This is a genomic window from Corallococcus llansteffanensis (assembly GCF_003612055.1).
In the GTDB taxonomy this organism is placed as follows: Bacteria; Myxococcota; Myxococcia; order Myxococcales; family Myxococcaceae; genus Corallococcus; species Corallococcus llansteffanensis.
Genome location: NZ_RAWB01000014.1, coordinates 1 through 41131 on the forward strand (window position 1 = coordinate 1; position 41131 = coordinate 41131).

The 41131-nt window shown below is 70.0% G+C and carries 32 protein-coding genes, 2 tRNA genes and 1 pseudogene; 15 read left to right on the forward strand and 20 right to left on the reverse strand.

Annotated elements, in window-relative coordinates:
* Nucleotides 1-25 precede the first annotated feature (25 nt).
* Nucleotides 26-718 (reverse strand): hypothetical protein, encoded by a 693-nt coding sequence (locus tag D7V93_RS02425; RefSeq protein ID WP_120641804.1) that lies wholly within the window; start codon nucleotides 716-718, stop codon nucleotides 26-28.
* 234 nt (nucleotides 719-952) lie between these two features.
* On the opposite strand from D7V93_RS02425, the gene D7V93_RS02430 reads away from it, so the two are divergent.
* The 3 genes from D7V93_RS02430 (at nucleotide 953) to D7V93_RS02440 (ending at nucleotide 6239) form a co-directional block, all read left to right on the forward strand.
* Complete coding sequence (locus tag D7V93_RS02430) at nucleotides 953-1495, forward strand: AAA family ATPase (protein WP_120641805.1); 543 nt, start codon at nucleotides 953-955, stop codon at nucleotides 1493-1495.
* 279 nt (nucleotides 1496-1774) lie between these two features.
* Nucleotides 1775-4483, forward strand: coding sequence for a condensation domain-containing protein (locus tag D7V93_RS02435; protein ID WP_158623627.1), 2709 nt, complete (start codon nucleotides 1775-1777; stop codon nucleotides 4481-4483).
* A gap of 43 nt (nucleotides 4484-4526) precedes the next feature.
* On the forward strand, nucleotides 4527-6239 hold the full coding sequence (locus D7V93_RS02440; protein ID WP_120641807.1) for a DUF255 domain-containing protein: 1713 nt from the start codon (nucleotides 4527-4529) through the stop codon (nucleotides 6237-6239).
* 6 nt (nucleotides 6240-6245) lie between these two features.
* Here D7V93_RS02440 and D7V93_RS02445 read toward each other — a convergent pair whose 3' ends face one another.
* From D7V93_RS02445 to D7V93_RS02485, 8 genes are all read right to left on the reverse strand, one after another.
* Entirely contained in the window at nucleotides 6246-7094 is an 849-nt protein-coding gene (locus tag D7V93_RS02445; protein ID WP_120641808.1) for a DUF3626 domain-containing protein, read from the reverse strand.
* Nucleotides 7095-7173: 79 nt separating this feature from the next.
* Nucleotides 7174-8001 carry a hypothetical protein gene (locus D7V93_RS44355; protein WP_147451012.1) on the reverse strand — a complete coding sequence of 276 codons (828 nt, stop codon included), beginning with the start codon at nucleotides 7999-8001 and terminating at the stop codon, nucleotides 7174-7176.
* A 149-nt stretch (nucleotides 8002-8150) separates the two neighbouring features.
* Entirely contained in the window at nucleotides 8151-9338 is a 1188-nt protein-coding gene (locus D7V93_RS02460) for an ARPP-2 domain-containing protein (protein WP_120641811.1), read from the reverse strand.
* A complete protein-coding gene (locus D7V93_RS02465; RefSeq protein WP_244237064.1) occupies nucleotides 9335-10837 on the reverse strand; it encodes a hypothetical protein in 1503 nt (500 codons plus the stop codon). The genes D7V93_RS02460 and D7V93_RS02465 overlap by 4 nt, the downstream gene beginning before the upstream one ends.
* A 297-nt stretch (nucleotides 10838-11134) precedes the next feature.
* Nucleotides 11135-11617, reverse strand: a complete 483-nt coding sequence (locus tag D7V93_RS02470; protein WP_120641812.1) for an NUDIX hydrolase — start codon at nucleotides 11615-11617, stop codon at nucleotides 11135-11137.
* Between the two features lie 94 nt (nucleotides 11618-11711).
* Nucleotides 11712-12182 (reverse strand): NUDIX hydrolase, encoded by a 471-nt coding sequence (locus D7V93_RS02475; RefSeq protein ID WP_120641813.1) that lies wholly within the window; start codon nucleotides 12180-12182, stop codon nucleotides 11712-11714.
* Nucleotides 12179-13417 carry a DUF2380 domain-containing protein gene (locus D7V93_RS02480; RefSeq protein ID WP_341870904.1) on the reverse strand — a complete coding sequence of 413 codons (1239 nt, stop codon included), beginning with the start codon at nucleotides 13415-13417 and terminating at the stop codon, nucleotides 12179-12181. Before D7V93_RS02480 ends, D7V93_RS02475 begins: the two co-directional genes overlap by 4 nt.
* A 271-nt stretch (nucleotides 13418-13688) precedes the next feature.
* Nucleotides 13689-14765 (reverse strand): hypothetical protein, encoded by a 1077-nt coding sequence (locus D7V93_RS02485; RefSeq protein ID WP_120641815.1) that lies wholly within the window; start codon nucleotides 14763-14765, stop codon nucleotides 13689-13691.
* Nucleotides 14766-15101: 336 nt separating this feature from the next.
* On the opposite strand from D7V93_RS02485, the gene D7V93_RS02490 reads away from it, so the two are divergent.
* Entirely contained in the window at nucleotides 15102-15731 is a 630-nt protein-coding gene (locus D7V93_RS02490) for a transposase (RefSeq protein ID WP_158623628.1), read from the forward strand.
* 147 nt (nucleotides 15732-15878) lie between these two features.
* Here the strand turns inward: D7V93_RS02490 and D7V93_RS02495 are convergent, their stop codons facing one another.
* Nucleotides 15879-16814 (reverse strand): DUF3592 domain-containing protein, encoded by a 936-nt coding sequence (locus D7V93_RS02495; RefSeq protein ID WP_120641817.1) that lies wholly within the window; start codon nucleotides 16812-16814, stop codon nucleotides 15879-15881.
* Nucleotides 16815-17373: 559 nt separating this feature from the next.
* On the opposite strand from D7V93_RS02495, the gene D7V93_RS02500 reads away from it, so the two are divergent.
* Nucleotides 17374-23844, forward strand: a complete 6471-nt coding sequence (locus D7V93_RS02500; protein WP_158623629.1) for an Ig-like domain-containing protein — start codon at nucleotides 17374-17376, stop codon at nucleotides 23842-23844.
* 41 nt (nucleotides 23845-23885) lie between these two features.
* Here the strand turns inward: D7V93_RS02500 and D7V93_RS02505 are convergent.
* The 3 genes from D7V93_RS02505 to D7V93_RS02515 form a co-directional block, all read right to left on the reverse strand.
* Nucleotides 23886-23961: transfer RNA gene (locus tag D7V93_RS02505), tRNA-Leu, on the reverse strand.
* 16 nt (nucleotides 23962-23977) lie between these two features.
* Nucleotides 23978-24052: transfer RNA gene (locus D7V93_RS02510), tRNA-Pro, on the reverse strand.
* A gap of 283 nt (nucleotides 24053-24335) precedes the next feature.
* Nucleotides 24336-25265, reverse strand: a complete 930-nt coding sequence (locus D7V93_RS02515) for an AraC family transcriptional regulator (protein WP_158623630.1) — start codon at nucleotides 25263-25265, stop codon at nucleotides 24336-24338.
* A gap of 105 nt (nucleotides 25266-25370) precedes the next feature.
* Here D7V93_RS02515 and D7V93_RS02520 point away from each other — a divergent pair, with 105 nt between their 5' ends.
* Together D7V93_RS02520 and D7V93_RS02525 are read left to right on the forward strand one after the other, a co-directional pair.
* Nucleotides 25371-26738: an alpha/beta fold hydrolase gene (locus tag D7V93_RS02520; RefSeq protein ID WP_120641820.1), complete on the forward strand. Its 1368-nt coding sequence runs from the start codon at nucleotides 25371-25373 to the stop codon at nucleotides 26736-26738.
* Between the two features lie 193 nt (nucleotides 26739-26931).
* Complete coding sequence (locus tag D7V93_RS02525) at nucleotides 26932-27309, forward strand: hypothetical protein (RefSeq protein WP_244237065.1); 378 nt, start codon at nucleotides 26932-26934, stop codon at nucleotides 27307-27309.
* A gap of 30 nt (nucleotides 27310-27339) precedes the next feature.
* Here D7V93_RS02525 and D7V93_RS02530 read toward each other — a convergent pair whose 3' ends face one another.
* Nucleotides 27340-27918: a HesA/MoeB/ThiF family protein gene (locus D7V93_RS02530; protein ID WP_120641822.1), complete on the reverse strand. Its 579-nt coding sequence runs from the start codon at nucleotides 27916-27918 to the stop codon at nucleotides 27340-27342.
* A gap of 8 nt (nucleotides 27919-27926) precedes the next feature.
* Nucleotides 27927-28175, reverse strand: a complete 249-nt coding sequence (locus D7V93_RS02535) for a hypothetical protein (RefSeq protein WP_120641823.1) — start codon at nucleotides 28173-28175, stop codon at nucleotides 27927-27929.
* 179 nt (nucleotides 28176-28354) lie between these two features.
* Between D7V93_RS02535 and nfi the strand changes: the two genes are divergently transcribed.
* The 6 genes from nfi (at nucleotide 28355) to D7V93_RS02565 (ending at nucleotide 33994) form a co-directional block, all read left to right on the forward strand.
* Nucleotides 28355-29071, forward strand: a complete 717-nt coding sequence (gene nfi, locus D7V93_RS02540) for a deoxyribonuclease V (protein ID WP_120641824.1) — start codon at nucleotides 28355-28357, stop codon at nucleotides 29069-29071.
* Nucleotides 29068-29283, forward strand: coding sequence for a DUF2905 domain-containing protein (locus tag D7V93_RS02545; protein WP_120641825.1), 216 nt, complete (start codon nucleotides 29068-29070; stop codon nucleotides 29281-29283). Before nfi ends, D7V93_RS02545 begins: the two co-directional genes overlap by 4 nt.
* 268 nt (nucleotides 29284-29551) lie before the next feature.
* On the forward strand, nucleotides 29552-31900 hold the full coding sequence (locus D7V93_RS02550) for a GMC family oxidoreductase N-terminal domain-containing protein (protein WP_120641826.1): 2349 nt from the start codon (nucleotides 29552-29554) through the stop codon (nucleotides 31898-31900).
* Between the two features lie 102 nt (nucleotides 31901-32002).
* Nucleotides 32003-32518, forward strand: a complete 516-nt coding sequence (locus tag D7V93_RS02555) for a DUF2267 domain-containing protein (protein ID WP_120641827.1) — start codon at nucleotides 32003-32005, stop codon at nucleotides 32516-32518.
* A gap of 39 nt (nucleotides 32519-32557) precedes the next feature.
* The gene (locus tag D7V93_RS02560) at nucleotides 32558-32815 is read left to right on the forward strand and encodes an acyl-CoA-binding protein (protein ID WP_120641828.1); all 258 of its coding nucleotides are present in this window, start codon (nucleotides 32558-32560) and stop codon (nucleotides 32813-32815) included.
* A 9-nt stretch (nucleotides 32816-32824) separates the two neighbouring features.
* Nucleotides 32825-33994, forward strand: a complete 1170-nt coding sequence (locus D7V93_RS02565; RefSeq protein WP_120641829.1) for a metallophosphoesterase — start codon at nucleotides 32825-32827, stop codon at nucleotides 33992-33994.
* Here the strand turns inward: D7V93_RS02565 and D7V93_RS02570 are convergent.
* From D7V93_RS02570 to D7V93_RS02580, 3 genes are read right to left on the reverse strand one after another with little or no spacing between them, the layout of a single operon-like run.
* Nucleotides 33975-34358: a hypothetical protein gene (locus tag D7V93_RS02570; protein ID WP_120641830.1), complete on the reverse strand. Its 384-nt coding sequence runs from the start codon at nucleotides 34356-34358 to the stop codon at nucleotides 33975-33977. The two genes, D7V93_RS02565 and D7V93_RS02570, sit on opposite strands and share 20 nt — an antisense overlap.
* A gap of 20 nt (nucleotides 34359-34378) precedes the next feature.
* The gene (locus tag D7V93_RS02575) at nucleotides 34379-35431 is read right to left on the reverse strand and encodes a hypothetical protein (protein ID WP_120641831.1); all 1053 of its coding nucleotides are present in this window, start codon (nucleotides 35429-35431) and stop codon (nucleotides 34379-34381) included.
* A gap of 13 nt (nucleotides 35432-35444) precedes the next feature.
* Nucleotides 35445-37205, reverse strand: coding sequence for a vWA domain-containing protein (locus tag D7V93_RS02580; protein WP_120641832.1), 1761 nt, complete (start codon nucleotides 37203-37205; stop codon nucleotides 35445-35447).
* Between the two features lie 520 nt (nucleotides 37206-37725).
* Here D7V93_RS02580 and D7V93_RS02585 point away from each other — a divergent pair.
* Together D7V93_RS02585 and D7V93_RS02590 are read left to right on the forward strand one after the other, a co-directional pair.
* Nucleotides 37726-38397 carry an RNA polymerase sigma factor gene (locus D7V93_RS02585; protein ID WP_120641833.1) on the forward strand — a complete coding sequence of 224 codons (672 nt, stop codon included), beginning with the start codon at nucleotides 37726-37728 and terminating at the stop codon, nucleotides 38395-38397.
* A gap of 46 nt (nucleotides 38398-38443) precedes the next feature.
* Entirely contained in the window at nucleotides 38444-39634 is a 1191-nt protein-coding gene (locus D7V93_RS02590; protein WP_120641834.1) for a zf-HC2 domain-containing protein, read from the forward strand.
* Between the two features lie 51 nt (nucleotides 39635-39685).
* Here D7V93_RS02590 and D7V93_RS02595 read toward each other — a convergent pair whose 3' ends face one another.
* Together D7V93_RS02595 and D7V93_RS02600 are read right to left on the reverse strand one after the other, a co-directional pair.
* On the reverse strand, nucleotides 39686-40903 hold the full coding sequence (locus tag D7V93_RS02595; RefSeq protein WP_120641835.1) for an AraC family transcriptional regulator: 1218 nt from the start codon (nucleotides 40901-40903) through the stop codon (nucleotides 39686-39688).
* A gap of 11 nt (nucleotides 40904-40914) precedes the next feature.
* A pseudogene (locus D7V93_RS02600) lies at nucleotides 40915-41131 on the reverse strand (zf-HC2 domain-containing protein); the annotation flags it as partial.

Here is a 41131-nt window from a genome sequence, read left to right on the forward strand (position 1 = left end):
CTCCCGCCCTACCCGTGCTCCCGGGTCAGTTGGGGCAGCTCACGCTGCCCTTGAAGTTGCAGCAGTTGTTGCCCGCTCGCCAGGACGCCGATGCTTCCGCGCACTGAAACACGTCGGTCTGGGTCGCTCCGGCACCGTCAATGACGTAGCAGAAGTCCGAGTACGCCGCCGGCTGCACGGAGTGGCAGGTCGCGATGGCGGAGGTCAGGTCCGTCGCGGAGATGATCTTGCTCGACCTTCCATTGTTGCAGTTGTAGCCGGGCAGGGCGTAACCACAGGTGTAGCTGCGTGTGGGGCAAGAAAGGCTGCCCTTGAAGTTGCAGCAGTTGTTGCCCGCTCGCCAGGAGCCCGCGGCCGCCGAGCACTGCGTCACGTCGGTCGGGGTCGCTCCAGCGGCATCGATGACGTAGCAGAAATCCGAGTACGCCGCCGGTTGCACGGCGCGGCAGGCGCCAATGGCCGCGTTCAGGTCCGCCGCGACGACATAGGCGCTCGTCCTTCCGTTGTTGCAGCCATAGCCCGGCAACGCGTAGCCACAGATGTACGAGACGGCGGCGAGCTCAGCGCTGACCTCGCCGGTCGTGCCTTCGTCAATCCCTTCGCCTTCGACACTTCCTCCGCACGCGCCAACCATCACTGAAAGAGCAAGCGCGAGAAGTACGCTGCGCACCGGCGCGTGGAGACGTTGGGTGATGCCGGAGCTGTTCATGGCAATCATTCGCAATCCTCTTTCCTGGGCGGATACGCCCTTCGGGTTGTGCGGGTTCACAAGACACCCCGGAAGAAACATCCAAGTCAAGAAATCCTGGAAATGCCTCCAATCCTGATCGCGCGCCGTCGGTCCAGGGTCGACACGTACGGTCGGAACGTCTTGCTCACCCCACCCGTACCGTTCACGATTCCCGCCAGTTCGTGGAACCCTGACTCCAACAGACTTCTAGAGCGCTCGTGTATGCGAATCGCTGTATCCGGCACTCACCGCGCGGGAAAGACCACCCTTGTCGAAGAGCTGTCCGACCTTCTCCCGACCTACGCGACGGTGGATGAGCCGTACCACCAGTTGGAGGAAGAGGGGTACGAGTTCGCGGCGCCCCCGTCGGTCGAGGATTTCGAAGAGCAGCTCGCACGGTCCATCGCCGACCTCGATGATGACCACCGCGACGTGTTGTTCGACCGATGTCCCGTCGACTTCATCGGATACCTGTTGGCCCACGAGGACCGCGACGCGTTCGACCTTGACGCATGGCTCCCGCGCGTACGCAGCGCCCTCCGAAAGCTCGATCTGGTCGTGCTGGTTGGGATCGAACAGCCGGATCGGATCAATCTCTCCTCCTCGGACGACGAGGAGCTGCGCCTGTCGGTTGATGCGAAGCTGAAGGAGCTCCTCCTCGGTGATCCCCATGCCCTGGGCGTGGCGGTGCTCGAGGTCGAAGGTTCTTTGAGAGCGCGTGCGAAGCAGGTTCTCAAGCACCTTGGGAGTGGCTCGGTTCCGTAGGGCGTCCAGTCCATGGGCACACCCCCCGCCCCAGAAGCGACCGCGCATATCCAACAGGGCATCGCCTCCCGACGGCCACGCCCCCCATGAATCGGTGCGGCAGGAGGCGGCACCTGCGTCATGGAGCAAGGGAGGCCCCACGGCCGGCCGCATGGACCCTGACGCAGGCCCGGTGGTACGAGAAAGCACATGGGTGAAACCGAGGACGCGCTCCACTCCCGGGCAGGGATGAAATCGGGTGACGCGAAAGCTTCCGCTCGGGACACGGAGCCCGGGGTCGTGACGGGCGAAGTGCCACTCACCCCCGTGCAGCACTGGTACCTGTCGCAGCCCCGGAACTGGCCTGAACACTTCAATCAGGCGGCGCTGCTCGTCCCACACGAGCCGCTGCGCGCCGAGTGGCTGAAGCAGGCGGTGCGCCATCTGGTGCGGCACCACGATGCGCTCCGCATGCGATTCGAGTGGACCCGCTCCGGCTGGTCGCAGCACTGCATGCCTCCCGACGACCTGCTGGAGGTGGAGCACTTCGAGCTGGGCCACCTGCGGCCGGAGCAGCAAGTCGCCGCCCTCGAAGCCATCGCCACCCGACTCCAGGACGAGTTGATCATGGGGCAGGCGCCGATGTTGAGGGTCGCCCGCTTCACGTCGGGGCTGGACGAACCGGAGCAGTTGCTGCTGATCGCCCAACACCTCGTGGTGGATGGGCTCTCCTGGCGCATCCTGCTGGAGGACTTCCAGACCGCGTACCAGCAACTGCGAGAGGGACGCGCTCCCCACCTCCCCGACAAGACCACGTCCTTCCAGCAATGGTCGCGGCGGCTGGTCGAGTACGCGCGCTCGTCCACGCCCCCGTTGGATTACTGGAGAAGCCTTCCGAGCTCGGCCGACGGCCACCTGCCGGCGGACCTGGCCGCCACGGGGATATCCGCCCAGACAGTGGGCACTGCGCGAACCCATTCCTGTGCACTGGGCGCGGAGGAAACCCAGGCGCTTCTGGGCGAAGTGCTCAAGACCTTCCACTGCGAGCTCAACGACATCCTGCTGACCGCGCTGGCCTCCGCGCTCGCCTCGTGGACCCGGAGACGCCGCTGGATCATCGACCTGGAGGGGCACGGCCGCGAGCCGCTCTTCGACGACGTGGACCTGTCGCGGACCGTGGGCTGGTTCACCTCCCGGGTCCCGGTGGTGCTCGAACACGAAGGCGATGACGTGCGCGACACGCTCCAGTCCGTGAAGGCCCGGCTGCGCGGCATCCCGAACCGGGGCCTCGACTACGGCATCCTGCGCTACCTGCGCGAGGACACCTCCGAGCCGGTGCCGGAGGTCTACCCGGGGCTGCTCTTCAACTGCCTGGGACAGGCCGCCCCGGTCTTCTCCGGCGACGCGCTCTTCCAGCCGTCCGACGCCTCGGTGGGGCCCACCACGAGCCTGCTCACGTTTCGTCCGCACCTGCTGGAGGTCCACAGCCTCGTGCAGGAAGGACGGCTGCGGGTGGACTGGACCTACAGCCCGGCACTCCTCCTCCCGGAGACGATCGCACGGCTCGCCGAGCACTTCCTCCAGGCGCTCCGGCAATTCGTCGCGCTCGCCCGCACCGACGGCGTCCGGCGTCTGTCGCCCGCGGACTTCCCGCTCGCACGCGTGGACCGCTCGGGGCTGGTCCGGATCCTGGCGGAGCGCGGCCCCATGGAAGAGCTCTACCCGCTGGCGCTGTCGCAGCAGGAGATGTTCGAGGAGAGCCGGGCCCGTCCCGGAACGTGGGCCTACGCCCTCCAGATCTCCGGGCGCATCTCCGGCGCCCTTTCACCGGAGAACTTCGAGCGGGCCTGCCAGCACGTCATCGACCGCACCCCGGTGCTGCGAAGCGCGGCGGTGTTCGACAGCGTGTCGGTCCCTCATCAGGGGGTCCAGCACAAGGCCCGTCTCACCGTCGAACGGATCGACCTGGCTCAGATCGCGCCGAGGCTGCACTCCGTGGAGCTGGCGCGACAGAAGGATGACGCACGGCGCGGCTTCAATCTGGAGCGGGCACCGCTGATGCGCCTCTCGCTCGTCAAGAGCGCGCCGGAGCGCTACCACTTCGTCTGGAGCACCCATCACGGAATGCTGGACGACTGGAGCATGTCCCTCCTGCTCCAGGAGGTCTTCACCGTGTACGTGGCCCTTGAGCAAGGCGCGCCGGTGGACCTGCCCGCCCGGACGCCCTTCCGCGAGGTGATCCGCTGGCTGGAACGTCAGGACCTGGCGAAGGCGGAGGCGTACTGGCGCAGCGAACTCGCGGGGCTCGCGCTCCCCCTCCGCGCGGAGCCCACGGGCGCACGTCCTGAATGGCGCTGGGCGGAGAAACGGGTACGGCTGTCGCGGAAGACCACCGAAGCTCTCTCCCGCATGGCACGCCGTCACCGGCTCACGCTGAACACCGTGGTCCAGGGCGCCTGGGCGCTGGTGCTCGCACGGAGTCAGCAGCGACAGGAGGTCTGCTTCGGCGCGACGTCGGAGGTCCGCCCCTCGGAAGTGCCCGGCATCGAGGAACTCATCGGGCCCCTGCTCAACACGCTCCCGGTCCGCGCGCGGTTGGACCCGAAGGCGTCGGCCGCCGAATGGCTCGGAAGCCTCCAGGCGCGCCAGCAGGAGCAGCGCCCGTTCGAGCACGTCCCCCTCTCCACGCTGCGCCGCTGGATGGGCGCACCGGACGGGGCTCCCCTGTTCGACAGCATCGTCCGCTTCCAGCAACACCCGATGCGGTTCTCCGCGGACCCGCGCGCGCTCGGGTTCACGTTCGACAAGATGCGGGTCATCGACCGATGGCCGTACCCGCTCGCGCTCAGCGTGGTGCCCGGTGAGCAATTGAAGATCGAACTGGGACACCGGCTCGACCGCGTCGACACCGAACAGGCGCGGCACCTGCTGCAACACTTCCGGCGGCTGCTGACACACCTGGCGAATGGGCTCGAGCAACGACTCGGGGCGTTGATGGAAAGTCCGTGAAGACGAACATCCGGTCCGGCTCCGGGGCCGTACCGTGGAGCGTATGCACCGTGCTCCGCTGCGCCTCGCGCTCCTCCTCGCGCCTCTGCTCTCAGGGGCCGCCTGCCACCGCACCGCGACTCCCGCGCCCGAACCCGCGGGCCACGTCCGCCCCGGCACGCCTCCGGAAGTAGACATCGTCCGGGCGCGGGCGCTCGGGCAGACGGCCGCGTTCACGTGGGAGGAGTGGGGGCCGGCGGCCTTCGCGCGGGCGAAGCGGGAGGGCCGCTACCTCCTGGTCGATGGCGCGGCCGAGTGGTGTCACTGGTGCCACGTGATGGACGAGACGACGTACCGCGACCCCGAGGTGGGGCGGCTGCTGCGTGAGCGCTTCGTGGCCATCCGCGTGGACGTGGACGCGCGGCCGGACCTCGCCGAGCGCTGGGTGGACTACGGCTGGCCCGCGACCATCCTGCTGACCCCGGACGCGGAGGAGGTGGGCAAGTACCGGGGCTACCTCGCACCGGAGCGACTGCGCGCCATCCTTCAGCGCGTGGAGGCGCTGGAGGCCGAGTCCCAGCGCACCGCGCGCCCGCTCTCGCTGGACCTGCCCGCGTCCCCCGTGATGCTGCCGTGGGTGACCTCGAACGTGGTCCGGGGGATGGACGGCTGGTACGACGCCCAGGAAGGCGGCTGGGGCCGCACCCAGAAGGCGCCCCTGGGGGCCAACGTGGAGTTCGAGGTGCTCCGGGCCGCGCGTGGGGACTCGGCGGCGCGCGAGCGAATCGCTCGCACGCTGGAGCGGCAGCGCGCGGTGCTGGACCCCGTGTGGGGTGGCGTCTACCAGTACTCGGCGGCGTCCCACTGGAAGGCGCCCCACTTCGAGAAGTTGATGTTCATGCAGGCGTCGAACCTGGAGGCCTACGCGCGGGCCTGGGCCCTGCTCAGGACGCCCGCGCTCCTGGAGGACGCACGCGGCATCGCCCGGTACCTGGAGCGCTTCCTCCAGGCACCGGATGGAACGTTCTACGCGAACCAGGACGCGGACGTGGGCGCGCACGACCGGAGCGTGCCCTTCGTGGACGGGCACGTGTACTACGCGCGGGACGACGCGGGCCGCCGGGCACTCGGGATGCCGTGGGTGGACACGCATGTGTACGCGCGGGAGAACGGGCTCGCGGTGGCGGCGCTCGTGACGGTGCACGAGGCGACCGGCGACAAGGAGCCCCTGGCCCTCGCGAGGAAGGCCATGGACGTGCTGCTCTCGAGTCACGTGGGCGAGGACGGAGCGGTGTGGCGCGAGGCCTCCCCGCACTCGGGCCCGCGCTTCCTGGCGGACGCGGCGGCGCTGGGCCGGGCCCTGGCGCTGCTCGCGCGAACCACGGGCGAAGCGCGCTACCGGGAGGCCGCCCAACGCGTGGGCCACGCGATGATGCGGGACTTCGCGGATCCGGCGAGCGGAGCGCTGTACGAACAGACGCTGGACCGGGACGCGGTGGGCATGTTCGCGCGGAGAGAGCGCCCGTTCGCGCACAACGTGGTGGCGGCGCGCTTCCTGGCCGCGCTGCATGCGCTCACGGCGGACCCGGCGTGGCGCGAACGGGGCCGCGACGTGCTCGCGGCGACAACGACCCCGGCGACGCTCGAAGCGCAGGGCCGGATGCTGGGGGACTTCCTGCTCGCAGCGGATGCGCTCGGCGTGGTGCCCTGGCCCCAGGGGATCCTCCCCAGTGGGGCGCGCTGGCCAGCGGATCGTCGTCCTGATGGCCTCCATTGATGTGTCCTACAGCCTCCGCCCGAAGCGGGCCAGGCAATGCCAGACCTTCTTGAGCTGCTGCGGGTCCCATGCGGCGTTCGTGCGGGCCCGGCCCAGGATGAATGGCGTGAGCCACGCCTGGTCCGCGAGCCGTTCCGCGAGTTGGACGATGTCATCTCCCCGGTAGTCCGGATGACGGCGGAGCGTCTCCACCTCGACGGCGTAGCCCGGATGCCACTCCAGTCTCACGCCCAGGGCCTGCGCCTCCTCCTCGACCTGCGTCCCGCGGTAGCTCGGGTCGAGCACCAGCGCCTCCATGTCGCCCGGAATGCGGAGGTCCCCGTGAACATGGGCCTCGATGTACGCGTCCAGCGGGTCCTCGAAGGGGGTGGCTTCCGCCAGCGCGATGAGGTCCATCCGACGGGCGGTGCCAAAGGACTCGGGCTCGAAGACGCTGTCAGGGAAGCAGAAACTGGCGCGGTCCAGCGTCTCCTCGGTCAGACGGAAATGGCTGGAGCCGAAACGCGGGGACGCACCATAGGGGTCGCCCCGGAAGTCGAGTGCGCCGTACTTGGGACGCTCGCGGTCGTGACGCAGGTCGTAGTGGCCATGGAAGAGCCGGCTCTCCCACTTCCAGCGAGCCCCCGCGGGAAACGCCGTGAGCCCCCCGTTGCTCGTGCGCGTCTCGAACTGGGATCGATAGCCCCCGTCGCGCCGCATCGCGGTCAGGATGCTGCCGCCCTGAAAGGGAACGTCCGGGTGGAAGTGAAGGGTGATGCGGAACCGGCGGTCCAGCGGCCCTCCACGGGCCTTTCGCTCCAGGTGCTCCAGGGCGGGATGTGGAATACGCCGGTCAGGCGTCCACGGAGGCGGCATGTCCGCCTTCTACCGCACTCGGGCGGCCGACTGGGGAGCACAGCGCGGCCCGGGCCGCGTGACGCACCTGGGGCCGCGGTCAGGATTCAGGCGTGGGCGCTTGAGGATCCGTGGGAGCTGCTTCCCCTGTCTCCGTCTTCTCCGGGACCGGGCGCATCACGATGGCGGCCCACAGTGCCAGGTGCCAGGGCATCAGCAGGAGGCTGCCGGGGCCCATGGAGGCCGTGCCCACGAGGCTCGCCAGTCCCCAGCCGACGAACAGCAACCACAACCCCACCGCGCCAACGACTTGCAGCCAGCGCTTCTCCAGGCTGTGGCCAAGGAAGGAGCACAGCGCGGGAAGCCACACCCCCAACATCCCGAGGATGAGGGATTGCCCCAGGGAGGAGCCCCAGTCGAACTGCCTGGCGCCGGTGAACGCCCCGACCAGTCTGATGAGGCCCGTCTGGTGCAACGAAGACAGCAGCATGACGACGATGCTTCCTGCCCCGGGGCCCGGTCCCGTCCGTGGGCTGTCGTCGACGGGGGGCGCGGACGGGTACGATTCCACCATTTCGGGAGGCAGCTCCAGCGCGTACGGATACCCCAGGGCCAGCAGGGCGGCCTTGGCCGCCTGACGCACCGTCGTCCAGTTCTCCCCCCTGTACTTGCCCACGGGGTTGTCGCGCGACATCAGTCCCAGCAGCAGGTCCGCCCGCTCCCGGAGCGACTCGTCCGCAGCGGGGGCACGGCCCATCGCCGCGATGAGCGCGTCGATGTCCGCACGCACCATCCCAGGTGAGTTCACCCTGGTCAGCAGGGCCGCGAGCGGGGGAAACGCCTCCGCCGTCTCCGCGGCCACGGGCTCAGGCGCGTCGGTCGTCTCGTCGGTGGTGGGCGGCGCGGGGCGGTGGGCTTGTTGGGACATGGAGTGCTCCTGACGACAGTCATCCCCCCTGCCGGCTACCTGGGGCAAGGGGTGGGGCCGTCGTCTGGAGGGCATCGGATGCAGGCACACTGGGGGCACATGCGGTCCCACAGGGCCAACCCCGGGAGGCGATGCCCAGGGCTTGGCGCTCAGCGCCGCGCGAACCGGGTCTCGGCCGCCTTGAGGACGTGCTCCTTGAGCAGGTAGCCGAAGCCCGCGTTGCGCAGTCGGACCATGAGCTCGTCCCGGGTCGTCTTGAGCTGCGCGGCGGTGCGCTCCAGGTTCCAGCTCCCCTGCGCGAGCTGCTTGAGCAGGTATGCCCGGCGCGTCTGCGCCGCCGAGAGCCGGTAGGTCTTGAGGTACTCGACCGTACCGTCGCCGCGCAGGATGGCCTCGCCCATGTGGTTCTCCTCCGAGGGCGACAGGCCCGTGATGAAGCGCTGGAGGTGGAAGGGACCGGCCTCGTAGACGGGGGAGGTGACCACCTCGGCGCCGATGACGCCCTCTGCCATGAAGCCCATGAAGTCCGCCCAGTCCACGCGCATGCGCTCGATGGCGGCCCGCAGCTCCTTCATCGAGTTCACCCGCGCATCCTCCACGCCCAGCCCCAGCACGGGCACGTCTCCCAGGAAGCCGTACTGCATGAGCAGCTCTCCGTAGAAGTCCTCGAGCAGGGCCCGGTGCAGGGCGCGGTAGTCCTCGGGGTGCGAGACGATGGCGCAGGAGAGCAGCGCGTCCGCCTGGAAGATGAGCATGCCCACCTGGCGCTCGTGCAGCTCGAAGATGCGCAGCGCCTCCGCGAAGGCCGCGCTGGCCCAGCCCGAGAAGGACCCCTCGCTCCGGGGATTGAGCCCCTGGGAGAGCGCCTCCTGGGAGTATTCGTTCCACGCCACCTCCGGCCCGCCGAAGTACAGCGCGAGGAAGCCCTCCATCGTCAGGTGCATGGGCAGCAGCCGCAGCCGGTTCTTGTCCTCGCGGTGCACCATGCGGTGCAGCACCCGCGTCGAGAAGGGCCCGTGCTTGAGGCTCTTGCCCTCCTTGCCCCCGGGCTTGCGCAGCCGGGTCTCGGGCGTCACCGCCGTGCCCTTGTCGTCCCAGTCCACCACCAGGCCATGGGGGACGTAGGACGTGTAGTGGAGCCCGGTCTCCATCAACCCGCCCTGGAGCGACACGACGCTCACGTCCTCGTCGTAGCTCCTGCGGGTGATGCGCAGGTCTCCGGGGATGTCATCCCGCAGCACGGGGACCAGGCGGATGCTCCCCCAGACCTGCGAGGGCGCGAGCCGCAGCCCCGTGAGCGGCAGCCGCCGCACCGCGCTCTTGTGGCCCTCTCTCATGCCACCTCCTCGTCGAGCGGCTCTTCCGGTTGCTCGGACAGGGCCCTCGGGGTCTCGGTCCCGGCGGGGCCTGGGGGCACGTGCTCGAGCATCCGCCGCACGCGCGCCGCCAGGTAGTCCTCGAGTTCCGCCAGGGGGGAGGCCCCTTCCGCGAAGCGCGCGAAGCCGAGCACCGTGGGCAGGTCCTCCGCGTCCCGCACGCCCACGGTGGGCACGTGGGTCCCGATCCCCCGGGGCGCGTAGAGCTCCGAGGCGAACACGGGGTTGGCGTGGATGATGGTGGTCTGGCGGGCCGGGTCCAGCTTCGTGCGAAACAGGCGGGTGACCTCTGCCACGGCGTTGGGGGGATCGTTGTCGTATCCATCCGACACGACGACCACCAGCTCGGGCCTCCAGTCCAGCGCGTCCAGCAGCGGGGTGGCGAGGTCCGTCTGGCCCCGAGCGCGCGAGAGCAGGGGGTGCTCGGGAGGATGCATCCAGAAGGCGCGGTATTCGCGCGCCGCGGCGGCCAGCAGGTAGTGCGCCGCGAGCGCCACCCCGAGGGGCCGGCGGCGCTTCTCGCTCGAGCCCGAGGCGGAGTAGCTGTTGTCCAGCACGGCCGCCACCCGGCCCAGGGGCACCGATGCCCGGCGCAGGCTGTTCACCGCCGCCTGTTCGAGCACCGTGTGCAGCTCCGGCAGCCGCTCCCGTCGCACCTCCAGGGGGAGGGAGAGCACGTAGAGCGCCAGCCGGGTGAGCGGCGTGCGCCCCAGGTCGAGGGTGATGGCCCCCTGGGCGCGCGTGGCCGAGCCTTGCAAGCGCAGCCGCTCGGCGGCGGTGAGGCGCGGCTCGATCTTCCGCAGGAAGACGTCCCGGGAGAGCTGGTGCTTCGCGGCGAGCCCCTCGGCGACGGTGTAGGGCAGCTCGAAGAGGGCGGAGGCGTCGTAGTGGGCCTTGCGGAACGTCTCCAGCAGGGGGGCCTGGAACACGCGCTTGCGCCAGCCGTGGAAGAGGAAGGGGTTGAGCTCTCCGGGCAGCTTGAGGTGGCCGTGCGCCACGGCGGCGCGCAGCTTGGAGCGGTACTTCACCGCGTCGAAGTGCAGGTCCGCGCGCCCCTTCAGGAACTCGCGCACGATGGCGCGGGAGCGGCGGTTGTTGATGCGCCGCTCGCGCAGCACGTCCAGCACCCGGTAGGCCCGCTGGGGCGGCAGGGCCCGGAGCGCCGCCGCGATGAGCGCGCCCTCCTCGTGCCGGTCCGCGGACGGGGTCTGCTTTCCGCTCGCCAGCAGGTTGAGGATGATCTGCGCCTGGTTGAAGTGGTTGATGCCCGCGGCCAGCGTGCGCGTGTAGAGGCGGCGGTAGTTGCCGAGGATGTAGGCGTGCAGGAACTCGATGGACACCGCCTGCCCGCGCCCGTCGTTGTAGAACTCGCGCTGCCCGGTGCACGAGAAGCACGCGTTGACGAACATGACCAGGTCCTCACGGGCGACCTGCTCGGCGCGTGCTCCCGCGATGTCCATCGGACGTTCACCCTTCCTGAGGAGGAAGCGCCGCTCGGGGAGGGCGGACACGATTGGCTAGTCAAGCTACAAAGGCTCGGTTCGGAAATCGCATCACAGTCCCGCGAGCGGCACCCCTCACCGTAGCATGACGCGGCAGCCGTGCTCGGGCTGACACACGAGCCGCAGCACGGCCCCCATCACCACCGGGTGCAGGAGGCCGCTGCCGGGCAAGGGCGCTCGGGGCGTCACGGTTCCTCGACGGTCACGGGGGCACACGGCGACTCCTTCACCAGTTCGAAGGGTCGCCGCTTCCGGTCAGGCTTCCTCGTCGGGAAGGAGCATCCGGAGAAACTCGTCGTCGGGGCCGAGCGGACGCCAGCCAGCAGGGGAAGGGTTCGCGCGAAGTGCCGCCCTCGCCAATCTGGCCCGCTCCTTATGGGTTTCTGGGGTGTATGCGGACCACGAGCCGAGTGCCTTGGCTACTTTGAATAGGTTCTCGTCATCCAGCACGGCTGGCCAACCGTTGGGAAGACTCTGAGACAAGAGACGCACGAGAACATCGCGAACGAAGCGCGTGACCCGCTTGCTCTGTTCCGCCTCTGCGAGTAACCCACTCAACACCTGCACCGCAGCTACGTCATCGTCGCCAAGCTCGTCGCCAAGCTCGTCGGCCAGCGCGTACAGCGGGACAGTAGGGCGCGCGTCGGCAAAGGCTGTGAGCGAGTCGAAGCCGCGCGCACGGACCCGTTCGTACAGGCGTGCTTTGATGTTGCCCTGCCAAGCGCCTCCACCGCTCATCGTCTTCTCCAGGGCGTGAAGTTCTGCGGAACAACGTGGCGACGCCACAACGTGGGAAACCCGCCTCGCCAAATATCGGGACCACCCTCTGCATTCAGGCTTCCTCGTCGGGAAGGAGCGTCTGGAGCAGTTCGTCGTCAGGACCGAGCGGACGCCAGCCGGGCGGCGGCGGGGCGGCAAGGAGCGCATCGCTGGCTTGGTCTACACGCTCTTGATGGGTTTCCGGTGTGTAACCACTCCATCGACCGAGTGCTATGGCAACGTCCATACGGGTTCCGTCGTCCATCACGGTCGGCCAGCCGTCAGGGAAGTCGTCGGACAACTCGCGCACGAGCACATCGCGCACAAGACGTGTGACTTGCCTGCGCTGCTCTGCCTCTGCAAGCAGCCCGCTGAACACCTGCACCGCGGCGACATCGTCTTCACCAAGCTCGTCGGCCAACCTGTGTAATGGAACGGCAGGGCGCGCCTCCGCAAAGGCGGTGAGCGTGTCGTAACCACGCTCGCGGACCCGCTCATACAGGCGGGCTCTCACGTCGCCCGCCCACGGATGCCGGGCGCTCATGGGCCCCTCCAGGAGACGAAGTTCATTGGGAGCTTATAGTCCTTCATGTGCTTTGCGACGAGCTTCAGGACGGCATCCCGCGTCAGCATCCGGCCGGCTCGTGCCTCGGCTTTGAGTAACTCGTGCATAAGAAACTGGTTCCATTCACCGGGCCATGTGCGACCCAACTTCCAGTTCCCCCCACCGTGAATTGCCTCGTGGTGGGCCTGCTCCAACCGGATGCAGAACTGGTCAATGTCCATGTCGCCCTTGAAGCCGCGCCGCTCGAACCACTCGCGGTGCTCCTGCGGCAGCACATGGTGTTTCGGAGCGTCCGACATGCCCGCCCCCGCTCTGCCCGTCACCTGCATGCCGCGCACCTCGGGGCCGTCCCCCAGCGCTTCGCGCACGCCCTTGGGCAAGTCCTGGCGCGCCTGGGCCATCGTGACCTGTCCGCCCTGAATGAGGACGGCCGCGCTGACGGCGGGAACGGAGATGACGCCCGCCTGCACGAGCCTTCGCATCATCTCCACCCACTCGGCGGAGACCACCATCCGCGAGCCCACCATGACTCCACCCGAACTCATCACGAGGCCCACGCCCAGCGTCGCGGGGGCCGAGGGCGGCACGCGTGGCATGGCCATCTTCATCGTGGAGATCATCGTGACCATCTCCACCGCCTGCATCGCCGCGATGACCTGCCCGCCAAGCTTCAGGGTCTCGCGGGTCTCTCGCTGGAGCGTGTCGAACTCACGCGTCAGCTTCCCCATCAGCTCGGGCATCGCGGTGGTCGCCGCCTCCACCCGCTCCGGGTCCAGTGAGGCGAGGTCCGTCAGCGTGGGCTCCATCAGCCCCTGCACGCGATGCAGGTCCGTGAAGAGCTTCTCGGCGCTGCACATCGGGCAGTCGCGAAGCACGGCGTCCGCGAGGTGCAGGAAGTCCACCCAGCTGGCCAGCAGGAGGGTTCCGAACTGAGCCGCCTGGAGCTTCGGCCCCGTCATGCGCAGCAGGCCCAGTTCCATGTCCGTGTCGCCGACTTCCGAGGCCACCTTCGTCAACGCGGTGGCACTCCCAAGCGCGCCCTGAAGCCACGTCACCTGCTTGGAGCCCTGGTCGAGGTAGCGCGTGAAGACACCGGTGAGGCTCCAGCCCCAAGGGTCTGGAGGGCGGGCCGCCAGTCGGGTGAACGCAGCCTCGACGCTGCGCAGGGAGCCCTTCACCTCGTCCGTGGCGTCGAGGACTGCCTGCCGCGTCAATGCAGCGCTCCGGGCCCCGCCCCCGACAGCGCCGTCTCCCACGGCTGTCACGTCGTCACGCGACTGCTGGCGGCGCAGGAGCCGTTGCTCGGGCCCAGCAAGCGCGCGCGGGAGGACGTTCCAGGCGCGCGAAGGCTCATCGCTCGGGGTTTCCACCCAGGCGGGCGAGGAGGCGCCACGCGGCGCGTAGCTCAAGCTTCGGCCGCGTCCAGGCGCTTGCGACACGGAGGCGCATCCCGTGGCCATCAGCATCAGGGCCAGCAAGAGGGCGTCAGCGCGCATTGTCCACCCCCAGGCCCACCGAGGCGAACGCCCCCGGCCGTAGCGTCCCTTCCGGCGTGGGGAAGAGCAGCGTGCCGCCCGTCCCCATCGCGTAGAGCTGTCCGCCCAGCAATCGCCAGCGGGCTTCGGCCGCCCCCAGGTAGCGCACCCCCGCCTGTCCCATGCCCATCCCAAGGCCCTTCACCGCCACTTCGAGGCTGCGCGCGAAGAGCTGCACCGCCACGTGTCCATCCACGTCGACGCGGCCCCACGAGAAGGCTTCCGCGCCCGCTCCCACCACCGCACCCCATGCGCTGCCCTCACCGGGCCGTCCGCCCCAACCGGCAAGCAAGTGGGCCTCGAAGCCCGGCCGCACGACCACCACGGCGGTTCCGTCCAGGTGCGCCAATGTCACCGAAGAGGCCCGACCTCCGGCCTTCCCCCAGTCATGCACGGCGGAAAGCGCCAACGTGTAGCGGCCCGGTTCGCGGGGCTGGCCGAAGAGGACGTGCTTCAGGTCCAGCGCGACTTCCGCCCCCATGAGGCGCGCGCCCAGTACGTCCGAGGCGAAGGCCTGCGTGTAGAGAGGCCCCAGCGTGCCGGTGAGGAAGCCGCCCGCTGGGTGGTAGTCGGGGTTGCTTCGGTTGGAGTAACGCCGCACGAGATGCGCGGACAGCAGGCTGTAGGACTCCAGCGCGCCGAACCAGACCCCCACGGGCGCGTTGTTCGAGCCCAGCTTGAGGCCGCGCACCACCTGTCCGAAGTCCGAGAGGCTGTCCCAGTCCTGCTTCCTCACGAAACCCGTGTCTTCCCCCCACGGACGCAGTCGCACCGGAGCGCCCAGGTTGATACCGAATTCCGGACCTCCATCCAGGACGAGCGTGGGTTCCAGTTGGACGAAGCCCTCGGTCTCACCTCTGCCTGAGTGCGGAAGGAGCACGAGTGTTGCCACCTCCAGCCGCGTCAGTGAAGCCCAGGAGCGGGGCGGCTCATTGGGGACCGAAGCCTTGGAGTCGGGCGAAGCCGTGGCCGCTCCTCGTATGGAAAGGAGCCCCAGCCACAACACCGCCCACCCGCGGTTGCCCATTGCTCGCGCCTCCTGACTGCACTCCGGTACGGTGTGCAGTGCCCAGTCATATCCACCGAGTCCGACAAGTCGGCTGAAACGGGTGTTGCATTTCCCAAAGGGCATGGAGGGAGGCAAGAATCAGGGCTTCAACCTATGGGCAGCCAACTCCCAGCCGGGCGCGCTCCAGTGCCTGGCACTGGAGCCCGTCTTCGATTCAAGATCATCCAAACGCTGATGGGCTGCGCAGAGAGCGACAGGCCCATCCGACGCAGGAAGCGTCGCAGGGCACGGCGGCAGGGCGTGCGCGGTGGACAGACCGGAGCCGTCTCTTTTCTCCAATTTTTCGGCTCGGCCTTGCAAGTAACCCCTCACGACCCTGCGCTGGTGCCGGAAGGCGTCTTCGCGCCGGGGGAGGGCGGCGTGCGCTTCGAGGCGTTGCCGCCGCCCACGCAAGGTGAGGTGGAGCGGCTGCTGAGGGTGGTGCGTCACCGGGTGCTGCGCCTGCTGGAGAAAAGAGGGGCCCTGCCCGCGCAAGGGCCTGAGGACGCGCTGCAGGCATACCAGGCGCACTCCCTGCAGCAACGGCTGCGCTGGACGGAGGTGGACGTCCGGCCCCCTCCCAACAAGCAGCCGCGGTGCGCCTTGCTGGAGGGTTTCTCCCTGCACGCCAACACGCACCTGCATGCCAACGACAGGCAGGGACTGGAACGGCGATGCCGCTACGGGGCGCGCGGTGCGCTGGCGCTGGAGCGGCCGTCACGAGCGGAGGACGACCGCATCGCCTATCGGATGAAGCGCCCGCTGCCGGACGGCACCACGCACCTCCTCTTCACCGGGTTGGAGTTGCTGCGTCGCCTGGCGTCCCTGGTGCCTGGTGCCTCGGGCAAACCTCACGAGGTTCCACGGCGTCTTCGCTCCAGGCGCCAAACTGCGGCCATTTCGGCTCCCTCAAGCAGGTGCGGAGGAGGCGAGCGCGGGGCTTGAGGCTGCGGCCAGGAAGGAGCGCGCGGCCTGGGCCGGCGTGTGCCCAAAGGGGGCTCAAGCGGCCTGTCCACCGGCCGGGAGCATCGCTCGGGTGGGAGTAGCCCGGTTCCGTGGACGCCCGAGATCTGGCGGAAGGAGCACGGTGCGTCACGCGGAGCGCCGCCCTCCCGGAGCGGCCTCGCCAACCTTGAGGTGCGTGCGCAGCCAGACTGCCATTGCCTCCGCCTGTTCCTGGCGGGCGAAATCGGCGATGGGTTCCTGTCGCACCTCTCCGTCCGCGGTGGAGAGCCCGAGCGTGAGGTGGTAGCGGGTCACCTGCTTCCTGTGATGCACGCGAACCTGGGGTTCGACGCGGAGCGACTGCACGTCACGCCACCGGACGTCGAGCCGGTGCTTCCAGCCGGAGAAGGGCGGCAGGGAGAGGCTTCGCGTCTGGGCGTGGAGGCACAGGTCGAAGTCCCCGGCCTTCCGCCGTGCGCGCGCCCACAGCCCGGCGAGCACACCGCAGGCGATGACGACCGCCCAGGCTCCCACGCTTACAGGCAGCGGCGCGATGAATGCACCCGTGACTCCTCCCATCACGGCGCACACCAGGGCGGAGCTCCCCCATGCGAGGAACATCCAGATGGCCGGCGACGGTGCATCAAGCGTCACGCACTCGCTGCCTTCCTCCCGGACGAAGGTGGACAGGAGCGGCGGCTCCGGCTTGAAGCCCTGCGCCACCATGGCGCCCAGCCAGAGTGCCACCAGGTGGAAGGGCAGCAGGACCATGAGCATGAACAGGTCCGAACTCCCCAGGCCCGGCTGCAACATCGCCTCCGAGGGCTGGCCGGGCTGGTAGTACACGAGGACACGGGTCCCGAGGGGGTAGCGCGCCACCAGCTCCTCCGCGTCCCCGGGGTCGCTCGTGCGCCATGAGGAGGAGCGGTGCTTGCTGCCCTCGTAGGGCTGCCCGTCGACGGAGTAGGTGTAGGCCACCTTGAAGCTGTAAGTGATGCCCTTCGAGCGAACTGCTTCCACCTCGCTCCGGGTGATGGTGCCCTGCACGGAGGGCCAGTTCGCTGCCTCGACCTGACGGACCATGTGGGCGCTGGCGAAGACGTCAATGGCCCCCAGGATGATCGAACGTGCGACATCTGTGCAATACGCGGGGAGGACGCCGCCAAACCCATCGTAAGCACAGGGTCAAAGACAGTGCCGAAGGCGGGATTCGAACCCGCAGACAAGGCGATGGAAAACCCCAGGCAGGGCGCGCTGTTACCCGCCATCGCCTTGATTCTCCTCGGGTTTGTAATCCCGCCCCGTCCCGCGCCGTCCCCCGGTGTGCCGCCTCCAACCACGCTGGAGGGGCACACTGAGGGCACATGCGGCCCAGCAGGTTCAAGCCGCTCACAAATGAGCGCGGCCCGCTTTCCCCAGTCTTGCAGGGCTCACGAGAAGCCCGTGGGAGGCTGACGGTAGCAATCCGCGCTTCCTGCTCGAACAGGGGAGTGGCGCTGACCTCATGAGCCAAGGCGGCTGACAAGCCCTGTAGGGTTCTCCGGGTTGACGCCCTGCCGCATGGGCCCCACCAAGCGCGTCGCATCCGGAGCGCGATCCATTTCGCGTTCGTCGCTCAATTTAGAATATGCGGATTTTTTCAATGCTGGTGGCCGCCAGCCTCACGTTGCTAGCTTGTGACTCGAAGACCTCTTCCGGCACGGCTGAGGTCGACTCCCCGCTGCGCGCGAGCCCGGGCGGCAAGACGTTCGTCGCCGGCACCCGGTTACTGAAGACCGAGAAGGCCTTCCCCGGGCGGTACATCGTCGTCCTCGAGGAGAAGGCCTCGCTGGCCGCGCTCCAGGCGCCGACGCAGCGCGTGGCGTCCGCGGCCTCCGAACTGGCGTCGTTCCACGGGGCGAAGGTCGGGCACGTGTACTCGCACGCCCTCCCGGGGTTTGTCGCGACGATGACCGAGGCCGACGCACGGCGGCTGAGCCTGGACCCGCGCGTGCGCTACGTCGAAGAGGACGGAATGATCAGGGCCGCCAGCACGCAGCAGTCTCCTCCGTGGAACCTGGATCGGATCGATCAGCACGACCTGCCGCTGGACCAGGGCTATTCCTACAGCCGGACGGGCAGCGGGGTGCATGTCTACGTGCTCGACACGGGCATCTGGACGCCCCATACCGAGTTCGAGGGTCGCGCCCGCTTCGAATACGACGTCGCCAGCTACAGCTGGAACCAGGGCAACCCGGACTGCAATGGCCACGGCACCCACGTGGCGGGAATCATCGGCGGCAAGACCTACGGCGTCGCCAAGGGGGTGAAGCTCCACGCGGTGCGCGTGCTCGGCTGCGACGGCGCGGGTTACGTGTCCGATGCCATCCTGGGCATCGAGTGGGTGACGGCCAATCACATCAAGCCGGCGGTGGCCAACATGAGCCTGACTGCCTATGCCGACACGCAAGCCCTGGAGGATGCGATCACCCGCTCCATCAACGCGGGCATCCCCTACGTCGTGGCCGCGGGCGACACCGAGGGCGGCCCCTTCAACTTCGGCGCGGATGCGTGCTCCCGTTCTCCCGGGAGGCTTCCGGCGGCGATCACCGTCAGCGCGACCTCCGACACGGACCAACGGTTCTCGTATGCCAATTACGGGAGCTGCGTGGACCTCTTCGCGCCGGGTTCGGGGATCACCTCGGCCTGGCCGGGTGCAACGGGCACCTATGGTCATTACAGCGACACCCTGCTGACCAGCGGCAGCTCCATGGCCGCCGCCCATGTGGCGGGCGCGGTCGCGCTCTACCTGGAAGCCAACCCCACCGCCACACCCGAGGAGGTCGCGAGCAGGCTCATCAGCCGCGTGACGCCGGACAAGGTCTCCGGCACCGAGGGCGCGCCGAACCGGCTGCTGTACACCCCGTGCTCGGTGCTGGAGGCGACCCAGTCACCGCAGGTGGCCCTGACCGCACCAGCGGCCGGAGCGGCGCTGAGCGGCACGGTGACGCTCACGGCCAACGCCACGGATGACGTGGGCGTCACGAAGGTCGAGTTCTACGCGGGCACGCACCTGCTGGGCACGGTCACCTCGCCCCCCTACGCCCTGGCCTGGGACACCACCACCGCCAGCAGCGGCCCCACCACGCTCACCGTCAGGGCGTACGACGACGGCTGCGGCTGGACGCAGAGCGCGCCCGTGGACGTGGCTGTGCAGAACGCGGGCAACGCGGCCTTCGACGCGCAGTGGCAGGTGCCCGCCTGTGCGAGCGTGAGCAGCCGGTGTGACTCGGTGTGGCTGCTCGAGGGGAGGGGAGCTCTCGGCCCCGAGCCGCATGCCCCGAGTACCCTGATGGGGAACTGCGCGGATGGAACGGACCGGCCGGATCTTCCCAGCCCCGCGCTGCAGCGGCTCGCTGTCTTCCGGGATGCGGGTGATGCGCTCGCGCAGGGCAAGCGGGTGACGATCCAGGCGACGGTCCGGGCCAGCCACCAGTACTGGCAGGAATACCTGGACCTCTACACCGCGGCCGATGCGAGCAACCCCGTCTGGACATACCTCACGACCCTCTCTCCCGGCGGTCATCGAGACCAGGTCCTCTCGACCCACTTCCTCCTCCCTCCGGGCGGCCTGCAGGCCATTCGCGGGGTGTACCGCACCGGAGGAAGTGCCCAGGCGTGCAACCCGGACTCCCGCTCCGACCACGATGATCTGGTCTTCGCGGTGGGACAGGAGTCGGACCCCTCTGCGCCCACGGTGGCCATCACCTCACCCACGGCGGGCGTCGCAGTGGAGAACACCGTCACCGTCGGGGTGGCGGCGAGCGACAACTTCGGCGTGGCGCGCGTCGAGCTGTACGACGGCGCGACCCTCGTCGACACGGCCACCCGTCCTCCCTTCTCCCTGACGTGGAACACGAAGGGATGGCCCAACGGCGCCCATCGCCTCACGGCGCGCGGCTACGATGCGGCGGGCCTCGACACCACGTCGGACCCTGTGGACGTCATCGTCAACAACGACATCGTCGCGCCGCAGGTGTCCTTCCTCTCGCCCGCGGAGGGCGCGGCCGTGAGCGGAGATGTCCACCTGACCGCCAGTGCCAGTGATGACCGGGGCGGGAACGTGCGTGTCGAGTATTACTATCTGCTCCCGCCCTCCAACTATCGCCTCATCGGCGGCAGCTCGACGGCGCCCTACGACGTGACCTGGAGCGCCCGCTATTTCACGAACGGTTCCTGGGCGCTCTATGTGAAGGCCTATGACACCGCGGGCAACGCCTCCATGGCGGGGCCGCTGAACGTGGTGTTGGACAACGACAACACACCTCCGACGGTGGCCCTCGTCTCGCCGGCCTCCGGCGCGAACGTGAGCGGCTCGGTCTCCCTCCAGGTCTCCGTGAATGACGACCGGCAGATGGAGAGGGTGAACTACTTTGTCGATGGCAAGCTGCTCGGCACCCGTCTTTCGGCTCCCTATGCGCTGACGTGGGACTCGACGTTCCAGGCCAATGGCAGCCACACGCTGACGGCCACGGCCATGGATGCCGCGGGCAATGGCTCGACGAGCGCCGCTGTCACCGTGACGGTGAGCAACCCGGGTGCCGCGGCGTACGATGCGACCCTGAAGGTCCCGGTCTGCACCATGCCGTCGTACTACTGCGACTCGGTCACGCTGCTCGCGAACAGGGGCGCTCCCTCCGAGGCCCACACGCCCAACACCCTGGATGGATGCGCCGACGGCACCGCGACCTTCTATCAGGGCAGCTCGACAGCCATCGATCGGATCCGTGTGTATCGGCCGGATGGGACGAACCTGGCGGCCGGAAAGCGGGTCCGGATCGAGGTCACCATCAATGCCCTCAGCCCGAACCGTGAGGGGGTGGATCTCTACTACACGAGTGACGCGGCCCACCCCTCATGGACGTACCTGACCACGCTCGTGCAGGGCAACTATGGCCCGCGGACCGTCTCCACGGAGTACCGGCTGCCCTCCGGAAGCGTGCAGGCCGTGCGCGCGAGCTACTGGTTCAGCACGCACACCCAATCCCCGTGCAGCGTCGGCTCCAATAATGACGATGACCACGATGACCTGGTCTTCACGCTCGCCGACGAGCCGGACACCACGCCGCCCTCCGCGCAGCTCACCTCTCCGGCCGGGGGCACTGTCCTGACAGGGATGGCCACGGCCACGGCCAGCGCGAGTGATGACTACGACGTGGCGCGCGTGGACTTCTACGAGGGGACGACCCTGCTGGGCACCGATGACACGCCGCCGTACAGCGTGAGCTGGAACAGCTGGAACACGCCCAATGGCAGCCGCTCGCTGACGGCGGTGGCCCGGGATGCCGCGGGGAACGCGGGCCCCTCGAGCCCCGTGGTGGTGACGGTGAACAACGACCACGCTTCAATCCTCACGACGATCACCAGCCCCTCGGACGGGGCGACCCTGGTGGGAACGGTGACGCTCTCCGCCACGGTCGGCAACCCGAGCAAGGTGGCGCGGGTCGAGCTCTACGCGGGCACGCGCTTGCTCGGCACCGATTCCACGTCTCCCTACGCCTTCAGTTGGAACACCATCGCCGAGCCCACCGGCCCGTACACCCTGACCACCCGCGCGTACGATGCGTCAGGCAACGTGGAGGTGTCCGCGCCGGTGAACGTGACCGTCGTGCGTGACAACACTCCGCCCACGGTGTCGATCACCTCACCCTCGGCGGGTGCCACGGTCCGCTCGACCGTGCAGGTCCAGGCCACCGCCATCGATGACACGCAGATCGTCCGGGTCGAGCTCTACGTGGACGGTGCGTTGATTGGAACGGACTCCTCCTCGCCCTACGCGATCTCCTGGAATCCGAACTCGATGGCCAATGGCAGCCACACGCTGACGGTCAAGGCATATGACTCGTATGGCAACGTGGGGACCTCGCCTGCGGTGGTGGTGACGGTGGCCCGCGACGTCACCGCGCCCACGGTCTCGGTGAGCTCACCGGCGGAGGGCGCCACCGTCAGCTCCTATGCCTTCTTCGCGGCGAACGCCGCCGATGATGATGTCATCTCCAAGGTGGATTACTTCCTCGATGGACAGTTGTTGGGGTCGGGTGGCAACAGCTCACCCTACACCCGTGCCTGGGACAGCCGGAGTGCCGCCAACGGCGCCCACACGCTGATCGCCAAGGCCTACGACGGGACCGGCAACGTGGCCGTATCTGCCACGCGCTCCTTCATCGTGGACAATGACCTCACGCCTCCGACGGTGGCCCTCACCTCGCCCTCGCAGGGGACGAGCCTGGCGGGACGGGTCACCATCCAGGTGAGCGCGAGCGACGACCGTGGCGTGCGCGGGGTCGAGCTCTACGTCGATGGCAGCTATGCCGTGTCCAGCTACTCGCCGCCCTTCGCCATGACCTGGGACAGCCATTCGGTGCGCAATGGCAGCCATACCCTCACCGTGAAGGCCTATGACGCGGCGAACAACCCCACCACGAGCGCCCCGGTCACGGTGAGCGTGGCCCAGCCGGGTGCCGCCGTGTACGACGCCACACGCAAGGTCCCCGCGTGCGCCCAGGTCTCCAGTGTCTGTGATTCCGAGTCGCTCCTGCAGGGCCGCGGTGTTGTCTTCCAGTTCCCAGAGCTCCACCCGCCCAACACGCTCGATGGCTGTGCCGATGGAACGGGGGGCTCATACCCGTCCGGGCGGGTCGGCTGGATCGCGGTCTCCGGCGTGAATGGGGCTTCCCTGCTGGAAGGCAAGCGCGTCCGGCTCGATGTCGGGGCCATGGTCGACAACAGTTACTCCGATGCGGTCGCCCTCTACTACGCGAGCGATGCCGCCGCCCCCGTGTGGACGTACCTGACCACGCTTCGGGCGAGCGCGAGTGGCTCGCAGGTCCTCTCGACGGAGTACGTGTTGCCCACGGGAAGCGTGCAGGCGGTTCGCGCCAGCTACCTGTCTGGCGGCAGCACCGCCTCGGCCTGCAGCACCGGCTCCTATGATGATCATGACGACCTGATGTTCGCGGTCGGCCCGCCGGAGTCGGACGTGACGCCCCCGACGGCGGTGCTCACCGCTCCGGCCGCGGGCCAGGTCCATGGGAGCGTGCAGGTGACGGCCACCGCCAGCGACAACCAGGCCGTAGTGAAGGTCGAGTTCTATGACGGTGCGACGCTGCTGGGGACGGACACCACGGCGCCCTACGGCGTGAGCTGGAATACCGCGAGCGTGGTTGCTGGCACCCATACGCTCACGGCGAAGGCCTACGACAGCGTTGGCCTCACGGGGACCTCCGCCGGGGTCTCGGTGATCGTCGACAACCTCGCTCCGACGGCGGTCCTCACCGCTCCGGCCAGCAATGCCGAGCTGCTCGGCACGGTGACGGTGACGGCCACGGCGCAGGACGACACCGGTGTGACGAAGGTCGAGTTCTATGACGGCGCGACGCTGCTGGGGGCGGACACCACGGCACCCTACAGCGTGAGCTGGAATACCGCGAGCGTGGCGGCGGGCTCTCATGCGCTCACGGCGAAGGCCTACGATGGTCTGGGCCAGACGGGGACCTCCGTGGCGGTCCCGGTGATTGTCGACAACACCCTTCCCACGGTGTCATTCACCGCTCCCGCGGCCACCTACGTTCGGGGGAGCGTGCAGCTGACGGCCAGCGCCAGCGACAACCGGGCCGTCGCGAGGGTCGAATTCCATGACGGCTCGGCGCTGATCGGCACCGCGACCACCGCGCCGTACTCCGTGAATTGGGACACGGTGGGGATGGCCAATGGCAGTCATATGCTCTACGCCAGGGCCTATGATGCCGCCGGGAACGTCAAGGTTGATTCGCGCGGCGTCACCGTGGACAACGCCGCTCCGACCGTGGCCATCACCTCTCCGGCGAATGGGGCGACGCTGATGGCTCTGTTCCTGAGCACCACCATCCAGGCCAGCGCGAGCGACAACGCCGGTGTGGCCCAGGTGGTGTTCTACGATGGCGGCACCGTGCTCGGCACGGACACCAGCGCGCCCTACAGCGTGAGCTGGAACCTCCTGAGCGCGGCCAAGGGCAAACACACGCTGACGGCAAGGGCCACTGACGTGACGGGCAATGTCACCACGTCCGCGACGATCTCCGTGACGGTACAATAGCGGGGAGCAAGGCCGCTTTAGGATTGCTGGGTCTGATGATGTGCCGAAGGCGGGATTCGAACCCGCAACCTCCGCGTTCTGAGCGCGGCGCCTCTACCAAGGTTGGGCTACCCCGGCGTGATGTGGAGTGAAGTCGGGACGACTGGATTCGAACCAGCGACCTCGCGCGCCCGAGGCGCGCGCTCTGACCAGACTGAGCTACGTCCCGATGTGATGTGAGCCGTCGAGGGAGGACCCGGACATGACTGAGGCCGGGTCCCCCCTCGGGAGCCCGGCCTCTGTCCATGCCCGCCCCGGAGTACCGGGTGGCTTGGTCAGGTGCCGGGTGGACTGCCGCGGAAGGAGGCGATCGCCAACTCCAGGCTGTCCGGAGCGGGGTCCAGGTCGGGTAGGGGATTCGGGTTCTGCTCGTCGCGCTTCGTCATGGCCACCGCTCCTTTCGTGGCCAAGAGACGCGGCGGCATTTCGGTCCTGACACGCCCGTGGACGAATCAGCCTTCGCGCTGACGGAGCTGGCGGCGGTACTCGCCGGGCGTCCTGCCGGCGTGTCGCTTGAACGCCTTCCCGAAGGCGCTGTCGGTGTCGTAGCCCACCGACTCCGCGATGGCCGTCAGGGACGCATCACCCTCCGCCATCAACTGCATGGCCGTGTGCATCCGCCAGTGCGTGAGATAGGTCAAAGGGCTCTCGCCAATCACCTTCTGGAAGCGCGCCGCGAACGTCGAGCGCGACATGCTGGCGAGCTTCGCCATCGCCTCCACCGTCCACGGATGCTTGGGGCGGTCGTGCAGTTGCTGCAGCACCCGGCCCAGCTGCGCGTCCTCCAGGGCTCGGAGCCATCCGCCCTTCTCCGCGGGGAATGCTTCCACGTGCGTGCGCAGCGCGTGGATGAACAAGACGTCCGCCAGCCGGGTGGCGACGAGCTCGTGGCCGGGCCGCCCCGCCTCCATCTCCGCGGCGACGAACTGGATGAGGGCTTCCACCCCTCGCGTCGCGCCGACCCCGTCTCCCTTGACGTGCAGCACCCGGGGCAGGCCTTCGAGCAGCCGGTTCAGCCACGTGCCCGTGAACCCGAAGCTGAAGGAGATGAGCGTCGTCTGGGGACCGCCTCCGCCGTGGCGCAGGACGCCGCCACACTGGGCGCCGGTCTCGGCGTAGAGCTCCGGCAGGGGCCGTGTGCGCGTCCTGGGGGCGTCCCGGAGGGCGTGCGGCGCTCCCCCCAGGATGAAGACCCAGTCGCCCGCCGCCAGGGCGAGGCGTTGCCCTTCGACCTCCAGCCAGCAGCTCCCGCGAGAGATGGCGTGGAAGAAGCCCGGGTGCCCGAGGTCGAGCTTGATGCCCCACGGCGCGCTCAACTCCAGCCGGCCGTAGACCTCCGTCTTCAGCCGAAGGCTGCGCAGCGAATCCGCCAGAACGTCCATCCAGGCCTCCCGACTCGGACGATTGAACCAGAGAACTGGAGCTTCGCACATGGAGCGTCCGACACCGCGGGACTACTCAGGAGGCATGAACAGGAGCTCGCGCCCATGAATCTGGCAAAGACCCTTGAAGATGACTCCGCCACGGGGGCGCGCCCCGCGGTGCTCCACGTGCTCCGGGCCGGGTGGGCCTCGTCGGTTCCCGTCGTGGTCCTCGCCACGCTCGCCGTCCTCCTGGCGCCGCATGTTCGAGGCATTGGATTCTTTCCGGTGCTTCGCTACGCGGTCGTCACTCCCGTGTGCCTGCTCGTCGCGGTCGCGTCGGCGTTCCTGTACCGCGCCCTCGTGGGTTCCTCGCGGCCACGCGTCCTGCTGACCGCGGCACTCGTCGGACTCGCGCTGGTCGTCCTCGCGGGGATGGCGACAGGGGGACCTCCCGGGCTTGCCGCCGCGGCTTTCCCCGCGCTGCTTGGCGGCGCTGTCGCCTTGTCCCTGCTCGTCCCGCGCTTCGTGGACCGTCCGCGCCGCTCGCGCATCGGCACCACCGCGCTCATCGTCCTCGGTGCGCTGGAGCTCATGGGCGTTGCCCTTGCGCTCTCAAGTGAACGCGCTTCACCCTCCGACATCCCCCGCACGATGTTCGACGCCGACTCCCGGTTCATCACCCTCCCGAGCGGCGCTCGCATCCACTACGTGGACGAAGGGGAGGGCGAGACGCTGCTCTTCCTGCACGGCAACCCCGCCTGGTCGTTCCAGTGGCGCGACCTCATCAAGGGGCTTCGGGGTTCGTACCGCTGCATCGCGCTCGACTACCCCGGCTTCGGCCTGTCCGAGGCACCCGCCGGATTCGGCTTCACACCGCGTGAGCAGAGCCTCGTCGTGGAGGAGTTCGTCGAACGGCTCCAGCTCCGCGACGTGACCCTGGTCATGCAGGACTGGGGCGGCCCGATTGGACTCGGCTTCGCCGGGCGCCGCCCCGAGCTCGTGCGCCAGGTGGTGCTTGGGAGCACGTGGGCCTGGCCCACGGACTCCGGCACACCTCGCGGCATCTTCTCGGCCATCGCCGGTGGACCCCTCGGCGAGTTCTTGCAGGTGAACTTCAATGGCTTCGCTGCGTTTGGCATCAAGAACGGAGTGGTCCGTGAGCTGCCCTCCGATGTCCTCGGCGTCTACCTGCGCCCGTTTGTTCCCCTGGAGCGACGCGGCATCGCGGCGTTCTATCCGGGGCAGATCACCGCTGCGACGGGGTACTTCGCGGAGGTCGAAGCCGGCCTGCCTCGCCTGGCGCAGAAGAAGGCGCTCATCTTCTGGGCGCTCCAGGACCAGGGGTTCCCCCACACGGAGCTCGAGCGCTTCGAGCAGACGTTCCCGAACCACCGGACCCTCGAACTCCCCAATGCCAACCACTTCTTCTTCGAGGACACCGCGGAGCAGCTGGTCTCGGAGCTCCGCGCCTTCATGGCGGAGAAGCCGTGATCATTTCTTCAATGCAGAGCGCCAACGCGATACGTCATAACGAAAGCTTCCCGGACTCATGCGCCATGACAGAACCATGAAGAACACATGGCGTGTTCAAGACCCTTGGTCCGCCCCGCACGCTGTAGGTTGGCCCGCGTCATCGACCTGACCCGGTGCACCCTTCATGCGTGTTCTCACCTCGACCCTCCTCGTGGAAGCTGTCACGGAACTCTCAAGGGGCACCCGGCTCGTCCGGGCCAAGGAGGTGCTCGCCTGGTGTGACCGGAACCAGGTGGACTGCCAGGGCGCAGGGCTCAAGAACCAGGCGCTCTGGGATGCGGACCTCGAAGAGGCAGGCGGCCCGCACCGGCTCCTGAAGTTCAAGAGCGGCGAGTGCAAGCAGTCCCGGGTGGGCTGGGCGCTCATCGCTCACGGCGCCAAGGCGCGCGAGGCCGCGGCACACCTGGGCTGGCGCGAGCTGCGCTGGACGGGAGAGAACTGGGACTGGCTGGGGGGAGAGCCGCCACCTCCACCCCGGCGCCCCGCGTCACGGGAAGCTCCGGCCCAGGCAGCGGCCGTCAGGGGTTGAGCGGGCCGCTGCGCGTGTCCGCCGCGTGTCTCAGGCCGAGACCGGCGTGACGGCGGTGGGGTGCACGAAGGCATCCCGCTTCACGCCGTGCTTGCGGAAGTCCTGCACCGCCCGTGCGAGCGTGGCGGCCAGCAGCCCCAGGAAGGGCAGGTGCTCGCCGCCTTCACAGGTGGCCTGCCCCTGCGTGTCCTCGGCGTCCGGGACGAAGCGCTCGTCCCAGCGCACCAGGCCGAACGTTCCGTCCGCGGACACCGCGCCGTGCACCAGCGGCGTGCCCGCCTTCCGGGCATGGTCACTGAGCAGCTGGCGGCTGTCCTGGTTGTCGAACGCGTCCACCAGCAGGTCCGCGCCCTTGCAGAGCGCCTCCACGTTGTCGCGCGTGAGGCGCACGCCGAAGGCTTCCGCCTTCACTCCGTGCAGGTTGTGGAGCTGGAGCTTCAGCGCCTCCGCCTTGTTCTTCCCCACGGACGGCTTCACGTACGCCTGGGACAACAGGTTCTTCGACTCCACCCGGTCGAAGTCGACGAACACCAACGTCGCGTCCAGGTTGCGACACAGCATGGCCGCCGTGGACCCGATGGCCCCCACCCCGCAGAAGACGATGCGCATGGCGGCCCTCAGCACGCCCCGAAGGGCACCTTCGGGCGCAGGTAGATGCGCTCCTCGCCGTGCGCGCCCCGGAAGCGGTCCACGACGTAGTGCTGGAAGGCGTCCTCCCGCAGCTGGAAGCGCTGCATGCCGGGCACTCCGCCGGAGCGCACCAGCTCCACCGCGATGCGGCGCACGTCCGTGTCGCTGATGATCCGCTCCAGCTCCACCGGCACGTCCGCCGACTGTCCGTCGAGGGTGATGTTGAGCGTGGCCATGGTCGACGCCTCCTTGAAAGCGCGTCCCGGGAAGGACCGCGGGAGCGCGGTCGGTCGGGGACCCGAGCCCGGGACGTCGCCTCCTCGGCGTTCCTGACAGCCGGCCTGGCGCCGCCCGTCCAGGTCCGTTCTGCCCTTTCCAGGGGACCGTGCACAGTGTTGAGCTCCAGGAGGGCCGCATGGAGTCGCCGCGAACACCGCAGGACTGGAACCTGACGCCCACGGAGGCCGTGGCGCTGCAGAAGCGCCTGCGCGAGCAGCTCATCCTTCAACCCCCTCCGGGCCTGAAGGTGACGCGGCTTGGGGGCGCGGACATCTCCACGGAGAAGGGCAACGACACCGGCTATGGCGGCATGGTGGTGCTGGACGCGGCGACGCTTCAGCCCGTGGCCCGGGCCATGGCCGCGGTGCCGCTGTCCTTCCCCTACGTGCCCGGGCTGCTGTCCTTCCGCGAACTGCCGGTGCTGGAGGCGGTCTGGGCGCGGCTGACGGTCCGGCCCGACGTGCTCGTCTTCGACGGTCAGGGCACCGCGCACCCGCGCCGGTTCGGCATCGCCTGTCACGGGGGGCTGCTCTTCGACCTGCCCTCCATCGGCTGCGCCAAGTCGCTCCTGGTGGGCACCCCCGGCAAGCTCGCGGAGCGGCGCGGGGCCACGGCGCCCATCACCCACAAGGGCGAGGTGGTGGGCATGGCGGTGCGCACCCGCCAGGGCGTGAGCCCCGTGTACGTCTCCCCGGGCCACCGGATGGACCTGGAGACCGCGGTGGAGTGGGTGCTGAAGGCGAGCCCGCGCTACCGTGAGCCGGAGACGACGCGCCACGCGCACCGGCTGGTCAATGACTTCCGCCGGGCGGGCGGTGAGTCGGCGGAGCTGGAGGAGGAGCGTCCCGGATGAAGCCCGTGGGCTTGATGCTGGTGGTGGCGGGCGTGGGGCTCGTGGCGGTGGGACTGCTCGTCTGGGTTGGCGCCTTCTCCTGGTTCGGCCGGCTGCCGGGAGACATCCGCGTCGAGAGCGGACACACCCGGTTCTTCGCCCCGCTCACGTCCATGCTGCTCGTGTCCGTGGCGCTCAGCCTGGGCGCCTGGGTGCTGCGCCGGTTCTTCTAGGCGCGCGGCCTCCGGGCCCTCCTCCTGAATTCCTCTCAAGGATGGGCGCGCTCGGCGTCTGTCCGGCAGGACCTGCCTCGTCAGGTCGCCCGCCTGCTGTCCGGGCGACCAGGGAGGGGGCTGGCCGGGCGCGTCTGGGGAGGACGCCAACCGGACGGGGAGTGGATCCCCGCCGTTGAACCGCGCAGCATGCGGACCCCGTCTTCCGGCCCCGGGCCCGGCTGGACGTGGCATTGGATGGGCGGCTGTCAGGCCGTCAGGAGCGAGCATGCGCAGGTTGTCGTCCCCGTTGAGCGAGCTGGCCTCCCACTACCCCGTGGTCGTGGTGGGCTCGGGGTATGGCGGTGGCATCACCGCCAGCCGCCTGTCCCGCGCGGGACAGCAGGTGTGCGTGCTGGAGCGCGGCCGTGAGTGGCAGCCCGGTGAGTTCCCTCGCACGCCCGCGCAGGCGGTGGCCGAGTTCCAGCTCCACTGCGCCCCGGGCCAGGGCGACCTGGACGTGGGCAGCCCCAGCGGCCTCATCGAGGTGCACCGCAACGGCGACGTGACCGTCATCAACGGCTGCGGCCTGGGCGGCACGTCGCTCATCAACGCCAACGTGACGATGCGGCCGGATCCGCGCGTGTTCGAGGACCCCCGCTGGCCCCAGGCCCTGCGCGCCGACGTGCACGGCCTGCTGGAGGACGGCTACGCGCACGCGGAGCTGATGCTGCGGCCCCTGCCGTACCCGGAGGACCACCCGCCGCTGCAGAAGCTCAAGACGCTGGGCATCTCCGCGGAGAAGCTGGGCGGACGGCTCCAGCGGCCGCCCCTGGCCGTGACGTTCGAGCCGGGCGTCAACGCCGCGGGCGTGCGGCAGCCGGGGTGTTCGCTGTGCGGTGACTGCGCCACCGGCTGCAACACCGGCGCGAAGAACACCGTGCAGATGAACTACCTGCCGGACGCCCACGCGCACGGCGCCCGCATCTTCACCGAGGTGGCGGTGCGCGCGGTGGTGCCGGACGGCGCGAAGTGGCGCGTCTACTACCGCCCCCTCCACACCGGCCGCGAGCGCTTCGACGCGCCCGACGCGTGGCTCACCGCCGACCGGGTCGTCCTCGCGGCCGGCACCATGGGCACCGCTGAAATCCTGCTGCGCTCGCGCGAGCGCGGCCTGTCCGTGTCCTCGAAGCTGGGCCACCGCTTCAGCAGCAACGGCGACGTGCTGGCCTTCGGCTACAACCTGGACATGCCCGTCCACGGCGTGGGCAATGGCGAGCACAGCCACGAGTCGCGCGACCCGGTGGGCCCCTGCATCACGGGCGTCATCGACCAGCGCGACACGGCGCGGCTGGACGAGGGGATGATCATCGAGGAGGGGGCCATCCCCGGCGCGCTCGCCTCGCTGATGCCCGCGGCGCTCGCGGGCGCGGCGGCGCTGGTGGGCGAGGACACCGACGAGGGCATCCTGGACTGGGTCCAGGAGCGGCTGCGCCAGGCGGACAGCCTGGTGCGCGGCTCGGAGCACGGCGCGGTGGAGCACACGCAGACGCTGATGGTGATGTCCCACGACGAGGCCAGGGGCGAGCTGCGGCTGGAGCACGACCGCGTGCGCCTGCACTGGCCGGACGCGGGCCGCGACCCCCAGCTCATCCGCATCGAGGAGCGCCTGCGCCGGGCCACCGCCGCGCTGGGGGGCACCTACGTGCGCTACCCGCTCTGGTCGGAGGCCTTTGGCAAGGAGGTGCTCTGCACGCACCCGCTGGGCGGCTGTGCCATGGCCGAGCGCGCCGAGGAGGGCGTGGTGGACCACGAGGGGCGCGTCTTCTCCAGCGCCTCCGGCCGCGCGGTGCATGAAGGCCTGTACGTGTCCGACGGCTCGGTGATGCCGCGCTCGCTGGGCATCAACCCGCTGCTCACCATCTCCGCGGTCGCCGAGCGGGCCTGCGCCCTGATGGCCCGGCGCCACGGCTGGACCATCGACTACGCGCCGCTGCCGGAGGCGGACTCCCGACAGGCCCCCGGGCACGTGGGCGTGCGCTTCACGGAGACGATGCACGGCTTCGTGTCCGGCGAGGTGGCCGCCCCGCACCTGGACGCCGGGGACCCGGAGCGCGACGACGCCACGCCCCTGCGCTTCGTCCTCACGGTGACGACGGACAACCTGGACGCGACGCTGAGCGACGAGCGCCACCCCCTGAAGCTGATGGGCATGGTGACGGCCCCGGTGCTGTCCTCGCGCCCGCTGGTGGTGACGCGCGGCGAGCTGCGCCTGATGACGCGCGAGCACGCGCGGCCGGGCGGCCAGCGGATGGAGTACCTGATGCACCTGCTCAGCGAGGCCGGTGAGGCGTACTACCTGGAGGGCTACAAGGACCTCTACGACGACCCGGGACCGGACCTGTGGAAGGACACCACGACGCTCCTCGTCTCCCTGCACAAGGGCCAGGACGCCACGGCGCCGTGCATCGCCCGGGGCTTCCTGCGCCTGACGGCCGAGGAGTTCGCCCGGCAGCTCACCACCCTGCGCGTGCTCAACGCCCGCGACAGCGTGCAGCGGCTGGAGGCGCTGGGTCGCTTCGGAAGCTTCTTCTTCGGCGCCCTCTACGACACCTACGTGCGCCGGGTGGCTGCCTAGCGGCCGGGCAGGCGGCGGGCAGTGCTGCAGGTCGCAATCCCGTGCCCTCCGGGGTGGGCGTGGGCACCCTGTTTCCCACCGGGACCGACAGGGAGGACCCCCATGGCTGAAGACCGTGACCCGCAGCGCCGCTCGGGCGCGCCCCAGGACGGGGAGCGTGCGGAGGAGCATCGCGAGCCGTCCATCGAAGAGCGGCGTGCGCGGCGGAGTGCGATGCGGGCAAGTCAGACGTACGCCCGCTTCATCGATCATCTTTGCGACCGGGGAGGCATGTCTCCCAGCGTCGCCCAGCAGGCGGCCGTCTCCGTCCTCTGTGGACTGGAGCAGCGGATCTTCGCCGAGGAAGCGCACGACCTGGAGGCCCAGCTTCCGCGCAAGCTCACGGAGCTGCTCCACCGCTGCGAGCGCCATGACGCCGAAGCCCGTCCGGAGCGGTTCGGGAAGGACGAGCTGCTCAAGCAGGTGGGGGAGGACCTCGCCCTGCACCCGGACGCGGTGGAGCCGGTGGTGCGCGCGGTGATGGACTCCATCCGGCATCAGATCAGCGAAGGCGAGGCCGAGGACGTGAGCGCCCAACTGCCCCAGGACATCCGTCACCTGTGGCTGCCGACGATGTGAAGCCTGTTAAGGTCTCCGGCGCACCCTGCCGGAGACCGCATGGCCCTCGACGATGATTTCAGCGCTGCCCAGACCCGGGTGAAGACGCTGTCCAAGGCTCCCTCGAACGACACGCTGCTGGAGCTGTACTCCCTCTACAAGCAGGGCACGGAAGGGGACGTGCAGGGCAAGCGCCCCGGCATGCTCGATATCAAGGGGCGTGCGAAGTACGACGCCTGGGCCGGCCGCAAGGGCCTGGCGAAGGACGCCGCGAAGCAGCAGTACGTGGCGCTGGTGGAGCGGCTGCTGCGCGGTTAGTCGCTGCCCATGCCCCGCTGGCTCAGCCTCGCGTTGTTCCTCGTGCCGGTCACCTCGCTGCTCGCGGTGGCCCACGTCTACCTGTACCGCCGCCTCGTGCGGGATGTGACGGCGCGCAAGGCGCTGCGCCGCGCGGGCATCGCGCTCTTCTTCGGAGGCTTCGTCGGCTCCGTGGGCGCGCGAATGATTGGCGCGATGCTGTCCTCCGAGGCGGCCCGCGCGACGGGCATCGTGCTGCTGCTGTGGATGGGGCTGGTGCTCTACCTGCTCATGTTCACCCTGGCGCTGGATGTCGGGCAGCGGGTGCTCGCCCGCGTGCGCAAGGCGCCGGAGCCTCCGTCGCCGGAGCGCCGCGCCTTCCTCGCGAAGGGCCTGGCGGCGGGCGCCACCGTGGCCGGCGCGACGGTGAGCACCTACGGAGCCTGGAAGGCCTTCCATCCGCCGGAGGTGCGCGACATCCCGGTGCGGCTGGCCCGGCTGCCCAAGGCGCTGGAGGGCTTCACGCTGGTGCAGCTCACGGACATCCACATCGGCGGGGTGTTGCAGCGCCGCTACGTGGACGAATTGGTGGCGCGCACCAACGCGCTCAAGCCGGACCTCATCGCGGTGACGGGGGACCTGGTGGACGGCACCGTGCCGGAGCTGGGGCGCTACGTGGAGGGCTTCGGCGCGCTCAAGGCCCGGCACGGCGCGTACTTCATCACCGGCAACCACGACTACTACTCGGGCGTGAAGGCCTGGGTGGCGTTCGTCCAGGGGCTGGGCATCACCGTGCTGCGCAACCGCTCCGTGTCCATTGGTGACGCGGGCGCGTCCTTCGACCTGGCGGGCGTGGACGACTGGAGCGCCCAGCGGTGGGGCGAGCCCGGCTACGACCTGGACGCGGCGCTGCGGGGGCTGCGTCCGGACCGCGCGTCGGTGCTGCTGGCGCACCAGCCCTCCAACTTCGAGGAGGTCGCCCGCCGCGGCGTGGGCCTCCAGCTCTCAGGGCACACGCACGGCGGACAGATGTTCCCGGGCAACGTGCTGGGACACTTCATCTGGGGCGCGCAGAACGCGGGCCTGAGCCAGCTGGGCCAGTCCCACCTCTACGTCAGCCGCGGGTGCGGCTTCGTGGGCCCGCCCATGCGCGTGGGCGCGCCGCCGGAGATCGCCCGCATCATCCTGCTCCCCGGCTGAGCCCGGGCCGGCCGTACAGCAGCCCCGAGGCGATCCGCAGCGGCGCGGCCCACGGGGGCTCGTGCCGCACGGGCACGTCCTCGCCCCCGACGCGGGCCACCATGCCGTCGGGCGCCACCACGGAGAAGCGCAGCGGCCGGCCCAGCGCCACCTGAAGCGCGGCCATCGTCGTCTCGTCCTCGGCGGAGAAGCCGAGCGGTCCCTCCGGATGGCTGTGGGTCACCTCCACCAGCGTGTCCCGCAGGCTCCAGATGGCCTCCCACCGCTCCCGCGAGTCCGGCAGCGCCAGGGGATCATCGAACGAGTCCCCCCACAGCACCACATCCCCGGGGCCGATGAGCAGACACACTTCACGCGTCGACATGACCGTCTTCCCTTCCGTCCTCAGGCATGCCGGGTGATGACCAGCTCGCCCGTGTCGATGGCTTCCTTCAGCACGGACGGCAGGCTCTCCAGCGTCACCCGCGCGTCCGCGCCCGCCAGGCACACGCCCGCGTCGCGCACCCGCAGCGTCGCGCTCTCCACCACCGTGACGAAGCGCTCGCCCATGAAGGCGTAGACCACCTCCAGCAGCCCCTCGCCCAGCCGGCGATGGCTGATCAACCGCGCGCCCGCCTTGTCCAGCGCACGCTCCGCCCACGCGCCGACCTCCGCCTCCGCGCGCCTGCGCCCTCCGGACGTGACGCCCTGCCGCTCCCACGTCTCCAGCGTCCGCGCCGTCGCTCGCGCCGCCGCCTCCCAGCGGGCCTCCACGGCCGCGCGCTCCCGGGCCGTCAGCGCCTGCGCTGCCTCACGCGCTTCCGCGTCCCAACGGGCCTCCTGCTCCGCCTGCTGGCGCAGGAAGCGGCCGCGCTCGTCCGCGAGCCGCCGCAGACACCGCTCCGCCTCCTCGCGTCCGCCCTCGGCCACGTCGAGCACCCGCGCGCGGGTCTCCACGGGCGCGAAGGGGATGCCCGTGCCGCGCGACGCGGACTCCAGCACCGTGAAGCCGAACGCCGCGCGCAGGGACGCCCCCACGCCGCGCGCTTCCCCCAGGGGACGGTCCTCCTCGAGCGCGCGCCGCGCGGCCTCCTCCGCCTCGCCCTCGAACTCCACGCCCTCGAAGAGCAGCGTGCCGTCATGCCAGCGGCGCGCCGTCACCGGCGACAGGCGCGGCGGCTCCTCCTCCGGCATCAGCGCCAGGGGCTCCGCCACCGCGCCCTCGCGCACCAGCCGCGTGCCCCACAGGTGTCCGCGCACGCGCGGCAGCGCGTCCAGCCCCTGCGCGGAGGCCGGCTCGCGCGCGGTGGCCTGACGGCCCTTCACTTCGAAGCGCCACCAGCCCGGTTCGACGGGGGCGGTGAGGCGCAGGCGGCGCGAAGGGGCGTCCACGGTCCCGCCGCCGAAATACGGCAGCACCGCCGACTCCACCTTCCCGAGCAGCTTCCGGTAGTCCACGCCCCTGCCTCCTTCACGCCACCTTCAAGAGGGGCGTGCTCATCACCCGGTCCACCCAGCCGGACTGGCTGGCCCCCGCCACGCGCGGAGCGTCCATCAGCGCCTGGAGCACGCGCGGCACCTGGTAGGGGTCCGCGAACTGCCCCACGCTCACCTCGCTGAAGGGCACGCCCAGCTGCGACGCCCCCGTGCGCACCGTGTTGCCGCGCGCCCCCGCCACGTTCACCAGCAGCGCCATCGCCGCCACCGTGTAGCCGCACCCGCGGAAGGCCCGCGCGAACTGGTCGCCCGCCTCGCCCGCCTCGTCGCCCACCACCATCACCACCAGCTTCGCCTCCTCCGGGATGCGCACGCCCGCGCGGTGCAGCGCGTGCACCGCCGCCCCGTGCACCGTGCCGCCCGACGCCTTCAGCCCGGCCAGCATGTGCTGCACCGCCGTGCGGTTGGCCGCCTTGGGCTGCAGCACCGTGCCCATCGTGTCGAACGCCGCGACGTGCAGCTTGTCCAGCGGGAAGCCCGCGAGGATCCGCGACAGCGCTTCCTTCGACTGCTCGATGGCGCCCTCCATGGACCCCGACTTGTCGATGAGGAACATCACCCGCACGTCCGCCTCCGCCGTCGCCTCGGCCACCGCCTGGCGCGCGGCGTTGTCGCTCGCCTCCTCCAGCTTGCGGCGCAGGTCCTCGCCCCGGACGTTCTTCGCGATGTTCAGCGAGCGCTGATCCGTGGCGCGCGACACCGCCCGCTCCCAGCGCGCCTTCACGTCAGGCTCCTGCAGCAGGCCCAGCTCCTCCAGCGTGGGCGTCATCAGCCGCAGGTCGCGGTCCGACAGCGACGGCAGCAGCGCCGCCAGGATGGCCGGCGTGAGCCCCACGTCCTTCGGCAGGCGGCCCACGACCTCCTTGTAGGAGAGGCGCTCCAGCTCGATCCATTCGCAGATCTCCGCCTCGCTGAGCCCGTCGAAGCGCTCGCGCTTCACCAGCGTGAGCCCGTGCAGGCCGACCTGGCGGTGGCCCGCGTCCGCCTGCTTCTGCTTCCAGCCAAGCACCTCGAAGAAGCCCTGCGAGGCGGGCTTGTAGCCAGCCTTGCGCGCCAGCTTCTTCAGCGTCTCCTTGTAGCCAGCCTTCACCAGGCCCTGGAGCATGGGCAGGTTCGCCTCACGCGCGGCGAGCCACTTCTGCGCCACGCGCTTCCAGCGGCCCAGGGGCGGCTTGCGCGACGCGGGGTCGCCGAAGCCCGCCGCGCGGTTGAGGCGCGCGATCTCGGGCGTCTCCAGCAGCTCCGCCACGCGCAGCACCGCCTTGGGCGTGAGCATGCGCGTGGAGCGGCGCACGTAGTGCAGCACCATGGCCTCGCCGATGGCGCGGAAGTCGTCGTCGTGGAAGGCCACCTGGCCCTGGCCGTCGCGCACGGGCAGGCCCGCGTGCTCCTGCACCAGCATCAGCGCGCACGTGGCCACCTTCAGGTCGCGCCAGTCCGTCTGCGTCAGCGCGTACGACGCGAAGTGCGCCATCAGGGTGGGGTTGAGGCGGTACAGCTCCAGGAGCTGGCCGTACAGCTTCACCGCCGCGGGCACGAACAGGCCTGGGGCCACCTTGCGCCCGCGCGCCTGCGCCTTCGCGTCCGCGTGCGCCGCCGCCACCCAGGTGCCGGCCACGTCCAGGCCGGGGCGGTGGTGCCACAGGTGCGCGGAGCCGCCGAGCACCACGTCGAGCAGTCGCTCGGCCGGTCCCCGCTGGGTCTCCGTCAGGGTCGTCTGGGTGCGCGTCGTCATGACAGTCCCCCTTTCGGGACTTCGGGCAAGGGCATGCCCGGGAGGGGCAGGCGAGGGTGGGAGGGAAAGGTGAGCGCCCGAGTGAAGAAGCCGGTGGTCTGAAACCGAAGTTCAGTGCCGGACCGCCGGCGGCCCCCCGCCTTGCGAGCGGAGGGGTGGAGTTGAACCACTGCGTGTAGGGCCTCTTCGGCCGGGCGCTCGAAAGCGATGCGCCCTCCGACGCCCCCCCGGCCGGATTCCTGACGGGGGATTTCCCCCGGGTTTCCAAGGCCTTCTGTCGCCTCCTTGAAGGGCCCGGCAGGTTGTTCTCTTTTTCGAAAAAGGCGCGTCAGGAACCCGCGGCGGGTGGCGTCGAGGGCTGAAGGTGCTCCCGACCGTCCGGTGGTTCCGGCACGCGGGGGCCCCACGACTTCTTGGGAGGCTGTCCGCGGATGCCAACGTGGTACCTTGCCGCGCCACATCCCCGTAACCCAACCTCCCGGGATGACGGCCGTCCCGGGGCAGCCTCCAGGGCCTTCCGGTGTACGAGCAGCTCACGGATGAGGAATTGTTCGCGGAGGTGTCCCGCCGCCGCGCCTCGGGCGAGGCCGTGGGCACCCCGTTGGGCGCACTCTGCGCGCGGTGGGCCCGCCCGGCCCGCTACGTCATTGGCAGGATCCAGGGCAGCTACGGGCGCGGGTCCCCGGCGGACGCCGACGAGCTCTTCCAGGACGCGGTGGGGAAGTTCCTCGACCGGGGCCTGGACCAGTTCCGCGGCGTGTCCGAACAGATGCCGGGCAGGAGTGCGTCGCCCAAGACGTTCTTCCTGCGCATCGTCAAGCATGTCGCCATCGACTTCTACCGGCGACACCGGGAGGAGCTGGCGCCCGCGCCGTCTTCACCCGACGACGTCATGGAAGAGACCCCGTCCGAGGTGGCCCGGGCGGTGGAGGGCGCACGGCGTCGCGAGGAGCGCGCCGAAGCGCAGGAACTGTATTGGGCCGCCTACGCCAGGCTCCAGCAGGAGCACCCCAAGGAGGCTTCCGCATGGGAGCTGTATCACCACGAGGACGTGGAGGATCACGAGGAATGCGCACGCCGTTTGGACATCAGCGTGGTGAACTCGTACAAGCGCGTCAGCCGCGCCCAGGCCTACCTGCGCCTGTACCTGCTCGAATTGCAGCGGGACGGACAGCCGGAAGAGCCTTCGTGATTTCCCGCGGCGGGATGCAGTCCTCCGCCCCACTCGGGATGTCGCGATGAAGACAGACGCGCTGTCCCGCTATCAGGCCCGTTTCGCGCGCCTGGCCGCGGGCCCCGCCCCGGTGGGCGAGCTGTTGGAGGGGGTGGGGGACGTGCTGCGCCGCTCGGATCGGCTCGGCACCGAAGGGGTGGAGGAGGCCTTGAAGGGCCTGGGCCGCCCGGAAGTGGAAGCCTGGCTGCGAGCGCAGAAACCGCAGGCGCTCCAACCGCTGCTGCTGCGCGCCGCCGAGGAGTCGATGGAGGCCGCGCTGGGCGAAGCGGGTGACGAAGCGGAGCTGTGGCGCGCCTCCGCGCTGGAAGGGCTCGCCGCCCGCGACCGGGCCGCCTCCGCCGCCCGCGCGCTGGTCACCTGGGAGCTGCTGAAGGGCCCGCTGGAAGGGGACGCCGCCACCGCCCGCGAGCGCTTCCTTGGGGCGCTGGGCCACCTGGACACCTCGCTGCGCCCCCGCGCACGCTGGTTCATCCCCCTCAACCCGGAGCGCCGCGCCGAGTGCGACCTGCTGGACCCCGTGGAGCGCCCCGGCGCCTGGTGGTTCTCCGCGCGGGCCGGCTGCGATGACCTGGTGGCGACCTGGACGGGCAAGCCCCTGAAGGACCCGGCCCACCTGAAGGACTGCGCCGCATGCCGCGCGGACCGGGTGGACACCGCGGTGGTGGACACGCCCCCCCGGCGCCACCTCACCGACGACGAGCTGTGGCGGCTGGACGCGGGCGAGATGGGCCGCGAGGAGAAGGCGCGCGTGGAGGCCCACACGGCCCAGTGTGGCGAGTGCGCGCAGGCGGTGCTGGCGCTGGAGGAGGGCGACGCCGCCATCGACGAGGCGCTGGAGCTGGAGGAGGAAGGGATGTCCGCCCCGCGCGCGGCGCGGGACTCCCGTGCGGACGGTGCGCGGCGTCCGGGCGCGGCCCGCCTGCCGGAGCACCGCGAGGTGCTGGAGGAGCGGCGCGACTTCCGCGTGGTGCTGGTGCGCGAGCGTCAGCGGGTGCGGCTGCTGGTCCAGCCCCTGGGCGCGCGGCCCGTGACGGCCGCCGTCTTCCTGTCGCCCGGGCGTCCGTCGCTCAAGCCGACGCAGGGGCCGGAGGGGCTGTCCTTCGACCTGTCGACGGCGGTAGCCACCGGCGCGCACGCGGCCCACCTCACGGTGCAGGCCGGGCAGGAGACGCTGGAACGCGACTTCGCCTTCTAGAAGGCGCGGGGCGATTCGGGCCGGTGGGGTTTCTCCCGCCAGGCCCGCCGCTCACTGCCGCTGCGAGGGCGGGATGTAGCCCGTGGACGAGTCGTAGGCCTGGGGCGAGCGCACCGGGGCTCGCGGCACCGGCGTGGTGAAGGGCGACGGGTCCCTGCGGAAGCCGTTGGCCAGGAAGGCCACCACGAGCTGGGTCAGCGGCGGACGGGTGGCGAGCGCCACGCCGCACACGTCGATGCGATCCATCTCATGCACGCCGTCCATCTGGCGGTAGACGTTGCAGCCCTTCTCCGCCGCGGCCTTCCGGTCCCGCGTCAGCGTCCGTTCGAAGACGCCCCAGCGCATCACCAGCGAGTCCGCGCTGAGGCGGATGTCCACGTCCGACGTGCCCCACCGGCCCTCGATGAGGGTGACGGGCCCGCCCGCGCGCACCCTCACCTCCAGCGGGTAGCGCCGGTAGGTGCCGTTCACCTCGATGCCGTGCTCGAACAGCTCGTCACCGACGGTGCCCTGCCACAGCTGGCCCTTGCCGCGCACGAGCGGGTTCTCCGTCTTCACGCGCAGGGCGTCGAACCAGTAGTCGCCCACGCGGCCCAGCAGCTCGCCCTCTTGTGGGGGCGGCGCTTCCTCCAGGCCCTGGGGCCCGGAGGCCACCGGCTGCGGGGGGACGAGCAGGTCCGTCGTCTTCACCGACGCGTCCACCGTTTCGAAGCGCACGCCGCCCAGCCACGCCTGGCCCGTGCCGCTCATGATGAGGCCCGCCATGATGGTGGTGGCCTCCTTGGGCACGTCCAGCACCACGTCGTAGCGCTTGCAGCCCTGGGTCCCCACCAGGGCGCGTGACTGCATGTTGTCGAAGGCGAGCGGCTGCCGGGCGTCCGCGCCCTCCACGCGCATCCACAGCCCGGCCCAGCCCTTCACGTCCTGGTGGCGCACGGCGGCGGAGAAGCGCAGGCGCTTGCCCTGGAAGTCCTTCGCGCTGAAGGCCTGCATGAAGGTCCCGAAGCTGTCGGTGGACTGGGTGCGCGAGCGCAGGAAGGCGCTGCGGCTGCCCTCGCACGGCGCGCTTTCGTCCACGCCGGCCTCGTAGTGCTGGGGCGCGCTCTCCGTGACGTACCAGCCCTGCGGCAGCTTCGACTGCGTGGCGCTGGGCGTGGTGGCGGGCAGCCCCTGCGCGGGCGGCGGCGTCGCGGGGGCCGGCGCCTGGGCCCCGGCGAGGGGTGCCCAGACGGACAGCAGCAGACCAAGGATGCGGGTTCGCGGAGTCATCGCGGGGGTCCTCACAGGGCCGCCGGCCGCGAGCGGAGCGCGACCTCGGACAGTCCATTGGATGCGTCGTAGCGGGGCACTTCACCCATCCCGCCAGGGTGGTACACGAGCAGCCCGCGCGCGCTGGCGGACCGGAGGCAGTGCTCCTGCGTGGCCAGGTCCGGGCACGCCACCACGATGTCCTGGGGCGGCGCGTCCTCTTGGACCTGGGCCCCCAGGCTGTCTCTT

What these genes read in the sequence shown, in the direction of transcription:
- D7V93_RS02515 (WP_158623630.1), bottom strand. Translation starts at nt 25,265, where the DNA reads ATGGACGTTCTGGCGGATTCGCTGCGCAGCCTTCGGCTGAAGACGGAG.
- D7V93_RS02475 (WP_120641813.1), bottom strand. Translation starts at nt 12,182, where the DNA reads ATGAGCGCCCGGCATCCGTGGGCGGGCGACGTGAGAGCCCGCCTGTAT.
- D7V93_RS02485 (WP_120641815.1), bottom strand. Translation starts at nt 14,765, where the DNA reads ATGGGCAACCGCGGGTGGGCGGTGTTGTGGCTGGGGCTCCTTTCCATA.
- D7V93_RS02465 (WP_244237064.1), bottom strand. Translation starts at nt 10,837, where the DNA reads ATGGACATCGCGGGAGCACGCGCCGAGCAGGTCGCCCGTGAGGACCTG.
- D7V93_RS02595 (WP_120641835.1), bottom strand. Translation starts at nt 40,903, where the DNA reads ATGACTCCGCGAACCCGCATCCTTGGTCTGCTGCTGTCCGTCTGGGCA.
- D7V93_RS44355 (WP_147451012.1), bottom strand. Translation starts at nt 8,001, where the DNA reads ATGTCCCAACAAGCCCACCGCCCCGCGCCGCCCACCACCGACGAGACG.
- nfi (WP_120641824.1), top strand. Translation starts at nt 28,355, where the DNA reads ATGGAGTCGCCGCGAACACCGCAGGACTGGAACCTGACGCCCACGGAG.
- D7V93_RS02500 (WP_158623629.1), top strand. Translation starts at nt 17,374, where the DNA reads ATGCTGGTGGCCGCCAGCCTCACGTTGCTAGCTTGTGACTCGAAGACC.
- D7V93_RS02495 (WP_120641817.1), bottom strand. Translation starts at nt 16,814, where the DNA reads ATGGTCCGTCAGGTCGAGGCAGCGAACTGGCCCTCCGTGCAGGGCACC.
- D7V93_RS02440 (WP_120641807.1), top strand. Translation starts at nt 4,527, where the DNA reads ATGCACCGTGCTCCGCTGCGCCTCGCGCTCCTCCTCGCGCCTCTGCTC.
- D7V93_RS02570 (WP_120641830.1), bottom strand. Translation starts at nt 34,358, where the DNA reads ATGTCGACGCGTGAAGTGTGTCTGCTCATCGGCCCCGGGGATGTGGTG.
- D7V93_RS02430 (WP_120641805.1), top strand. Translation starts at nt 953, where the DNA reads ATGCGAATCGCTGTATCCGGCACTCACCGCGCGGGAAAGACCACCCTT.
- D7V93_RS02460 (WP_120641811.1), bottom strand. Translation starts at nt 9,338, where the DNA reads ATGAGAGAGGGCCACAAGAGCGCGGTGCGGCGGCTGCCGCTCACGGGG.
- D7V93_RS02550 (WP_120641826.1), top strand. Translation starts at nt 29,552, where the DNA reads ATGCGCAGGTTGTCGTCCCCGTTGAGCGAGCTGGCCTCCCACTACCCC.
- D7V93_RS02470 (WP_120641812.1), bottom strand. Translation starts at nt 11,617, where the DNA reads ATGAGCGGTGGAGGCGCTTGGCAGGGCAACATCAAAGCACGCCTGTAC.
- D7V93_RS02565 (WP_120641829.1), top strand. Translation starts at nt 32,825, where the DNA reads ATGCCCCGCTGGCTCAGCCTCGCGTTGTTCCTCGTGCCGGTCACCTCG.
- D7V93_RS02580 (WP_120641832.1), bottom strand. Translation starts at nt 37,205, where the DNA reads ATGACGACGCGCACCCAGACGACCCTGACGGAGACCCAGCGGGGACCG.
- D7V93_RS02555 (WP_120641827.1), top strand. Translation starts at nt 32,003, where the DNA reads ATGGCTGAAGACCGTGACCCGCAGCGCCGCTCGGGCGCGCCCCAGGAC.
- D7V93_RS02560 (WP_120641828.1), top strand. Translation starts at nt 32,558, where the DNA reads ATGGCCCTCGACGATGATTTCAGCGCTGCCCAGACCCGGGTGAAGACG.
- D7V93_RS02590 (WP_120641834.1), top strand. Translation starts at nt 38,444, where the DNA reads ATGAAGACAGACGCGCTGTCCCGCTATCAGGCCCGTTTCGCGCGCCTG.
- D7V93_RS02425 (WP_120641804.1), bottom strand. Translation starts at nt 718, where the DNA reads ATGATTGCCATGAACAGCTCCGGCATCACCCAACGTCTCCACGCGCCG.
- D7V93_RS02445 (WP_120641808.1), bottom strand. Translation starts at nt 7,094, where the DNA reads ATGCCGCCTCCGTGGACGCCTGACCGGCGTATTCCACATCCCGCCCTG.
- D7V93_RS02520 (WP_120641820.1), top strand. Translation starts at nt 25,371, where the DNA reads ATGAATCTGGCAAAGACCCTTGAAGATGACTCCGCCACGGGGGCGCGC.
- D7V93_RS02530 (WP_120641822.1), bottom strand. Translation starts at nt 27,918, where the DNA reads ATGCGCATCGTCTTCTGCGGGGTGGGGGCCATCGGGTCCACGGCGGCC.
- D7V93_RS02545 (WP_120641825.1), top strand. Translation starts at nt 29,068, where the DNA reads ATGAAGCCCGTGGGCTTGATGCTGGTGGTGGCGGGCGTGGGGCTCGTG.
- D7V93_RS02535 (WP_120641823.1), bottom strand. Translation starts at nt 28,175, where the DNA reads ATGGCCACGCTCAACATCACCCTCGACGGACAGTCGGCGGACGTGCCG.